The organism is Thermus sp. 2.9 (assembly GCF_000794385.1).
GTDB lineage: Bacteria > Deinococcota > Deinococci > Deinococcales > Thermaceae > Thermus > Thermus thalpophilus.
In genome coordinates this window covers 1-55,072 of record NZ_JTJB01000029.1, presented here as the reverse complement: position 1 = coordinate 55,072, position 55,072 = coordinate 1, and the positions used below count along the sequence as shown (strand labels likewise).

At 67.5% G+C, this 55,072-nt stretch carries 55 protein-coding genes and 3 pseudogenes (1 of these 58 cut by a window edge); 26 read left to right on the top strand and 32 right to left on the bottom strand.

Annotated features, from left to right (window positions below; all coding sequences use genetic code 11):
* The 4 genes in view from QT17_RS06540 to truB are tightly spaced (at most 1 nt apart) and all read right to left on the bottom strand, a layout consistent with a single transcriptional unit that may run on beyond the window.
* Positions 1-1,000 carry the 5' portion of a DAK2 domain-containing protein gene (locus tag QT17_RS06540; RefSeq protein WP_039458056.1) on the bottom strand. Its footprint begins 566 nt before the window's first position, so 1,000 of the gene's 1,566 nt are visible here — the first part of the coding sequence; the start codon lies at positions 998-1,000; its stop codon lies beyond the left edge, outside the window.
* Complete coding sequence (locus QT17_RS06535) at positions 993-1,334, bottom strand: Asp23/Gls24 family envelope stress response protein (RefSeq protein ID WP_039458052.1); 342 nt, start codon at positions 1,332-1,334, stop codon at positions 993-995. The genes QT17_RS06540 and QT17_RS06535 overlap by 8 nt, the downstream gene beginning before the upstream one ends.
* 1 nt (position 1,335) lies before the next feature.
* Positions 1,336-2,445, bottom strand: coding sequence for an alanine dehydrogenase (gene ald / locus QT17_RS06530; RefSeq protein ID WP_039458051.1), 1,110 nt, complete (start codon positions 2,443-2,445; stop codon positions 1,336-1,338).
* Between the two features lies 1 nt (position 2,446).
* Positions 2,447-3,385 carry a tRNA pseudouridine(55) synthase TruB gene (truB, locus tag QT17_RS06525; protein WP_039458048.1) on the bottom strand — a complete coding sequence of 313 codons (939 nt, stop codon included), beginning with the start codon at positions 3,383-3,385 and terminating at the stop codon, positions 2,447-2,449.
* 49 nt (positions 3,386-3,434) lie between these two features.
* On the opposite strand from truB, the gene QT17_RS06520 reads away from it, so the two are divergent.
* Genes QT17_RS06520 through QT17_RS06490 form a run of 7 tightly spaced genes read left to right on the top strand, consistent with a single transcriptional unit; the run spans position 3,435 to position 9,022 of the window.
* Complete coding sequence (locus tag QT17_RS06520; RefSeq protein WP_039458044.1) at positions 3,435-4,190, top strand: SDR family NAD(P)-dependent oxidoreductase; 756 nt, start codon at positions 3,435-3,437, stop codon at positions 4,188-4,190.
* Positions 4,191-4,201: 11 nt separating this feature from the next.
* Positions 4,202-4,999: an enoyl-CoA hydratase/isomerase family protein gene (locus tag QT17_RS06515; protein WP_052155180.1), complete on the top strand. Its 798-nt coding sequence runs from the start codon at positions 4,202-4,204 to the stop codon at positions 4,997-4,999.
* On the top strand, positions 4,999-5,694 hold the full coding sequence (locus QT17_RS06510) for a pseudouridine synthase (RefSeq protein WP_039458041.1): 696 nt from the start codon (positions 4,999-5,001) through the stop codon (positions 5,692-5,694). Before QT17_RS06515 ends, QT17_RS06510 begins: the two co-directional genes overlap by 1 nt.
* On the top strand, positions 5,691-6,236 hold the full coding sequence (hpt, locus tag QT17_RS06505; protein ID WP_152607344.1) for a hypoxanthine phosphoribosyltransferase: 546 nt from the start codon (positions 5,691-5,693) through the stop codon (positions 6,234-6,236). The genes QT17_RS06510 and hpt overlap by 4 nt, the downstream gene beginning before the upstream one ends.
* The gene (locus tag QT17_RS06500; RefSeq protein WP_039458035.1) at positions 6,233-6,901 is read left to right on the top strand and encodes a queuosine precursor transporter; all 669 of its coding nucleotides are present in this window, start codon (positions 6,233-6,235) and stop codon (positions 6,899-6,901) included. Before hpt ends, QT17_RS06500 begins: the two co-directional genes overlap by 4 nt.
* Entirely contained in the window at positions 6,898-7,785 is an 888-nt protein-coding gene (locus tag QT17_RS06495; RefSeq protein WP_039458033.1) for an aldo/keto reductase, read from the top strand. Before QT17_RS06500 ends, QT17_RS06495 begins: the two co-directional genes overlap by 4 nt.
* A 10-nt stretch (positions 7,786-7,795) precedes the next feature.
* Positions 7,796-9,022 (top strand): adenylosuccinate synthase, encoded by a 1,227-nt coding sequence (locus QT17_RS06490; protein WP_039458030.1) that lies wholly within the window; start codon positions 7,796-7,798, stop codon positions 9,020-9,022.
* Here QT17_RS06490 and trpD read toward each other — a convergent pair.
* The 9 genes and pseudogenes from trpD to QT17_RS06445 form a co-directional block, all read right to left on the bottom strand.
* Positions 9,019-10,009, bottom strand: a pseudogene (gene trpD / locus QT17_RS06485) (anthranilate phosphoribosyltransferase). The gene QT17_RS06490 and the pseudogene trpD sit on opposite strands and share 4 nt — an antisense overlap.
* The gene (locus QT17_RS06480; RefSeq protein WP_039458028.1) at positions 10,000-10,578 is read right to left on the bottom strand and encodes an aminodeoxychorismate/anthranilate synthase component II; all 579 of its coding nucleotides are present in this window, start codon (positions 10,576-10,578) and stop codon (positions 10,000-10,002) included. Before QT17_RS06480 ends, trpD begins: the two are co-directional and overlap by 10 nt.
* A 55-nt stretch (positions 10,579-10,633) precedes the next feature.
* Positions 10,634-12,021 (bottom strand): annotated as a pseudogene (gene trpE, locus QT17_RS06475) (anthranilate synthase component I).
* A gap of 139 nt (positions 12,022-12,160) precedes the next feature.
* Complete coding sequence (gene pruA / locus QT17_RS06470) at positions 12,161-13,711, bottom strand: L-glutamate gamma-semialdehyde dehydrogenase (protein WP_039458025.1); 1,551 nt, start codon at positions 13,709-13,711, stop codon at positions 12,161-12,163.
* An 11-nt stretch (positions 13,712-13,722) separates the two neighbouring features.
* Positions 13,723-14,646 carry a proline dehydrogenase gene (locus QT17_RS06465; protein ID WP_039458024.1) on the bottom strand — a complete coding sequence of 308 codons (924 nt, stop codon included), beginning with the start codon at positions 14,644-14,646 and terminating at the stop codon, positions 13,723-13,725.
* Complete coding sequence (locus tag QT17_RS06460; protein ID WP_039458017.1) at positions 14,643-15,305, bottom strand: GntR family transcriptional regulator; 663 nt, start codon at positions 15,303-15,305, stop codon at positions 14,643-14,645. Before QT17_RS06460 ends, QT17_RS06465 begins: the two co-directional genes overlap by 4 nt.
* 76 nt (positions 15,306-15,381) lie before the next feature.
* Entirely contained in the window at positions 15,382-16,194 is an 813-nt protein-coding gene (locus QT17_RS06455; protein WP_038058359.1) for a hypothetical protein, read from the bottom strand.
* On the bottom strand, positions 16,160-16,882 hold the full coding sequence (locus tag QT17_RS06450) for a CsgG/HfaB family protein (RefSeq protein ID WP_019550725.1): 723 nt from the start codon (positions 16,880-16,882) through the stop codon (positions 16,160-16,162). The genes QT17_RS06455 and QT17_RS06450 overlap by 35 nt, the downstream gene beginning before the upstream one ends.
* 126 nt (positions 16,883-17,008) lie before the next feature.
* Complete coding sequence (locus tag QT17_RS06445) at positions 17,009-17,908, bottom strand: DUF4032 domain-containing protein (RefSeq protein WP_039458009.1); 900 nt, start codon at positions 17,906-17,908, stop codon at positions 17,009-17,011.
* Between the two features lie 108 nt (positions 17,909-18,016).
* On the opposite strand from QT17_RS06445, the gene QT17_RS06440 reads away from it, so the two are divergent.
* The 3 genes from QT17_RS06440 to QT17_RS13305 are packed head-to-tail and all read left to right on the top strand — an operon-like array spanning position 18,017 to position 21,185.
* Positions 18,017-19,204, top strand: coding sequence for a glycine C-acetyltransferase (locus QT17_RS06440; protein WP_039458007.1), 1,188 nt, complete (start codon positions 18,017-18,019; stop codon positions 19,202-19,204).
* Positions 19,205-20,410, top strand: coding sequence for a TaqI-like C-terminal specificity domain-containing protein (locus QT17_RS06435; protein ID WP_039458004.1), 1,206 nt, complete (start codon positions 19,205-19,207; stop codon positions 20,408-20,410). It abuts the gene before it with no gap.
* A gap of 13 nt (positions 20,411-20,423) precedes the next feature.
* Entirely contained in the window at positions 20,424-21,185 is a 762-nt protein-coding gene (locus QT17_RS13305) for a TaqI family restriction endonuclease (RefSeq protein WP_235283817.1), read from the top strand.
* A 22-nt stretch (positions 21,186-21,207) separates the two neighbouring features.
* On the opposite strand, the gene QT17_RS06425 is transcribed toward QT17_RS13305, so the two are convergent.
* A complete protein-coding gene (locus tag QT17_RS06425; protein ID WP_039458000.1) occupies positions 21,208-21,594 on the bottom strand; it encodes a hypothetical protein in 387 nt (128 codons plus the stop codon).
* 128 nt (positions 21,595-21,722) lie between these two features.
* On the opposite strand from QT17_RS06425, the gene QT17_RS06420 reads away from it, so the two are divergent.
* On the top strand, positions 21,723-23,630 hold the full coding sequence (locus QT17_RS06420) for a DNA topoisomerase subunit B (RefSeq protein WP_039457997.1): 1,908 nt from the start codon (positions 21,723-21,725) through the stop codon (positions 23,628-23,630).
* Positions 23,631-25,925: an ATP-dependent helicase HrpB gene (gene hrpB, locus QT17_RS06415; protein WP_039457995.1), complete on the top strand. Its 2,295-nt coding sequence runs from the start codon at positions 23,631-23,633 to the stop codon at positions 25,923-25,925.
* Here the strand turns inward: hrpB and QT17_RS06410 are convergent.
* Positions 25,882-26,334 carry a hypothetical protein gene (locus QT17_RS06410; RefSeq protein ID WP_052155179.1) on the bottom strand — a complete coding sequence of 151 codons (453 nt, stop codon included), beginning with the start codon at positions 26,332-26,334 and terminating at the stop codon, positions 25,882-25,884. The genes hrpB and QT17_RS06410 overlap by 44 nt on opposite strands.
* A 52-nt stretch (positions 26,335-26,386) precedes the next feature.
* Here QT17_RS06410 and QT17_RS06405 point away from each other — a divergent pair, with 52 nt between their 5' ends.
* From QT17_RS06405 to QT17_RS06370, 8 genes are all read left to right on the top strand, one after another.
* Positions 26,387-26,779, top strand: coding sequence for an SCP2 sterol-binding domain-containing protein (locus QT17_RS06405; protein ID WP_039457993.1), 393 nt, complete (start codon positions 26,387-26,389; stop codon positions 26,777-26,779).
* Positions 26,776-27,810, top strand: a complete 1,035-nt coding sequence (locus QT17_RS06400; protein ID WP_039457989.1) for an alcohol dehydrogenase family protein — start codon at positions 26,776-26,778, stop codon at positions 27,808-27,810. The genes QT17_RS06405 and QT17_RS06400 overlap by 4 nt, the downstream gene beginning before the upstream one ends.
* Before the next feature lie 226 nt (positions 27,811-28,036).
* Entirely contained in the window at positions 28,037-28,447 is a 411-nt protein-coding gene (locus QT17_RS06395) for a hypothetical protein (protein WP_039457988.1), read from the top strand.
* Between the two features lie 40 nt (positions 28,448-28,487).
* Positions 28,488-29,498, top strand: a complete 1,011-nt coding sequence (locus tag QT17_RS06390; protein WP_039457985.1) for an LptF/LptG family permease — start codon at positions 28,488-28,490, stop codon at positions 29,496-29,498.
* Positions 29,495-30,538 (top strand): LptF/LptG family permease, encoded by a 1,044-nt coding sequence (locus QT17_RS06385; RefSeq protein WP_039457983.1) that lies wholly within the window; start codon positions 29,495-29,497, stop codon positions 30,536-30,538. The genes QT17_RS06390 and QT17_RS06385 overlap by 4 nt, the downstream gene beginning before the upstream one ends.
* On the top strand, positions 30,535-33,003 hold the full coding sequence (locus QT17_RS06380) for a hypothetical protein (RefSeq protein ID WP_039457981.1): 2,469 nt from the start codon (positions 30,535-30,537) through the stop codon (positions 33,001-33,003). The genes QT17_RS06385 and QT17_RS06380 overlap by 4 nt, the downstream gene beginning before the upstream one ends.
* Positions 33,000-33,977 (top strand): hypothetical protein, encoded by a 978-nt coding sequence (locus tag QT17_RS06375; RefSeq protein ID WP_039457978.1) that lies wholly within the window; start codon positions 33,000-33,002, stop codon positions 33,975-33,977. Before QT17_RS06380 ends, QT17_RS06375 begins: the two co-directional genes overlap by 4 nt.
* 4 nt (positions 33,978-33,981) lie before the next feature.
* The gene (locus QT17_RS06370) at positions 33,982-34,665 is read left to right on the top strand and encodes an SDR family oxidoreductase (protein ID WP_039457976.1); all 684 of its coding nucleotides are present in this window, start codon (positions 33,982-33,984) and stop codon (positions 34,663-34,665) included.
* On the opposite strand, the gene QT17_RS06365 is transcribed toward QT17_RS06370, so the two are convergent.
* From QT17_RS06365 to QT17_RS06315, 11 genes are read right to left on the bottom strand one after another with little or no spacing between them, the layout of a single operon-like run.
* Positions 34,619-34,957, bottom strand: coding sequence for a VanZ family protein (locus QT17_RS06365; protein WP_039457974.1), 339 nt, complete (start codon positions 34,955-34,957; stop codon positions 34,619-34,621). The two genes, QT17_RS06370 and QT17_RS06365, sit on opposite strands and share 47 nt — an antisense overlap.
* Positions 34,957-35,349, bottom strand: coding sequence for a methylmalonyl-CoA epimerase (gene mce, locus QT17_RS06360; RefSeq protein ID WP_039457972.1), 393 nt, complete (start codon positions 35,347-35,349; stop codon positions 34,957-34,959). Before mce ends, QT17_RS06365 begins: the two co-directional genes overlap by 1 nt.
* 4 nt (positions 35,350-35,353) lie before the next feature.
* The gene (locus tag QT17_RS06355) at positions 35,354-36,991 is read right to left on the bottom strand and encodes an FAD-binding dehydrogenase (protein WP_039457969.1); all 1,638 of its coding nucleotides are present in this window, start codon (positions 36,989-36,991) and stop codon (positions 35,354-35,356) included.
* A 24-nt stretch (positions 36,992-37,015) separates the two neighbouring features.
* Entirely contained in the window at positions 37,016-37,957 is a 942-nt protein-coding gene (locus tag QT17_RS06350; protein WP_039457967.1) for a 4Fe-4S dicluster domain-containing protein, read from the bottom strand.
* Positions 37,957-39,021 (bottom strand): bifunctional 3-deoxy-7-phosphoheptulonate synthase/chorismate mutase, encoded by a 1,065-nt coding sequence (locus tag QT17_RS06345; RefSeq protein WP_039457964.1) that lies wholly within the window; start codon positions 39,019-39,021, stop codon positions 37,957-37,959. Before QT17_RS06345 ends, QT17_RS06350 begins: the two co-directional genes overlap by 1 nt.
* 33 nt (positions 39,022-39,054) lie before the next feature.
* Positions 39,055-39,798: a twin-arginine translocase subunit TatC gene (gene tatC, locus QT17_RS06340; protein WP_039457961.1), complete on the bottom strand. Its 744-nt coding sequence runs from the start codon at positions 39,796-39,798 to the stop codon at positions 39,055-39,057.
* On the bottom strand, positions 39,795-40,010 hold the full coding sequence (locus QT17_RS06335) for a TatA/E family twin arginine-targeting protein translocase (protein WP_039457958.1): 216 nt from the start codon (positions 40,008-40,010) through the stop codon (positions 39,795-39,797). The genes tatC and QT17_RS06335 overlap by 4 nt, the downstream gene beginning before the upstream one ends.
* A 39-nt stretch (positions 40,011-40,049) precedes the next feature.
* Positions 40,050-41,411 carry a bifunctional UDP-N-acetylglucosamine diphosphorylase/glucosamine-1-phosphate N-acetyltransferase GlmU gene (gene glmU / locus QT17_RS06330; RefSeq protein WP_039457956.1) on the bottom strand — a complete coding sequence of 454 codons (1,362 nt, stop codon included), beginning with the start codon at positions 41,409-41,411 and terminating at the stop codon, positions 40,050-40,052.
* A 10-nt stretch (positions 41,412-41,421) separates the two neighbouring features.
* Positions 41,422-42,270: a prolipoprotein diacylglyceryl transferase gene (lgt, locus tag QT17_RS06325; RefSeq protein WP_152607345.1), complete on the bottom strand. Its 849-nt coding sequence runs from the start codon at positions 42,268-42,270 to the stop codon at positions 41,422-41,424.
* Between the two features lie 15 nt (positions 42,271-42,285).
* Positions 42,286-42,522: a glutaredoxin family protein gene (locus tag QT17_RS06320; protein ID WP_152607342.1), complete on the bottom strand. Its 237-nt coding sequence runs from the start codon at positions 42,520-42,522 to the stop codon at positions 42,286-42,288.
* A gap of 3 nt (positions 42,523-42,525) precedes the next feature.
* Entirely contained in the window at positions 42,526-43,002 is a 477-nt protein-coding gene (locus QT17_RS06315) for a DUF456 family protein (protein WP_039457947.1), read from the bottom strand.
* A gap of 87 nt (positions 43,003-43,089) precedes the next feature.
* Between QT17_RS06315 and QT17_RS06310 the strand changes: the two genes are divergently transcribed.
* The 4 genes from QT17_RS06310 to QT17_RS06295 are packed head-to-tail and all read left to right on the top strand — an operon-like array spanning position 43,090 to position 48,244.
* A complete protein-coding gene (locus QT17_RS06310) occupies positions 43,090-44,151 on the top strand; it encodes an alanine dehydrogenase (RefSeq protein ID WP_039457945.1) in 1,062 nt (353 codons plus the stop codon).
* Complete coding sequence (locus QT17_RS06305) at positions 44,148-45,476, top strand: acetyl-CoA hydrolase/transferase family protein (protein ID WP_039457944.1); 1,329 nt, start codon at positions 44,148-44,150, stop codon at positions 45,474-45,476. Before QT17_RS06310 ends, QT17_RS06305 begins: the two co-directional genes overlap by 4 nt.
* A 33-nt stretch (positions 45,477-45,509) precedes the next feature.
* On the top strand, positions 45,510-47,984 hold the full coding sequence (gene topA / locus QT17_RS06300) for a type I DNA topoisomerase (RefSeq protein ID WP_039457938.1): 2,475 nt from the start codon (positions 45,510-45,512) through the stop codon (positions 47,982-47,984).
* A complete protein-coding gene (locus QT17_RS06295) occupies positions 47,984-48,244 on the top strand; it encodes a hypothetical protein (RefSeq protein ID WP_039457935.1) in 261 nt (86 codons plus the stop codon). Before topA ends, QT17_RS06295 begins: the two co-directional genes overlap by 1 nt.
* Here QT17_RS06295 and QT17_RS06290 read toward each other — a convergent pair.
* Together QT17_RS06290 and QT17_RS06285 are read right to left on the bottom strand one after the other, a co-directional pair.
* Positions 48,186-49,312: pseudogene (locus QT17_RS06290) on the bottom strand (VanW family protein). The gene QT17_RS06295 and the pseudogene QT17_RS06290 overlap by 59 nt on opposite strands.
* A gap of 142 nt (positions 49,313-49,454) precedes the next feature.
* On the bottom strand, positions 49,455-50,186 hold the full coding sequence (locus QT17_RS06285; protein ID WP_039457933.1) for a pseudouridine synthase: 732 nt from the start codon (positions 50,184-50,186) through the stop codon (positions 49,455-49,457).
* Positions 50,187-50,285: 99 nt separating this feature from the next.
* Between QT17_RS06285 and QT17_RS06280 the strand changes: the two genes are divergently transcribed.
* Together QT17_RS06280 and QT17_RS06275 are read left to right on the top strand one after the other, a co-directional pair.
* A complete protein-coding gene (locus QT17_RS06280; protein ID WP_039457931.1) occupies positions 50,286-51,413 on the top strand; it encodes an alanyl-tRNA editing protein in 1,128 nt (375 codons plus the stop codon).
* A gap of 4 nt (positions 51,414-51,417) precedes the next feature.
* Entirely contained in the window at positions 51,418-52,188 is a 771-nt protein-coding gene (locus QT17_RS06275) for an SDR family NAD(P)-dependent oxidoreductase (protein WP_039457929.1), read from the top strand.
* On the opposite strand, the gene QT17_RS06270 is transcribed toward QT17_RS06275, so the two are convergent.
* The 4 genes from QT17_RS06270 to rplJ form a co-directional block, all read right to left on the bottom strand.
* Positions 52,185-53,303: an acyl-CoA dehydrogenase family protein gene (locus tag QT17_RS06270; protein WP_039457927.1), complete on the bottom strand. Its 1,119-nt coding sequence runs from the start codon at positions 53,301-53,303 to the stop codon at positions 52,185-52,187. The two genes, QT17_RS06275 and QT17_RS06270, sit on opposite strands and share 4 nt — an antisense overlap.
* 38 nt (positions 53,304-53,341) lie before the next feature.
* A complete protein-coding gene (locus QT17_RS06265) occupies positions 53,342-53,908 on the bottom strand; it encodes a UbiX family flavin prenyltransferase (RefSeq protein ID WP_039458062.1) in 567 nt (188 codons plus the stop codon).
* Between the two features lie 66 nt (positions 53,909-53,974).
* Positions 53,975-54,352: a 50S ribosomal protein L7/L12 gene (rplL, locus tag QT17_RS06260; RefSeq protein WP_039457924.1), complete on the bottom strand. Its 378-nt coding sequence runs from the start codon at positions 54,350-54,352 to the stop codon at positions 53,975-53,977.
* A gap of 10 nt (positions 54,353-54,362) precedes the next feature.
* A complete protein-coding gene (gene rplJ / locus QT17_RS06255; RefSeq protein ID WP_039458060.1) occupies positions 54,363-54,884 on the bottom strand; it encodes a 50S ribosomal protein L10 in 522 nt (173 codons plus the stop codon).
* Between the last annotated feature and the right edge of the window lie 188 nt (positions 54,885-55,072).

The following is a 55,072-nucleotide window of genomic DNA, read 5'->3' as shown; positions in this document are numbered from 1 at the left end:
CCGCCACCACCCGGGCCCCCAGGCTGCGGAAGACCCGGGCCACCCCGTGGCCCAAGGCCACGGCCACCAGGCCCGTGGGAGGCGGGGGCACCTCCGCCGCCCCGGCCATGGCCAGGATCTCCGTGTGCTGCTCGGTCATGTCCTCCACCTTGGTCCGCACCATGCGGCCAAAGCGGGCCACGGCGGCCAAGAGGCCGTCGGGGTCGTCGGTGTGGATGTGCCCCTTCACGTACCCCTCCGCCCCCACCACCAGCAAGGAGTCCCCGAAGGGGGCCACCGCCTCCCGGATCCTCTCTATGGGCACCTCCACCCCTTCCATGAGGAACTCGGTGCAGTAGCCGAACTCCTCGGTGGCGAAGGCGGTCTGGGCGTAGCGCTCCACCTTGGGGGGCTCGGGAAGGGGAAGCTTGAGGGCGTAGCCCTGTATGCCCTCCAAAAAGCGCACATACCCCGCTCCCCCGGCGTCCACCACCCCCGCCTGCTTAAGTACAGGAAGGAGCTCTGGGGTGCGGGCCAGGGCCTCCCGGGCCGCCTGAAGGGCGGAGTCCAGAACGGCCTCGAGGGTCTCCCCCCTAGCCCCCTCCCCCGCCGCCTTGGCCACGGTGAGGATAGTGCCCTCCACCGGCTTCATCACCGCCTTGTAGCCCGTTTCCGCGCCCAGGCGCAAGGCCTCCACCAGGGTGGGGGGGTCCAGGACCTCCTTCTTGCGGATGGCCTCGGTAAAACCCTTCAGGATCTGGGAAAGGATTACCCCGCTATTCCCCCGGGCTCCCAAGAGGCTCCCGTAGGCGATGGCCCGGGCCACCTCCGCCATCTTGGTGGTGTCCGCCAGGTCCAGCTCCCGCCGGGCCGACTGCAGGGTGAGGTGCATGTTGGTGCCCGTGTCCCCGTCGGGCACGGGATAGACGTTTAAGGCGTTGAGCTCTTCCACGTACACCCGGAACCAGTCCGTGGCGTAGCGGAAGGCCTCGGCCAACTCCCCGGCCGTCCAGCTAGCCACGCCCCACCCCCACCACGTGCACCCGCACCTGGGAAAGCTCCACCCCCGCCAGGCGCTTGGCGGTGAAGGCCACCCGTTCCGCCAAGGACTCCACCACCGTGGGGATGCGGGCCCCCAAGGCCACCACCACGTAGAAGTCGGCGGCGTACTTCCCCGGGTTCGCCGGGTCCGGGCGCACCACCACCCCTTCGCTCGCCTCCTGCCGCCCCAGGATGCGCACCACCTGCTCCCTCAAGCCCGCCGGGGCCATGCCCACCACCCCCGGCACCTCGTGGGCCGCCAGGGCCAAAAGGGAGGCCAAGGCGGTTTCCGTGACCGTGACGCGCCCTTGCACGCTACCTCCTTAAGGCCTCCTCGGGAGGCGTGTAGGGTAGGCCAAAAGCCTCCGCCACCCCGGGGTGGGTGAGGAGGCCCCTGTGGGTGTTTAGCCCTTTGAGGAGGGCCCCGTCTTCCAAAAGCGCCGCCAAGCCCTTCTCCGCCAGCTTGAGCACGTAGGGCAAGGTCTGGTTGGTGAGGGCGAAGGTGGAGGTGCGGGGCACCGCTCCCGGCATGTTGGCCACCCCGTAGTGCACCACCCCATCCACCACGTAGGTGGGCTCGGCGTGGGTGGTGGGGCGGATGGTCTCCACGCACCCCCCCTGGTCCACGGCCACGTCCACGATGACCGAGCCTTCCTTCATCAAGGGAAGCATGTCCCGGGTGACCAGTTTGGGCGCCTTGGCCCCCGGCACCAAGACCGCCCCGATGAGGAGGTCGGCGTGCTGGATGCTCTTTTTGATGTTGGCCTCGGTGGCGGTGAGGGTCACCACCCGCCCCCCGAAGACGTCGTCCAGGTACTGCAGGCGCTTGTGGTTCACGTCCAGGATGGTCACCTGGGCCCCCATGCCCAAGGCGATCTTGGCGGCGTTGGTGCCCACGGTGCCGCCCCCCAGAATGACCACGCTGGCCGGGGCCACCCCCGGCACCCCGCCCAAAAGCACCCCCCGTCCCCCGTGGGGCTTCTCCAGGAACTGGGCCCCCACCTGGGGGGCCATGCGCCCCGCCACCTCGCTCATGGGGACCAGGAGGGGCAAGGAGCCGTCGGGAAGCTGCACCGTTTCGTAGGCGATGCCCGTGACCCCGCTTTGGAGCATGGCCTCGGTGAGGGTGCGGTCCGCCGCCAGGTGGAGGTAGGTGAAAAGGATGAGCCCTTCCCGCAAAAAGGGGTACTCCTCAGGAAGGGGCTCTTTCACCTTCACCACCATCTCCGCCTTCCAAGCCTCCTCGCGGCTCACCAGGTGGGCCCCGGCCCGCTCGTACTCGGCGTCGGATAGGCCCGAGCCCACCCCCGCCCCCCGCTCCACCAAGACCACATGCCCCCGCTTCACCAGGCTTTCCGCCCCGCCCGGGGTCAGGGCCACGCGGTTTTCCAGGGTCTTGATCTCCTTGGGTACGCCGATGGTCATCTCACGCCTCCTTTACGAACACCCGTTTGATCTTGAGCTTGAAGCCGTCGCCCTCCGCGATGGCCAGGAGCCGCCTGCGGGAGTCCACCAGGGTCACGTAGCCCAAGGCGGGGATGGGGAGGGGTACCCCTTCCAAGACCCGCCGGGCCTCGGTGTGGGAAAGCTCCACCACGGGAAAGGGCAAAACGTCCACCTCGGGGATGGCCTTGTCCGGCGAAAGCTCGGAAAGCCTCACCGCCCGCTCCAGGCCCACCTTGCCGATGCGGGTGCGCACGAGCCCCGAGAGGAAGGCCTTGGTCTTAAGCCTTTCCCCCAGGTCCCGGGCGAAGGCCCGCACGTAGGTGCCGGGCCCCACCACCAGGCGGATGACCGCGGTGGGGTGGGCCCCGAGGGGCTTGGGGAGCTCCACCTTGCGCCCACCCTTTTCCGCCAGGCGCCACCCCTTGGCCGAGGGGGCGATGGGGTGGGGAATGGGCTCGGGGTCAAAGGCCAGAAGCTCCACCTCCACATAGCGCACCGGCCTCGGACCAAGCTCCAGGGGCTTCCCTTCCCGGGCCGCCTCGTAGGCCCGCTTGCCCCCCACCTTGATGGCGGAGTAGAGGGGCGGCACTTGCTCCTTCAGGGCCAGGAAGGAGGGGAGGACGCTTTCCAAATCCTTCCGGTCAAAGCGCACCGGGGCCTCCTCGCTCACGGGACCTTCGGCGTCCAGGGTGGGCGTGGTGGCCCCGAAGGAAACCCAGGCGATGTACTCCTTGTCCTCCCCCGAAAGGAAGGGCACGAGCTTGGTGCTCTCCTCAGAAACCAAGAGCAAAAGCCCGGTGGCCAAGGGGTCCAGGGTACCGGTGTGCCCCACCCGGCGAGTGCCGAGGCGCTTTCTCGCCTCCTCCACCGCGTCGTGCGAGGTGAGGTGGAGGGGCTTGTCCACCGCGTAGAGGGCCATGCCTAGGGGATTGTATCACCGGGAAGGGAAGGTCTCTATACTGGAGGCCATGGGCGAAGTGGAGGCTAAGGCCGCCCTCGTGGTGGGGGGAGGCTCAGGGATCGGAAGGGCCGTGGCCCTCGCCCTGGCCCGGGAAGGGGCCCGGGTGGCCATCGCCGACCTCAACGGGGAGGGGGCGGCACGGGTGGCGGAGGAGGCCCGGGAAGTGGGCGCGGAGGCGGTGGGCCTCTTCATGGACGTGCGGCGGAAGGAAAGCGTGGCCCAAGGGGTCAAGGCCGCCCTCGAGGCCCTGGGGGGGCTGGACATCCTGGTGAACGCCGCCGGGATTGACCGCATCGCCCCCTTTTGGGAAACCGACGAGGACCTTTGGGATGCGCTCATCGCCGTGAACTACAAGGGCGTCCTCCACGCCTGCCGCCAGGCCCTTCCCCCCATGATGGCCCAAGGGCGGGGCGCCATCGTGAACATCGCCTCGGACGCCGGGCGGGTGGGAAGCTCGGGGGAGGCGGTCTACTCGGGCACCAAGGGAGCGGTCATCGCCTTCACCAAGGCCCTGGCCCGGGAGGTGGCCCGCCACGGCATCCGGGTCAACGCCGTGGCCCCCGGCCCCACGGACACCCCCCTGCTCCACGCCCTGCGGCAGGGCCACGAGGGCCTCTTTGAGGCCATGGTCCGGGCCACCCCCCTGCGCCGCCTGGCCCGCCCCGAGGAGGTGGCGGAGGTGGTGGTCTTCCTGGCCTCGGACCAGGCGGGCTTCGTCACCGGCCAGGTGGTGAGCGTGAGCGGCGGCCTCACCATGTGCTAGGAGGTGGGAAGGTGGAACCCAAAGAGCTGGAGCGGGCCTACCCGAACCTCTGCTTCGCCTGGCCCAGGCCGGGGGTGCTGGAGATCGCCTTCCAGGGGGAGAAGCTCAACGCCATGGACCCTCCCCTGCACCGGGCCCTCGCCCGGGTGTGGCGGGACCTCGAGGACCTTCCCGGGGTGCGCGCCGTTTTGGTGCGGGGAGAAGGCGGGGTCTTCTCCGCCGGGGGCTCCTTCGCCCTCATTGAGGAGATGCGCGCCTCCCACGAGGCCCTGATGCGGGTCCTGGAGGAGGCGCGGGACCTGGTCTTAGGCCCCATCAACTTCCCGAGGCCCGTGGTGGCGGCGGTGGAGAAGGTGGCGGTGGGGGCGGGGCTCGCCTTGGCCCTGGCGGCGGACGTCGCCGTGGTGGGCAAGGGGGCGAGGCTCCTGGACGGCCACCTCCGCCTGGGGGTGGCGGCCGGGGACCATGCGGTGCTCCTCTGGCCCCTTCTGGTGGGCCTGGCCAAGGCCAGGTACCACCTCTTCCTCAACGAGCCCCTAACCGGCGAGGAGGCGGAAAGGCTCGGCCTGGTGGCCCTGGCGGTGGAGGACGGGGCGGTTTACGAAAAGGCGCTGGAGGTGGCGGAGCGCTTGGCCAAGGGGCCCAAAGAAGCCCTAAGCCACACCAAGCGGGCCCTCAACCACTGGCTTCGCACCTTCCTCCCCCACTTTGAGCTCTCCTTGGCCTTGGAGTTCTTGGGGTTTGGCGGCAAGGAGCTGGAGGAAGGTCTTAAGGCCCTAAAGGAAAAGCGGGAACCCCACTTCCCATGATGCGGCTGCAGGCGTTTTTGGCCCGGGCCGGGGTGGCGAGCCGCCGCAAGGCGGAGGCCCTTATCCAAGAGGGCCTCGTCCGGGTGAACGGGGAAGTGGCCCACCTGGGGCAGAAGGTGGGCCTGAAGGACGTGGTGGAGGTGGCGGGCAAGCGGGTGATCCTGCCCGAGCGGGTGATCCTCGCCCTCCACAAGCCCAAGGGCTACACCACCACCCGCTCTGACCCCCACGCACAAAAGACCGTGTATGAACTCCTGCCGGAGATCCCCGGCCTCCACCCCGTGGGCCGCCTGGACCGGGACTCGGAGGGGCTTCTCCTCTTCACCAACGACGGCGAGCTCACCTTCCGCCTCACCCACCCCCGCCACGGGGTGCAAAAGGTCTACCGGGTCTGGACCGAGGGGGGCACCCTGCCGGAAGGGGTGTGCCGGAGGCTCCTAAAGGGGGTGATGCTGGAGGACGGCCCCGCCAAGGCCCTGGCCTGCCGCCCCGCCCCTGGAGGGGCTTTCCTCACCCTGGCGGAAGGGCGGAAGCGGGAGGTGCGCCGGATGCTCAAGGCGGTGGGCTACCCGGTGAAGCGGCTTCTTAGGGTGCAGGTGGGGCCCATCCGGCTCGGGAACCTCCCCCCGGGGAAGTGGCGCCGGCTTTCTTCCGAGGAGGAAAAGGCGCTTTTGCGCCAGGTGGGGCTAGAATGAGGGGCATGTTCGCGCCGGGGAACGGACCCGTGCAGATCAGCGCCGAGGCCATCCGCAAGCGGGTGGCGGAGCTAGGAGCCCAGATCGCCCAGGACTACCAGGGGAAGACCCCGCACCTCATTTGCGTGCTCAACGGGGCCTTCATCTTCATGGCCGACCTGGTGCGGGCCATCCCCCTTCCCCTCACCCTGGACTTCATCTCCATCAGCTCCTACGGCAACGCCTACCGCTCCAGCGGGGAGGTGGAGCTCATCAAGGACCTGAGGCTTCCCATCCACGGCCGGGACGTGATCGTGGTGGAGGACATCGTGGATACGGGCTTGACGCTTTCCTACCTCCTGGACTACCTCGAGGCCCGCAAGCCCGCCTCGGTCCGCGTGGCCGCCCTTCTCTCCAAGCCCTCCCGCCGCCAGGTGGAGGTGCCCATCCACTACCTGGGCTTTGAGATAGAGGACGCCTACGTCTACGGCTACGGCCTGGACCGGGCCCAGTTTGACCGGAACCTGCCCTTCATCACCTCCATCCGCCAGGAGGAAGAATGAGGTACCTGGACCTCCTCACCGCCCTCTTCGCCACGGTGCTTTTGGTCTCCAACGTGGCCTCCACCAAGCTGGTGGTCCTGGGGCCCTTCACCTTTGACGGGGGGACGCTCCTCTTCCCCTTGGCCTACATCTTCGGGGACGTCCTCACCGAGGTCTACGGCTACCGCAAAAGCCGGCGGGTGATCTGGACCGGGTTTTTCGCCCTCCTCCTCGCCACCCTCACCTTTCAAGCGGTGGCCGCCCTCCCCGCCCCAGAGGACGGGGAAAGCCGCCGCTACGGCGAGGCCTTCGGCCTCCTCCTGGGCCTCACCCCCAGGATCGTGTTGGGAAGCCTCCTCGCCTACTTCGCCGGGGAGTTCGCCAACGCCTACGTCCTGGCCAAGCTCAAGGTGCGCACGGAAGGGCGCCTCTTCTGGCTAAGGGCCTTGAGCTCCACCTTGGTGGGCCAAGGGCTGGACACGGGGCTTTTCCTCCTGGTGGCCTTCTACGGCGTGCTCCCAAACGAGGTGCTCCTCGCCGTCTTCCTCTCCAACTACGCCTTCAAGGTGGGGGTGGAGGCCCTGATGCTCCCCGCCACCTACCTGGTGGTGGGCTTCCTGAAGCGGGCCGAGGGGCTAGACGCCTACGATCGGGACACGGACTTCAACCCCTTCCGCCTGGCATGAACCCCCTCTTCCACCACTCCATGGGCGTGGGCACCTGGGCCTGGGGGGACCGGCTCTTCTGGGGCTACGGGCGGGGCTACGGGGAAGGGGAGCTGCGGGAAGCCTTCCGGGAAAGCCTCAGGGCCGGGGTGCGGCTTTTTGACACCGCCGAGTTCTACGGCTTCGGCCTATCGGAAAGGCTTTTGGGCCGCTTCTTGGCCGAAACGGGGGAAAGGCCCTTTTTGGTCACCAAGTTCTTCCCCTACCCCTGGCGCCTTTCCCGGAAAAGCCTCCTAAAGGCCTTAAGGGGAAGCCTCACCCGGCTTGGGGTGGAGGCGGTGGACCTTTATCTTCTCCACTGGCCTTGGCCCCCCGTGCCCCTGAGCACACGGGCCGAGGCCCTGGCGGAGGCTTACGAGCGGGGGCTCGCCCGGGGGGTGGGGGTGGCCAACTGCTCCTTGGCCCAACTGGAGGTGGTGAAGGTCGTCCTTGAGCGGCACCGGGTGCCCCTTCTCGCCAACCAGGTGGAGCTCAGCCTCCTCCGGCGGGACTGGGAGGCCCACCTCCCCGCCCTGCGGCAAGAGGGCATCGCCCTCATGGCCTACAGTCCCCTGGCCATGGGCTGGCTCACGGGCAAGCTGGACCCGGACCGGCCCCCCAGGGGCTACCGGGGAAGCAAGTACCGCCCCTTCCTGGGCCGGGTGCGGCGCCTTCTCCCTGTGCTAAAGGCCCTGGCGGAGGCCAAGGGCACAAACCCCGCCGCCATCGCCCTCCGCTACCTCATGCAAAAGGGCGCCCTTCCCATCCCCGGAGCCAAAAACGCCCACCAGGCCCAGCAAAACGCCGAGGTCCTAAGGATCGCCCTCACCCCGGAGGAGATGGCCCTCTTGGAAGGGGCATCGTAAGCTTAAGGGGATGCCGGGGATCGCCATCATCGGGGCGCAGTGGGGAGACGAGGGCAAGGGCAAGGTGGTGGACGCCTTGGCCCGGGAGGCGGACTACGTGGTCCGCTACCAAGGGGGGGCCAACGCCGGGCACACCGTGGTGGCGGAGGGCCGGGTCTTCAAGCTCAACCTCCTCCCCTCGGGGGTCATCCACCCCCACGCGGTGAACGTCCTGGGGGACGGGATGGTCATTGACCCCTTCCGCTTCCAGGAGGAGCTGGAAAGCCTGCGGAAGGAGGGGTTTGACCCCAAGGTCTTGGTCTCGGAAAGGGCCCACCTGGTCCTTCCCCACCACAAGCACGTGGAAAGCCGCCACAACTTCGTGGGCACCACGGGCCGGGGCATCGGCCCCGCCTACTCGGACCGGGCCAGGCGGGTGGGGATTAGGGTGGGGGACCTCCTGGACGAGGAGGTCTTGCGGGAAAGGGTGCGCCGCCTCCTCCACGAGAAGCCGAACTCCACCCGGGAAGCGGGCTGGGACACGGAGGAAAAAGCCCTGGCCGACCTGCACCGGATGCGGGAGATCCTAAAGCCCTACATCGCTGACACCGGGGCCCTTCTCCGGGAGGCCTGGCGCAAGGGAAAGCGCCTCCTCTTTGAGGGGGCCCAGGCCACCCTCCTGGACTTGAACTACGGCACCTACCCCTACGTGACCAGTTCCCACCCCACGGTGGGGGGGATCCTGGTGGGCACGGGGCTTTCCCACAAGGCCATCACCAAGGTCTACGGGGTGGCCAAGGCTTACGCCACCCGGGTGGGGGAAGGCCCCTTCCCCACGGAGATCCACGGGGAGCTGGCCCACCACCTGCGGGAAAAGGGGGGGGAGTACGGCACCACCACGGGAAGGCCCCGGCGGGTGGGCTGGCTGGACCTGGTGGCCCTGAAGTACGCCTGCGAGGTGAACGGCTTTGACGGCCTGGCCCTCACCAAGCTGGACGTGCTTTCCGGCCTGGAGAGGGTAAAGGTGGCGGTGGAGTACCTGGACGGGGCCCACCCCGGGGAGGCGGCCCCCGAGGCGGTGCGCTACCTGGAGCTTCCCGGCTGGGGGGAGCTTGCCGGGGTGAGGGGGCGGGAGGACCTGCCGGCGAGCCTCCTCCGCTACCTGGAGCTCATAGAGGAGCACACCGGGGTTCCCGTGGTCCTCTTCTCCACGAGCCCCCGCCGGGAGGACACCTTCGGGGCGGTGAGCTGGGTCTAGCCCTTGAGGAAGGCCACGTACCGCTCCAGGAGGAGGTAGGCCTCCCCGCTTTGCAAGACCTCCAGGGCCCGGCGCACGCCCTCCTGCAAGCTTCCCACAACCCCCGCGGCGTAAAACCCCGCCCCCGCCGCCAGGGCCACGGCCTCCGCCGCAGGGCCCTTCTCCTCCCCTTTGAGGATCCGCCGGGCCCGCTCGGCGTTTTCCTGGGGGGTGCCTCCCTTGAGGGCCTCGAGGGGGGCCCGCCTGAGCCCCACCGCCTCCGGGGTGAGGGTGTAGACCCCCTTCCCCACCTCCGCCACCCGGTTCTCCCCCAAGACGAGCTCGTCCGCCCCCTCCCCATGGACCACGAGCCCCCGCGCCCCAAGCCGCTCCAGGGCCTTTGCCATGGGGGAAAGCCAGCGCTCGCTATAGACCCCGAGGACGTAGGCGTCCGCCCCCGCCGGGTTGGTGAGGGGGCCTAGGAGGTTGAAGACGGTGCGGATGCCGAGCTCCGCCCGCACAGGGGCCACGTGACGCATGGCGGGGTGGAAGACCCGGGCGAAGAGGAAGCCAAAGCCCAAGGCCTCTATGGCCTCCCCCACCCGCTCGGGGGGAGCCTCCAGGTCCACCCCCAAGGCTTCCAGAAGGTCGGCGCTCCCCGCCTGGGAGCTCGCCGCCCGGTTCCCGTGCTTGGCCACCGCCACCCCCCCGCCGCCGCCACCAGGGCGGCCAGGGTGGAGAGGTTTAATAGCCCCCTTGTGGTCCCCCCCCTGTGCCCACGATGTCCAGAAGGGGCCTCCGGCCCACCTTGAGGGGCCTTGCCGCCTCCCGCATGGCCCGGGCCATGGCGGCGATCTCCTCGGGCTTTTCCCCCCTTAGGGCCATGGCGGTGAGGACCCCCGCCGCCCGCACCGGGGAGACTTCCCCCGCCATGAGGGCCCGCATCAGGGCGTGCGCCTCTTCCTCGCTCAAGACCTCGCCCAAAAGCACCTTCCGCACTACCTCCATGGGTCCTCCAAAAAGTTCTTGAGGATGCGTTTACCCGCCTCCGTCAAGTAGCTTTCCGGGTGGAACTGCACCCCGTGGGTGGGGTAGCTCCGGTGGCGGAAGCCCATCACCGTGCGCCCCCCCGCCTCCTCCACCCAGGCGTTGATCAAGAGCTCCTCGGGCACCGCCTCCACCACCAGGGAGTGGTAGCGGGTGGCGGGAAAAGGGCTTTCTAGGCCCCGGAAAACCCCGGTGCCGTCGTGGTGGATCTCGCTCACCTTCCCGTGCATGAGGACGGGGGCGGGCACCACCTTCCCCCCGAAGGCCATGCCGATGGCCTGGTGGCCCAAGCACACCCCCAAAATGGGGTAGCGGGGGGCGTAGCGGGCGATGAGGGGAAGGGAAAGCCCCGCCTCCAAGGGGGTGCAGGGCCCGGGGCTTATTAGGATGCGGTCTGGGTCCAAGGCCTCCACGTCCTCGAGAGCAAACTGGTCGTTCCGCCACACGATGGGGCTCGCCCCAAGCTCCCCCAGGTACTGCACCAGGTTGTAGGTGAAGCTATCGTAGTTGTCTATCACGAGCACCCTCACGCCGCCCTCCTCTCCTCCCGGGGCCCCCGCTTTGGCGCAAGCCAAGGTGGGGTGGTCATAGCCCCTCCTCCGCCAGCGCCACCGCCTTTAAGAGGGCCTTGGCCTTGTTCAGGCACTCCTCGTACTCCCGCTCCGGCACCGAGTCCGCCACGATCCCCGCCCCCGCCTGCACGTGCATCTGGCCCTTGGCGATGACGAAGGTGCGCAAGGTGAGGGCCACGTCCATGGCCCCATCGTAGGCCAGGTACCCAAAGCTCCCCCCGTAGGGCCCCCGGCGGTGGGGCTCCAGCTCCTCAATGATCTCCATGGCCCGGATCTTGGGGCCCCGGAAACCGTGCCCATGGGCAGGACGCTGGCCAAGGCGTCCAGGGGGGTCTTACCCTCGGCCAAAACTCCCTCCACCGTGGACACCAGGTGCATCACGTGGGAGTAGTACTCCACGTGGAGGGGTTCCACCACCCGCACGCTCCCGAAGGCCGCCACCCGGCCGATGTCGTTGCGGGAAAGGTCCAAGAGCATCACGTGCTCCGCCCGCTCCTTCTCGTCCCGTAGGAGCTCCTCGGCGAGCCTTCGGTCCTCCTCCTCGTCCTTGCCCCGGGGCCGGGTGCCGGCGATGGGCCGGGTCACCACCCGCTTCCCGTCGGAGCGCAGGAGGCTTTCCGGGCTTGCGGAAACCAAAACCACCTCCCCCAGGTCCAGATAGCCCATGTAGGGACTTGGGTTCACGCTCCTTAAGGCCCGGTAAAGGGCGAAGGGATGGACGGTGAGGGGGGAGGAAAGCCTGAGGGAGAGGACCACCTGGAAGATGTCCCCAGCCCGGATGTAGGCCAGGGCCCTTTCCACCGCCTCGAGGTAGGCCTCCCGGGAGAAGTCCGCCTGGAAGCGGGCCCTTCCCCCCGGCCGCTCCCCCGGCACCCCCGGCAAGGGGCCCTTGAGCCTCCCCTCCGCCCAGGCAAGCCGCGCCTCCGCCTCCTCGGGGTCGGTGCCCGGGGCCACCAGGTGGAGGAGGCTTTTCAGGTGGTCAAAGACCACCACCACCTCCGGCTCCACGAAGAGGAGGTCGGGCAGGCCCAAATCGTCGGGCTTGAGGGCGGGAAGGCGCTCGTAGTAGCGGATGAGGTCGTAAGCGGCGTACCCCACCACCCCGCCGAAGAAGGGGGGAAGGTCCGGGGGGCGCTCTAGGGGAGCGTGGACCGCCTCGTAGAGGGTGCGTAAGGGGTCTTGGGTGGCCAGGGGCTCGCCGTTTAGCGTGAAGACCCCGTCCTTTAGCCGGAAGGTCCGCCTGGCCCCCACCCCCACGATGGAAAAGCGGCTTTGCCGGCCCCGCTCCACCGACTCCAGGAGAAAGCTCACGGGGGCCTTCTCCGCCAGCTTGAGGTAGGCGGTCACCGGGGTTTCCAGGTCGGCGAGCAGGGTCTTGCGAAAGGGCCTTATGGTCTCCATCCCACCTCCTACAAAAAGCCCCCCGGGTATACCCCGGGGGAAAGACCGCCTCCGCCCCGGGGCCTAGCCGGGCCACCAGAGGGCGGAAGGAAGGTTCATGCCCCAAGGATAGCCCAAAGGCCCCGCGGGGTCTAGGGGGCTAGAAGCGCTCGGCCACCGTCTTCATTTGCAGGAAGTGGAGGAGGTAGTCCGGCCCCCCCGCCTTGGTGTCGGTGCCGGAAAGGTTGAAGCCGCCGAAGGGCTGCACCCCCACCAGGGCCCCGGTGATCTTGCGGTTGAAGTAAAGGTTCCCCACGTGGAACTCCCGCCGGGCCCTTTCCAGGTGCTCCCGCTTGCGGGAGTAGACCCCGCCCGTGAGGCCGTAGACGGTAGCGTTGGCCACCTCCAGGGCCTCACCAAAGTCCCTCACCCGAATCACGGAAAGCACCGGCCCGAAGATCTCCTCCTGGGCGATTTTGGCCTGGGGCGGCACCTCGGTGAAGACCGTGGGGGCGATGAAGTAGCCCTCCCCCTCCAGGCGCCGGCCCCCCAGGACAAGCCGCCCTTCCCCCTTGCCAATCTCTATGTAGGAAAGGACCTTTTCCTCCTGCGCCTTGGAGGCCACGGGGCCCAGGTCGGGGTTCTCCTCCGCGGGGCCCACCACCAGCCGGCCCGCCCGCTCTAGGAGGCGCTCCAGAAGGGGCTCGTACGCCTTCTCCGTGACGATGAGGCGGCTCGCCGCGGAGCACTTCTGCCCCTGGAAGCCGTAGGCGGAGACCAGAACGCCCTCCGTGGCCGCCTCCAAATCGGCGGTCTCGTCCACGATGATGGCGTCCTTGCCCCCAAGCTCCAGGAAGACCCGCTTGATCCACCGCTGCCCCGGGGCGAGCCTGGCCGCCCGCTCGTGGATCCAAAGCCCCACCTCCAGGCTCCCCGTGAAGTTGATGAAGCGGGTCTTGGGGTGCTCCACCAGGTAAGCCCCCACCTCCTTCCCCTCCCCGGGCAGGAGGTTCACCACCCCCGGGGGGAAGCCGGCCTCGTGGAAGATCTCAAAGACCTTGGCAGCGATGACCACCGTGTCCTCGGCGGGCTTGGCCACCACGGTGTTCCCCACCACCACGGGTCCGGCGATCATCCCGGTGAAGATGGCGATGGGGAAGTTCCAAGGGGCGATCACCACCCCGGCCCCCAAGGGGATGTAAAAGCTCTCGTTATCCTCCCCGGGGTAGGGCACCACCTCCACGGAGGGGTACTTGTACTTGAGGGCCTGGCGGGCGTAGTACTCCAGGAAGTCAATGGCCTCCGCCACCTCGGCGCTGGCCTCCACCCAGTTCTTGCCGATCTCGTAGACCAAGGTGGCCTCCAGTTCCCGCCGGCGCCTTTTCATGAGGGCGGCGGCCTTGAGGAGGAGGCGGCTCCGGTCCTCCTGGGGCCAGTCCTTCCAGGTGCGGAAGGCCCGCCAGGCGGCCTCGAGGGCGGCCTCCGCCTCCGCCCGCCCCGCCTTGGCCGTGCTCCCCACCACCTCGCTCGGGGCCGAGGGGTTTAGGGAGAGGATTTTCTCCCGAGTGTCCACCCAGGCCCCGTCTATATAGAGGCCCCAGTGGCGGCCGAACTCGGCCCGCACCCGCCTTAGGGCCTCCTTCATCTCCCGCCTAGCCTCCTCGGTCTGGAAGGTCTCTATGGGTTGGTTCCGGAAAGGCTCCACCGTCATGGCTTCCTCCTTTAGCCTCCTAGGAGGCTCCTTAACACCAAAAACAGGTTCTCCGGCCTTTCGGCGATGCGGCGGCTTAAGTAGGGGTACCAGTCCCTGCCGTAGGGCACGTAGGCCCGCACCGTGTACCCCTCCCGGGCGAGGGCCCGCTGGGCCTCCGGGCGCACCCCGTAGAGGAGCTGGAACTCAAAGCGGTCCTTGGGGATGCCGAAGGCCTCCGTGTAGCGCTTCACCTCGGCGATGAGCCTGGGGTCGTGGGTGGCGAAGGCCACGTAAAGCCCCTCCCTTAGGGCGAGCTTGCCCAGGTGCAGGTACTCGGCGTCAATGAGGCGCTTGTCCTGAAAGGCCACCTCCCGGGGCTCCCGGTAGGCCCCCTTGACGAGGCGCAGGTTGGGCCGGTAGGAAAGAAGGTCCAAGAGGTCCTTCTCCGTGCGGAAGAGGTAGCTCTGCAAAACCACGCCCACCTGGCTAAACCCCTCCTCCCGGAGGGTTTTGTAAAGGCGCAAGGTGGCCTCCACCCGGGGGGAGTCCTCCATGTCCAATCGGACGAAGACCCCCTCGGGCTCCGCCTCCCGCAGGATGCCCCTTAAAAGCTCCAGGGCGAGGCCTTCGGAAAGGTCCAGCCCGAGCTGGGTGGGCTTCACGGAGACGTACTTGGGCCAGGGCTTTGCGGCCAAGGCCCGCACCAGGGCCAGGATGCCCTCCTGGAAGGCTCGGGCCTCCGCCTCGCTCCGCACCCCTTCCCCCAAGAGGTCCAAGATGGCGTGGACCCCGTGGGCCTCGAGGGCCTCCGCCACCCCAAGGGCCTCCACCAGGGTCTCCCCCGCCACATAGCGGCGCACCAGGCCCCTCGCCCGCCCCTTGATGAGGGCCTCCACCCGGGGATTACCCGCCACGGAGAGCACCGCCTGCCGATAGACCAGGTCTAGGTTCATACCCCTCCTTTCCGAAGCTTCGCCACCACCAGGTCGCGGAAGCGGTACACGTGGGCCTCCACCGCCTTCTTGGCTCCCTCGGGGTCCTTGCGCCTGAGGGCCATCAGGATGGCCCGGTGTTCCCGCCGGGTGGCCTCGTCCTGGGAAAGGGTGGGCAGGGCGCTCCGGGCCAGGGCCAGGGTGGAAAGCAGGTCCTCGTAAAGCCGATAAAGGGTCCGGTTCCCGGAAAGGCGCACCAAGGCCCGGTGGAACTCCAGGTCCCGGCGCATCTGCTCGGGGTAGTCCTCCGGGGGAGCCTCGTCAATGGCCCGGAGGCGCTCCTCCAGGGCGTCCAGCTCCCAAGGCATGGCCCGTAGCGCCGCCTCCCGCGCCGCCTCCCCCTCCAGCAGGGCCCGCACCCCATAGACCTCCTCCACCTCCTCTGGGGTGAAGGCCTTGACCCTCGCCCCCTTGCCCGGCACCAGCTCCACCAACCCCTCCTCACTTAGGCGCATCAGGGCCTCCCGCACCGGGGTGCGGGAAACCCCGAGCTCTTGGGCCAAAAGGGGCTCGGAAAGCCTTTCCCCCGGGGCGAAACGCCCGGAGAGGAGGAGGTCTTTAAGGTGGCCGTAGACCGCCTCGCGCACCTGGTTGGGTCGGCGGAAGCCCAGGGTCTGCATCCTGTATACAGAGTAAGGACGATCCAGGGCCAAAATCAAGGGCGGGGAAACCCCCGCCCCTCAAAATCCATCCCCCTCAGCGTACCCGGGCCTCTATGGCAAAGCCGCTCACCTCCGTAATCTCTAAGGGGAGGAGCTGAAGGCTTTCTAGAAGCGCTGCCAGCTCGTCCACGGACCCTTGGAAGACCACCTCGGCCTCGAGGACGCCGTTGGCGAAGCTTTTACGCTCAGCCGAGACCACACCCTTCTGAGCTCCAAGCTCCCTTAGGAGCACGGAAGCATCGGTGAAGCCCTTAAGGCCAGTCACCGTCAAGCGAACCACGGGGCTGGCTCCCGAAGCGGAAAAGTTTTGCTTGCGCAATTCCTGCCCCACCTGTCTGCCCAGGTTGCGCAGGGCCGCAAAAGCCGCTTCCCGCTCGGAGGTACCGGTCCCTGTCTGGGACGGACTCCAACTGCCCACCACTTGGCCTGTACTGGCCATCACCAGCCGCACGTCCGCCGTAGCCTTGTAGGTGTAGAAGGTGGCCACGTTGGTCCGAGTGGCAAGGACGCGGGAGGTGAAGACCCGGCTTACCACCAAGGCGTCAGCCTTAAAGTTGGTGGCCAAGGTGATGGCCGCTAAGGCGTCCCCCTGCACCAGGCGGGTGAGAAGCTGCCGGTCCGCCACCCTTTGCACCTGGGCGGCGTCCAGCACCCGAAAGCCCCCCTGCAAGAGTTCTTCCCGTAAAGCCGCCTCGTAAAGACCCGCCTCCTCATCCCACCAATGCTCACCTTGGCTCACAAGGACGAGGGTTTTGGGCCCTTGGCCCAAGGCCATCCCCAAAATCAGGGTGGCCAGAAGGAGAAAAAGGCGCCTAAGGCTGCTGGTAAGGTTTTCCGTCCGGCGCATACTTGAAGTAGCTCCTGGGTGTACGCTTAATGATCTCCTCCACCGCCTTAGAGGTCATCACAGCCAAGGCTTTGCCCATGGGGGTCTTCTCGTACTGCTTCAACCCCCCCCCAAGGGCAGCGCCCGGACCCAAGATCCCCAGGAGACCCCCGTAATCCACATCCGTGGCCTCGCCCTCCACGCGGAAAGCGGAAACGATAGCGCCGCTTTGGGCGTCCACGATCCGCATGTCCACCGCAACGTACGAGCGTTTCTGTCCACCACCGAAGGCACCCAAGAGGCCCCCCAGAATACCACCACCACCCCCCCGGGTACCGCCCGCATCGGGCTCAAAAGCGGTTATGGAACCCACCACCAAAAGCTCAGCCCCCTGCAAGTTGAGGGGTTTGCCCCCGAGGTAGGCTTCTTGTTGAATTTGCGCAAGCACCGAGCGGTCGTAGAGAATGAAGTGGTTGGTGTTGATCAGGGCGGTCATCAAGAGCTCTGAGATGGAAGCCCCAACGCCCGGAGGGCACTGGGCTGCCGCGCAGATGAAGTTGGCCACCACCGCTTTGGCCCGTGGCCCCGTGTAGTTGGCATAGGGATTTTCGCCCTCCAAGCCTGAAGAAGTCTTGGTGGTGACGCTGGGAGCGCAAGCCGCTAAAACCGCCAATAAAACCACACCAAGAAGGCCAAGGCCTTTTCTCATAGGGTTCACCTCACTCCTAGGCACCTAGGATAATTTCTAGGCACCTACTTTAGAATTTTAGTGCTCTCGTAAGGAACGGTCAAGTACAGATGAACAACCATCAAGACATGCCAGGGCTAAGCTTGCCTATTTACCCCACCGAGCCCTTAGCCACGCCTTGAGCCCACCCCCCATCCGCTTCCACCACGGCCCAAACCGGGCCTCGTAGCTCCGGGCCGCCTCCTCGGGGGAGAGGTCCACCCCGAGCTCCCGGGCCAGGAAGTAGCGGTGGTCCATGACCCAGAGGTAAAGGTCGGCTTCGGTGCGCCCGGGGAACTCAGCCAGGAGCCCGAGCTTCCGAATAGCTTCCACCGTGGGCCTGTAGAGGTTCTGGTACCAGTCCACCACCGCCTCCTCCCAGGGGATCTCCCGGCCCTCCTCGAGGCCCCGGAAGTACCTCCGGGTGGCGATGTGGTCCAGGAGGATGTCATAGCGGCCCAGGGTGGAGAAGCGGATCTCCTCGGCCTCGGGCACGAGCTCTTTCAGGCGGGTCTTTTCCAGGAAGTTGGCGTACTCCGCCTTCAGGATCAGGTCCTTCAGGGTGTCCTTGGCCTCCACGGGCACGGGGACGTCCAGGGCGATGACGTAGGCGTCCAGGTACTTCTGCCCCGTGGCCTTGGCCAAGGCCACCCGGTGGTTGCCGTCCTTGACGAAATAGGCCTCCCCCACCTGGTAAACCTCTATGGGCGGAAACTCCTGCCCTTCCAGCTGGAGGGCCCTGAGCCGCTTCCACCGCTCCAGGGCATGGGGCGTCTTGGGCAAAAAGCGGCGGTCAAAGTCCTCGTAGCGGTCCACCGAGCCCACCACCTTGTCCACCTCAATGGCCCTTAGGCCCAGGTGGCGCTCCCCCTTGGGCCTTAAGGCCAGGGCCTGGTGAAAGGGCAAAAGCTCCGAGGGCTCCCCCCGGAAGCGGTCCAGGAGCTCCAAAAGCCTCGCCCGCCGCTCCAGGCGCTCGGCCTCGGTTTCCGCCTGCAGGTGGCTCCGCATGGAACCGCTACCACCCCCCTTTCTCAGGGTAGCCCCTTCCGGTCATAAAAGCGTGAGGAAGGACCCAAGGCCTGGACAAAGGGGAAACCTAGGGGGTTAGATAGGAGCATGAGCCTTTCCCTGCGCGAGCGGGTGCGAAACGAGCTGGAGCGGCTTAAGCGCGAGGGGCTTTACATCACCCCCAAGGTCCTCGAGGCGCCCCAAGAACCCGTGACCCGGGTGGAGGGAAAGGAGGTGGTGAACCTCGCCTCCAACAACTACCTGGGCTTCGCCAACCACCCCTACCTCAAGGAAAAGGCCAAAGCGTACCTGGAAATGTGGGGGGCGGGAAGCGGGGCGGTGCGCACCATCGCCGGCACCTTCACCTACCACCTGGAGTTGGAGGAGGCCTTAGCCCGGTTCAAGGGCACGGAAAGCGCCTTGGTGCTCCAGTCGGGCTTCACCGCCAACCAGGGGGTTTTGGGGGCGCTCCTACAGGAAGGCGACCTGGTCTTCTCCGACGAGCTCAACCACGCCTCCATCATTGACGGGCTCCGCCTCACCAAGGCCACCCGCCTGGTCTACCGCCACGCCGACGTGGAGCATCTGGAAGAGCTCCTGAAGACCCACGACACCGAGGGCCTGAAGCTCATCGTCACCGACGGGGTCTTCTCCATGGACGGGGACATCGCCCCCCTGGACCGGATCGTGCCCCTGGCCAAGCGGTACGGGGCGGTGGTCTACGTGGACGATGCCCACGGCTCCGGCGTCCTGGGGGAGAAGGGCAAGGGCACGGTGCACCACTTCGGCTTCCACCAAGACCCCGACGTCATCCAGGTGGCCACCCTCTCCAAGGCCTGGGCCGTGGTGGGGGGCTACGCCGCGGGGGCCTTGGAGCTTAAAGACCTCCTCATCAACAAGGCCCGGCCTTTCCTCTTCTCCACGAGCCACCCCCCGGCGGTGGTGGGGGCCCTTTTGGGGGCCTTGGAGCTCATTGAGAAGGAGCCCGAGCGGGTGGAAAGGCTTTGGGAAAACACTCGCTACTTCAAGGCGGAACTGGCCCGCCTGGGCTACGATACCTTGGGGAGCCAGACCCCCATCACCCCCGTCCTCTTCGGGGAGGCCCCCGTGGCCTTTGAGGCAAGCCGCCTGCTTTTGGAAGAAGGGGTCTTCGCCGTGGGCATCGGCTTTCCCACGGTGCCCCGGGGAAAGGCCAGGATCCGGAACATCGTCACCGCCGCCCACACCAAGGAGATGCTGGACAAGGCCCTCGAGGCCTACGCCAAGGTGGGGCGGAAGCTCGGTATAATCCGCTAAATGCTCTTTCCCCCGCCCCTACCCCAAGGAGCCACGGAAAAGAGCCTGGGCCGGGTGGAAACCCCTCCCGAGGTGGTGGACTTCATGGTGGGCCTCGCCGAGGCCCCCCGGGGAGGAAAGGTCCTGGAGCCCGCCTGCGCCGAGGGGCCTTTCCTTCGGGCCTTCCGGGAGGCCCACGGCGGGGGCTTTCGCTTCTACGGGGTGGAGATAGACCCCAAGGCCTTGGATCTTCCCCCGTGGGCGGAGGGCATCCTGGCGGACTTTCTCCTTTGGGAGGGGGAGGGGGATTTTGACCTCATCCTGGGAAATCCGCCCTATGGGATCGTAGGGGACGCCTCTAAGTATCCCATCCATATCCTCAAAGAGGTAAAAGCTCTTTATAAAAAGCTTTTCTCCACCTGGAAAGGCAAGTACAACCTCTACGGGGCCTTTACCGAGAAGGCCGTCTACCTCCTTAAACCAGGGGGGCTCCTCCTTTTCGTAATCCCAACAACTTGGCTCGTTCTCGACGACTTCGCTTTGCTCCGGTCCTTCCTTGCCCGAACAGGAGAGACCGAGGTTTTCTACCTGGGCTCTGTCTTTCCCAAACGGAACGTAAGCGCCGTAGTCCTCCGCTTCCGAAGGGGAGGGCGGGGCCTAAAGCTCTGGGACGCAAGTTCTAGAAGCCCCTTCCTCTGGGACACCTACCCGGAGTGGAAAGGGGAAATGATCCGCTTCGAAACCCCCAAAACCAGGGAGATGGAGGCCAAGGGAACACCAGTAGGGCACATCTTCCATATCCGCTTTGCGGCTCGTAGCCCCGAGTTCCGAAAGCATGAAGCCGTGCGAAAAGAACCGGGCCCCGGATTAGTGCCCGTCCTTACCGGGCGTAACCTCAAATCGGGATTTATCGACTACGAGACCAACTACTCGGGCCTCTGGATGCCTCGGGAGCGGGCCAAGGAGCTTCGGGACTTCTACGCCACGCCCCACCTCGTGGTAGGCCACACCAAGGGGGTTCGAGTGGTGGCCGCATGGGATGAAAAGGCTTATCCTTGGCGGGAGGAGTTCCACCTGATCCCCAAGGCCAAGGCCCCGGAGGATATCGTCGCTTACCTCAACTCCGCAACCGTCCAGGAGTACGTAGCTACCCTTTATCGGGATTTTGTTCCCCATCTCACCTTAAGGATGCTGGAGCGGGTACCTATCCTTACCAGGGAGGTATAGGATGCGTAATGCTTTGAAAGCTTTTGAGGCATTTCTCGGAACGCTGGACCTAAGGGGATACGAAGAGAAGTACCGTTCCATAAAAACGGTGGAGCAGGACCTTCCCAGCGATCTTAACCCGTTGCCAGACCTTTACCGAGACTATTGGAAACCAACTCACCCAAACCCCTCCTTTCCAAGCTATGAAGACTTCTTTGCCACATGGTGGAATCAACGGCTTGAGGCTCTAGACAGATTCATACAGAAATACTTTTGGGGATGCTCCTATCAGTTTGTCCGCTTAGGACTCGAGGCCAGGCTCTACCGAACCGCAATCTCCATATGGACTCAATTCCACTTTGGTTATCGTTGGTTGACTTCCTGTAGTCTATCCATAGACGCCTCTCCCGAGCTAGACCTGAAGGGAGTAGACATTCTCGTCAGATTACCTCCAGGCACCTCCATAGGCCTTCAAGTCAAAAAGGAAACCTACCGCTCAGAAGCTCGCGGAGAAAACCGCTTCTTGAAGCAGAAACGAGCCCATGCGCTCCTCGAAGTTCCCTACACGCTTGAAACGGAGGCAGAGCTTCTGAAAAGAGCAGAAAGGGCCCGATCCCGGGGAGAACTCTATCGCCTTTGGGCTAAGGTAGCTAGCCATTTGGAACACCTTCCTAATGGATTCGTGATTTTCAAGGAAAGCTATGTCCTGTGCATTGAAGACTTCCTTCAAAAAAACCACCATGCGCTATCAGGCCACATCCCCTGGGAACAGGTGGCCCGAGAAGCTCTCGCCTAAAGCGGCCCCTTTTGGCCTCACCCTACCGTCCCGTGACGTAAACCCGCACCACGAGGCCCACGGCGAAAAGAAGCCCCAGGGCCACGAAGACCTCGGGCCGCTTAGGAGGGTCCTTGAGGCCCCGGTAAAACCACCCCCCGGGCTCGAGGCCCCCCAGGTAGTGGAGCCCCGCCGCCAAAAGGAGCCCGTAAAGGAGGTGAAGCCCCTCCTTGGGCCTAAACCCCGCCAGGAAGAGGGCGAACCCCAGGGCCACCTGGAGGATGGCCACCCAGGCCACCCCCCGGAGGGTGGCGTAAAAGCGGGAGGGTAGGGGGCGGAAAAACCCCCAAAGCCCCACCAGGGCCAAGGCGGGCACGGCCACCAGCAAAAACAGACCCAAAAGGGCGTGGAGCAGGACCCAGACCGGCATGGCCGCATCATACCGGAAAGGCGGGGCTTTATTCATATTCTGTACAGATAACGGCCTAGTGACACACGGAGCTTCAGCCCATCGCCAAGGGAAAAACCTGGCCCCGGTGCGTGTGGTATACTGGAGGGGTGAGCTACGACGCTTCCGCCATTAAGGTGCTCAAAGGCTTGGAGGGGGTGCGCCACCGCCCCGCCATGTACATCGGCGGCACGGGGGTGGAAGGTTACCACCACCTCTTCAAGGAAATCCTGGACAACGCCGTGGACGAGGCCCTGGCGGGCTACGCCACGGAGATCGTCACCACCTTGAACCCCGACGGCTCCCTCACCGTGGAGGACAACGGCCGGGGCATCCCCGTGGACCTCATGCCCGAGGAGGGGAAACCCGCGGTGGAGGTCATCTACACCACCCTGCACTCCGGGGGCAAGTTTGAAAGCGGGGCCTACAAGGTCTCGGGCGGCCTCCACGGGGTGGGGGCCAGCGTGGTGAACGCCCTTTCCGAGTGGACGGTGGTGGAGGTCTTCCGGGATGGGAAGCACCACCGCATCGCCTTCAGCCGGGGCGAGGTGGCCGAGCCCCTCCGCGTGGTGGGCGAAGCCCCCAAGGGCAAGACGGGCACCCGGGTCACCTTCAAGCCCGACCCCGAAATCTTCGGCTCCTTGGCCTTTGACCCGAGCAAGATCCGGGCCCGCCTCCGGGAGGTGAGCTACCTGGTGGCGGGGCTCAAACTGGTCTTCAAAGACCTCCAGCACGGCAAAGAGGAGGTCTTCCTGGACAAGGGGGGCGTGGCCTCCTTCGCCAAGGCCTTGGCGGAAGGGGAGGAACTCCTCTACGAGAAGCCCTTCCTCATCCGGGGCCAGGAAGGGGAGGTGGAGGTGGAGGTGGGCCTCATCCACACCAAGGGCTACACGGCGGAGATCCTCACCTACGCCAACATGATCCCCACCCGAGACGGGGGGACCCACCTCACCGCCTTCAAGTCCGCCTACAGCCGGGCGCTAAACCAGTACGCCAAGAAGGCGGGCCTCAATAAGGACAAGGGCCCCCAGCCCACGGGGGACGACCTCCTGGAGGGCCTTTACGCCGTGGTGAGCGTGAAGCTCCCAAAGCCCCAGTTTGAAGGGCAGACCAAGGGGAAGCTCTTAAACCCCGAGGCGGGAAGCGCCGTGAACCAGGTGGTCTACGAGAGGCTCTTGGAGGTCCTGGAGGAAAACCCCCGCATCGCCAAGACCCTCTACGAGAAGGCCCAGCGGGCGGCCCAGGCCCGGGAGGCGGCCCGGAAGGCCCGGGAACTGGTGCGCCGGCAAAACCCCCTGGAGTCCGACGACCTCCCCGGCAAGCTCGCCGACTGCCAGACGGAAAACCCCGAGGAAGCGGAGCTTTTCATCGTGGAGGGGGACTCCGCCGGCGGAAGCGCCAAGCAAGGCCGGGACCGCCGCTTCCAGGCCATCCTGCCCCTTAGGGGAAAGATCCTCAACGTGGAGAAGGCGGGGCTATCCAAGGCCCTTAAAAACGCCGAGGTGCGGGCCATGGTGGCGGCCATCGGGGCGGGGATCGGGGGCACGGGGGACGAGGCCCACTTTGACCTGGAGGGGCTCCGCTACCACAAGATCATCATCATGACCGACGCCGACGTGGACGGGAGCCACATCCGCACCCTCCTCCTCACCTTCTTCTACCGCTATATGCGCCCCCTCATTGAGCGGGGCCACGTGTACATCGCCCAACCTCCCCTTTACCGCCTTCAGGTGGGGAAAAGGGTGGAATACCTCTACTCCGAAGAGGAGCTCGCGGAGCGCCTCAAGGAACTGGAGGGTAAAAACTACGAGGTGCAGCGCTTCAAGGGCCTGGGGGAGATGAACCCCGAGCAGCTTTGGGAAACCACCATGAACCCGGAAAAGCGGGTCCTGAAAAGGGTGGAGCTCCAAGACGCCCTGGAAGCCAGCGAGCTCTTTGAGAAGCTCATGGGCCAGGACGTGGCCCCCAGGCGGGACTTCATTGAGGAGCACGCCCGCTACGCCGAGCTGGACATCTAAATGCAAGCCTGGCTGGATGAGGCGGTGGCCCGGCTCCTGGAGCGGGGCCGCCTCCTCCTTAAGGCCTACCCTGGGGCGGGCAAGAGCACCCTTTTCCCCCTAAAGCTCCTGGAAGTCCTACCCGGCCGCATCCTCCTCTTTGAGCCCCGGCGGGTGGCGGCACGGGCGGTGGCGGCCCGGCTTGCGGAGAACCTGGGGGAGCCCCTGGGCAAGCGCGTGGGCTACCGGGTGCGCCTGGAAAGCCGGGAAAGCGCGGAAACCCGGCTCCTGGTCATGACGGAAGGCCTCCTCATCCAGCGCCTTCTGGAAGACCCGGCCCTGGAAGGGGTTTCCGCCGTCCTCCTGGACGAGGCCCACGAGCGCCACTTGGAAGGCGACCTGGCCCTGGCCCTCCTCCTCCGCATCCAGGAAACCCTGCGGCCCGACCTCAAGTTGGCCCTCCTCACCGCCACCCCCGACCCCGACCTGGAGCGGGCCCTGGCGGGGGCTACCCTAAGCGTGGAGGGGGAGGCCCACCCCTTGGAGATTCTCCACCTGGATCGGCCTCCCGAGGGCCCCCTCGAGGCCCTGGCCGCCCGCTACGCCCGGAGGGCTTTTTTGGAAGGGGAAGGGGACGTCCTGGTCTTCCTGCCGGGCAAGAGGGAGATCGAAAGGACGCAGAGGCTCCTCGCCGACCTCCCCGCCTTCCCCCTCCACGGGGGGCTTCCCTTGGCGGAGCAGGCGGCCCTCCTCAGGCCCGGCCCCCGGAAGATCGTCCTGGCCACGGACGTGGCGGAAACCAGCCTCACCCTACCCGGGGTGCGGGCGGTGGTGGACACGGGGCTCGCCAAAAAGCCTCGCTTTGACCCCAGGACGGGCCTCACCCGGCTGGTCCTCGCCCGCATCCCCGAGGACTCCGCCCGGCAGCGGGCGGGCCGGGCCGGACGGCTTGGCCCGGGGAGGGTGTACCGCCTTTACCCCCAAGGCCCCTTCCCCCCGAAGCGCCCCGAGATCCTGGAGGCCGACCTCGCCCGGGCGGTGCTCCTGGCCCAGGCCTTCGGGGAACGGCTAGAAGACCTCCCCCTCCCCACCCCACCCCCCAAGGGGGCCCTGGAGGCCGCCTGGGCCCTTCTCCGCCTCCTGGGGGCGGTGGAGGGGGGGCGCCTCACCCCCCTGGGCCAGGCCATGCTCCGCCTCCCCACCCACCCTCGCCTGGCCCGCATGGCCCTGGAGGCCAAGGCCCATGGCCTCCTCCCTTTGGCCGCGGACCTCATCGCCCTCCTGGAGGAGCCCGACCCCTTGGCGGGGGAAGTGGACCTCCTCCTGCGGCTTGAAGGCCTCCTCCAAGCCCGAAGGGAAAGGCGGGGGCCCTTTTTGGGGGTGGAGCGGGTTTCGGCCCTATGGCGGAGGCGGCTCGGGGCCGAGGCCCTCACAAGCCTCCCCCACCCCGAGGCGGTGGGGCGGCTCCTCCTTGCCGCCTACCCCGACCGGGCGGCGGAGCGGGTGGGGCCCGGGCGCTACCGGCTTTGCACCGGCCCCCTCTTGCGCTTGAAAGGGGATGGCCCCCCTTATCTGGTGGCGGTGGGGGCGGAGCTTTCCCAAGGGGAAGGGCGCCTTCTCCTCTATGCCCCCCTAGCCCGGGAGGACCTCCTGGAGCGGTCCGGGGTGGAGGCCTTTAGCGGTTGGGAAGGGGGGCGGCTACGGGGGTACTTGGAAAGGCGGTACGGGGCCATCCTCCTGGAGCGGGTTCCCGTGGACCCCGGGCCACCCACCCCGAAAGAGCTCCAAGAAGCCTTCAAGGAAGGCCTTCCCCTGCCCGAGGAGGCGCGGCAGGTGCTCCTCCGCTTAGCCTTCCTCCGGGCCCACGGGGTGGAGGTGCCGGCCCTGAGCGAGGCGGCCCTCCTCCAGGACCTCACCTGGCTCCTCCCCTGGGTGGAGGGGGTGAGGGAGAAGGAAGCCTTGGCCCGCCTGCCTTGGAAGGAGATCCTCCTCGGGCTTTTGGGGGAGGCGAGGGGGGTCCTCGAGGCCCTGGCCCCCGAGGCCATCCTCCTACCCTCCGGCAAGCGCAAGCGCCTCCGCTACCGGGAAGGCACCCCGCCCCTCCTCTCCCTCCTCATCCAAGAGGCCTTCGGCCTCAGGGAAACCCCGAGGGTGCTGGGAGGAAAGGTCCCGGTGGCGGTGGAGCTCCTCTCCCCCGCCCGCAGGCCGGTGCAGGTGACCCAGGATCTTAAGTCCTTCTGGGAAAAACGCTACCCCGAGGTGCGGCGGGAGCTCATGCGCCGCTACCCCAAGCACCCGTGGCCGGAGCGCCCCTAAAAAGCTCCGCCCGGAACCCCCGCTCCCGCGCCCGCGCCACCCAAAGGGGGTTATCGTCCAGGTAAAGGGCCTCTTCCCCCAAGGCGGCCACCGCCGAGGCCAAAGCCTCTAGCTTATTCGGGTGGAAGAAGGCGGAAAGCCCCTCCGGAGGGGGCAGGTCGGAAACCAGGTAAAAGGGCGTGGGAAAGGCCAGGGGCCTGGGCACAAAAGCCTTGGGGTAGAGCTTTGCGGCGCCCGGGAAAAGGGCTTCCAAAACCCCCGGGCCTTCCTCCTTGAGGCGGGGAAGGAGGTCGTAGAAGGCCTGGGAAACGTAAAAGGAGCTCTCCCCGCTGGCCTCGGCGAGAAGCCGGATCAGGCGGGGCTCCACCGGCTCGCAGTAAACCCCGGAGAGGTCCAGGAGGTAGACCACCTTCCCAGGGTACCGCCAAAGGGCTTATACTCGGTGCAAAAGGAGGAAGGGCATGGAGCTTTTCAGCGAGGCTTGGGCCAAGGCGTACTGCGAGAAGCTTTCCCAAAGCGAGGCCTACCGCAAGGCGGCGGCCGATTGGGAAGGCTCCTTGGCCCTAAGCGTCCGCCCCGACCCCCAGGCGGGCCTGCCCCGGGGGGTGGCGGTGGTCCTGGACCTTTGGCACGGGGCCTGCCGGGGCGTGCAGGTGGTGGAAGGGGAAGCGGGGGCGGACTTCGTGATTGAGGCCGACCTCGCCACCTGGCAGGAGGTCTTGGCGGGCAGGCTGGAGCCCCTCACCGCCCTCATGCGGGGGTTTTTGGAGCTTAAAAAGGGCTCCCTCGCCGCCTTGGCCCCCTACGCCCAAGCGGCCCAGGAACTGGTGAAGGTGGCGCGGGAGGTGGCGTGAAGGCGGTGGTGTACCAGGGGCCCTTCCAGGTGGCGGTGGAAGAGGTCCCGGAGCCCAAACTGGAGGCGGAAACCGACGCCATCGTGGAGGTGGAGCTCGCCGCCATCTGCGGCTCGGACCTCCACATCTACCACGGCAAGATCGCCGGGGTCTTGCCCGGCACCATCCTCGGCCACGAGTTCGTGGGGCGGGTGGTGGAGAAGGGCCCCCTGGTGCCCTTCGCCTTGGGGGAACGGGTGGTGGGGAGCTTCCAGGTGGCCTGCGGGGACTGCCCCGCCTGCCGCAAGGGCCGCTTCTTCGCCTGCCTTAAGGGGGGCGTCTACGGCTTTGGCCTGGCCCTGGGCAACCTGCAAGGGGCCCAGGCCGAGCGGGTGCGGGTCCCCTTCGCCCGCACGAGCCTGTTCCCCATCGGAGACCTGCCGGCGGAGGAGGCCATCCTAGCGGGGGACATCCTCACCACCGCCTACGGGGGGGTGAGGCCCTTTTTGGAGCCGGGGACGAGCGTGGCGGTGGTGGGGTCGGGGCCCGTGGGCCTCATGGCCCAGATGGTGGCCCACGCCCTGGGAGCGGGGATGGTCTACGCCATAGACCCGGAGGAAAGCCGCCTGGAAAAGGCTAGCGCCTTGGAAAGCCTCCCCCTGAACCCCAAGGCGGAAGACCCCGTGGCCCGGCTGCGCAAGGAGACGGACGGCCTGGGGGCCGATCTGGTGGTGGAGGCGGTGGGCGGGGACGGGGAGGCGTTGCGCCTCGCCTTCCGCCTGGTGGGGCCCGGGGGCGTGGTGTCCAGCCTAGGGGTGCCCACGGCGGAGAAGGTGGACTACCCGTGGCTTTCCGCCTTCAGCCGCGGCATCACCTTCCGGAGCGCCTTGGCCAACATCCCCCGCTACATCGGCGAGGTCCTGGCCCTGCAGAAGACGGGGCGGCTCAAGGGGCGCTTCGTCTTCAGCCACCGCCTGCCCCTGGAGGAGGCGGCGGAAGGCTACCGCCTCTTCCACGAGCGCCGGGCCACCAAGGTGGCCTTGGTGCCCTAAAAACAAACCCTCCGCCCCCTCGGGCGGCTCCTTTCCCGTCTGACTCCCTTACTTCTTAGTTTACCACGCTTTGCCGATATGTAAAGTGCTATGCAATAAAACCCCGCCCAAACGGGTTTCCTCCGGGGTCTGGTCCGGCTTTTTGTATAGGTTCCAGGGCGAATGTGCCCTTTTGCCCCCCTTTCGCAGAACCTCCCCGCTAGCCTGAGGGGAAAGGAGGTGGTCCATGCGGTACCTGGTGGTGGCCCACCGCACCGCCAAAAGCCCCACCTTGGCGGCCAAGCTCCGGGAAATCCTGGCCCAAGACCCCGAGGCCCGGTTCACCCTGCTGGTGCCCGCCGTGCCCCCGCCGGGCTGGGTGTACGAGGAGGAAGAGGTGAAAAGGCGGGCGGAAGCCGAGGCCCAGGCGGCCAAAGCGGCTTTAGAGGCTCAGGGCATCCCCATCGCCGAGGCCAAGGCGGGGGACGTCTCCCCCCTCCTCGCCCTCGAGGAGGAGCTCGCCGCCCACCCGGGGGCCTACCAGGCCATCGTCCTCGCCACCTTGCCCCCGGGGCTTTCCCGCTGGCTCAGGCTGGACGTGCACACCCAGGCGGAGCGCTTTGGCCTGCCGGTGATCCACGTGATCGCCCCGGAGTAGTCTGGGCCGCTTCTCATCCTAGAGGCATATACTTGGCCCGGTGCTGGGCCGTTATGTCCTCAAGGAACTCCTGGTTCCCTACCTGGTGGGAGTGCTCCTCTTCGTGGCCCTCCTCACCTTTGACCTCCTTTCTAGCCTCTCGGGGGTCCTCCTGAGCCGGGGCGCGGGGGCCGAAGCCATCCTCCGCCTCATCCTCCTCCGCCTTCCCTGGACGCTCAGCCTGGCCCTGCCCTTGGGCCTCGTCTTCGCCCTATTGGTGGGGCTATCCCGCCTCATCCGCCAGTCCGAGCTTAAGGCGGCCTACGCCGGGGGGGTGCCGCCCTTGGCCCTTCTCCGCCCCCTCCTCCTCGTGGCCCTCCTGGTGGCCCTGGTGAACCTGGCCAACCTGGCGGAGGTGCGGCCAAGGGCCCTCGAGGCCTACGATGCCCACCTCTCCCGCCTCCTCTACGGGGAAGGAACCCTTAGCGGGGTGTTGCGCAGGGAGCTTTACGCCCCCCCGGGCCTCGGCGTGTACTACGCCGAGGAAATCCGCCCCGAAGGGAGGGCGAACCGCCTCTATGGGGTGAGGGTGGTGGACGAAAAGGGCCGGGTCTATAGCGCCCAGGAAGGGGTCTGGGACGAGGAGGGCTGGCACCTGAAGGGCTACGTGCTGGAGGGGAAAACCCCCAAACCCTTCCAAGGCACCCTCCCCTTTCCCGCCCAGTTCCGCCCCAAGGAAAGCCTGGGCTCCCGCGACCCCTACGACACCTCCACGCTCGGGGAGCTTTGGGAGCGGGGCAAGGTGGAGGTGTCCGCCCGCTTCGCCCTGCACCGCCGCCTGGCGGACGCCCTCGGGGCCCTTTTCCTGGGCTGGGTGGCGGCGGCCTTGGGCCTTTCCTTCCGGGAGGCGGCCTGGGCCTTCTTGGCCGTGGTCCTCCTCATCTTCGGCTACTACGTGCTCTGGACCCTCTCCGCCCAGCTCGCCCGCTACGATGTGAGCCCCTTACTGGCCCACCTGCCCAACCTGGTCTATGGGGCCTTGGCCCTTCTCCTCACCTGGAGGCTACGGTGAAGACCCTAGACCGCTACCTCCTGCGGGAAGCCTTAGGCCTCTTCGGCCTGGGCCTCCTCTTCATCGTCCTCCTCTTCCTGGCGGGGGCGGTCTACGAGGTGCTGGCCCCCCTGGTGGCCAAGGGGGCGGACCCCTACACCCTCCTCGCCTACCTCCTCTACCGCACCCCCGAGGCGGTGGCCCGGGGGGCCCCGGTGGCCTACCTCTTCGCCCTCTTGCTCCTCCTCTCCCGCATGGCGGAGGACTCGGAGCTCAAGGCCCTCCTGGCCCTCGGGGTGGGGCGGGGGCGGGTGCTCCTGCCCCTCCTCCTCCTGGGCGGGGGGATCGCCCTTTTCACCTTCCTCCTGGGGGAAAGCCTGGTGCCAAGGGCCCTCGCCCAGGGGCAGGACCTCCTTAGGCGGCAGGTCCTGGAAAGGCCCCGCGCCCTCCTGACCCCGGGGGCCACCTTCCAGGACGCCAGGGGGCGGGTGGTGTACGTGGGGGAGGTGGCCGGGGATCGGATCGGGAAGCTCAGGGTGGTGTCCCGGGAGGAGGTCCTCTTGGCGGAACGGGGAAGCTTCCAAGGGGGGGTGCTCCGGGTGGAGGGGGGAAAGCGCCTCACCTACGAGGGGGACCGCCCCCGCACCCTCACCCGCTTCCGGGAGGGGGAGCTGGTGCTTCAGGACCTCACCTTTGAGCCCTGGCAGAACCCCGCGAACCGAATGACCCTGGCGGAGCTCCGGCAGGAGGTGGCGCGGCTTAGGGCCCAGGGGGTGCGGGCGGGCCTCGAGGCCACCACCTACTACCGCCGCTTCGCCGAGCCCCTGGCCGCCCCCGTCTTCGCCCTCTTCGCCGTGGGGCTCGCCTTTTACCTCCTCGGGGGAAGCCGGAGCCTGGGGCTTGTGGGGGTGGCGGTCCTCACCTTCCTCTACTACGCCACCTGGAGCGTGGCCCGCATCATGGGGGAGCAAAGCGCCCTAAATCCCCTCCTCGCCGCCTGGGGGCCGAACCTCCTCTTCTCGCTTTTGGCCCTCCTTCTCTTCCTGGGAGGTAGGCGGTGAGGTGGGTTCTTTTCCTCCTCCTCTTCCTCCTTCCCGCCTGGGCCCAGGAGGAAAACGTCCTCAAGGTCCTGGAGGCGGAAAGGCTGGAGCTTCGGGAGGAAGGGGGCGAGGAGGTCTACGTGCTGGTGGGTAGCCCCGTGCGGCTGGAGCGGAACGGGGAGACCCTAGAGGCGGAGCGGGTCACCTACTTCCGCGCCCGGAGGCTTTTGTACCTCTCGGGGAAGGTGCGCTACCGGGACCAAGAAGGCCGCCTCATAGAGGCGGAGGAGCTTCAGGTGGACCTGAAGGACGAAAGCTTTGACGCCCTAACCGTGCGCATAGAGGCCAAGGACCTCCTCCTCACCGGGCCCCTCTGCCAAAGGGCGGCGGGGGCCATCCTCCTGGAAAGGGGTTACGCCACCCCTTGCGCTTCTTGTGGGCAGGAGGTGCCCGACTACGCCTTCCGCGCCCGGGAGATCGTCCTCTACCCAGGGGACCGGGTGGTGGCCCGGGGGGTGGTGCTCCTTTGGCGCGAGGAGCCCCTTTTGGAGCTTCCCGTCCTCCTTTACCTTTCGGAAAGGCGGCCCCGCCTCGAGGTGGGTCAGGACGAGGGGGGGTTCTTCTTCAAGGCCGACCTGCCCTACGTGGCCGCCTTCGGCCTTGGCTACACCCTCTTCCGCTACTACCAGGGCCGGGGCTTTGGCCTTGGCTTTGACCACGTGGGGGTGGGGGAGGCCAAGGAGCACTACTTCTTCCTCCACACCCCCCCAGACACCTTCCAGTACCGGGGGGAGTACAGCCTAAAGCGGCGGGAGTTTTCCCTCACCGCCCTCCTGGAGCGGGACGATACCCGGGAGAAGCTTTCCCGCTTCCGCCTGGAGGCCCTTCTTCCGGGAAGCCCCACGCCCCAGGACTGGCGCTACGCCCTACGGCTAGAGGGCTTCTTGGACCACGACGAGGCCACCCCGCCCCCCCGCACCCTCCAACGCCTCCCCGAGCTGGAGGTCCAGTCCCCCACCTTCCGGGAAGGCCCCTTTAGCCTCCAGGCAAGCCTCCTCCTGGGCCGCTACTTGGCGGAGACCAACCCCCTAAACCGCTCCGCCCGGGCCCTTGGGCCCTACGCCGAGGCGGCAAGGGCCCTTTTCGCCCACGCGGAAAGCCTCGCCCTCGCCCCTTGGCCTGGGGCGAGCCTGCGGGTGGAAAACCGCTTCCGGGGCTTTTACTACACCACGCAAAACCCCGACGGCGAATACGAGCGGCAGGTGGACTGGACCACGAGCCTAAGCCTGCGCCAAGCCCTCGGGGGCTTCAGCCTGGAAGCGGCCTACCAAAGGAGCGTCCAAGAAGGGGAAAGCCCCTTCCGCTTTGACGCCCTGCCCACCCGGAAAAACCACCAAGCCACCTTGGGCCTGGGCTTCCAGGAAAGGCCCCTCTTCCTCAACCTCAAAGGGGGACGGGACCTGGAGGGGAATAGGTACTTGCCCCTCGAGGCGGAGGCCCGGCTCCAGGACCAGGGCTATACCCTACGGCTCTACCACAAGCGGGGCCTGGAGGGGGAAGGCCCTTTGGAAACCCAAGGGGAGGCAAGCCTCACCCCCTACCCCTTCTCCTTCCGGGCAAGCCTCCGCTACGACCACACCAAGGCCCTCTTTGACCCCCTCACCCTCCAAGGGGCCTACGCCCTCCCTGCGGGAAGCCTCTCCCTCACCCACCGCCACGGCCTGAACGGGGAAGGGGCCCTCACCAGCGACCTCACCTTCTCCCTCAGGGAAAGCCTCACCGCCTACACCCTCCAGGCGCGCCGGGACTGGCAAAAGGACACCCTCGCCCTCCAGGGCCAGGCTATTCTGGGGCCCCAAAGCCTCTCCCTCCAAGCCAACCTGGACCGGGAGGCCTTGGCCTACGCCCTCGGCTTCCGCGCCGGGGTGGCCCCGGGGCCCCTCCTAGACCTCCTCCTTTCCGGCCGCTTCCAGGAGGGCCTTCGGGGAACCAACCTCCGCCTTTCCCTCTCCCAGGCCATGCCCGAGGCAGGCTTTCGCTTCGCCGCCAACCTGCACCTCCCGGAAGTGGAGGACCGGGACGTTTACCTGAAGGACGCCACCTTCAGCGGCGGGGTGGAGCTTTGGCCGCCCATCCCCCTGGACGAGGGCGTGTTGCCGGGGCTTTCCCTTTCGGGAAGCCTCTCCTACCTCCGCCAGCCCACGCGGCCCGAGGGCTACACCCTGGCCCTCCGGAGCTTCGGCCCCACCCTCACCTTCCTGGGCCGGGAGAACACCAAGCTGCACCTGGCCGCCCTTCTCACGCAAAACCTGCCGGGGGAGGCGCTAAGGCCCAAGTTCGTCCTCACCCTGGACCGCTGCTGCTGGGCCCTTCGCTACACCCTGGACGCGGCCAAGGGCGAGGTGCGCCTGGCCTTCCTCTACGGGGGCCAGGCGGCGGAGGTGCTCATGGACGAAGAAGGCGTGCGCTTGGGAGGTCTGCCGTGAGAAAGTCCCTCTTCCTCTTGGCCCTCTTCCTTTCGGCCTGTACGGGAAGCCAAGAACCTCCCTTGCCCGCCCTGGTGGCCGCGGGTGGGGGGGATGCGGTGCGCTTCTACCGCGCCGCCGACCTGCAATCAGGAGGGTCCACACCCGTGGAGACTTGGAGCGCGCCCACCCTGCAAGACCTGGCCTACAGCAACGCCTTCCAAAGGCTTTTCCTCCTCTTCCCCGACCGCCTCGAGGCCTACTCCACGGCGGGCTTCACGGAAAGCGCCGCCCCCCAGGGCAGCCCCACCACCGCCCTCCTGGGGGTGGACTGCACGGGGGGCTACCTGCGCCTGGGTGCCAACCAAGCCTTGGTCCACTGCCCAAACGCCCGCCGGGCCTTCCTCTTCCCCCTTCCCGACCTGGGAAGCCCCACCGAAGCCGACCTTACTGGGCTTCCTTCCGGGGTACGCCTCGCCCTCTTTCCCCAAGGGGGGGTAGACCTCTTGGCCTACCTCGCGGAAAACGCCTTGGGCTACCGCCCCGCCACAGACCCCACGGGCACCCCCTCCCAAGAGGTTTCCCTCCCGAGCCTCACCCCCACCGAGCTCCGCCTGGACCCGGGGGGTAGGCTCCTGGGGGCGGGGTACACGACCACGGACACCCTTTTCCTCGCCTGGAACGGGGCGCAGAACCCTTCCTCCCAAAGCCTAGGGCTCTACGTGGGCCCCGTCCGCCTGGCCCTGGACCCCGCGCAAGGGCTAGTTGCCTTTGGCGGAGGCTTCCGGGTCCTCGCCCCTCGGGACTCGGGGGCGCGGAACACCTACGCCGCCTACACCGCCGCCACCGTGGGCCAGGACGGCTACCTTTACCTGGCCCGGGGGGGCGTTTTGGAGGTCTACGACCTCCAGCAAAACCCCTTGCCCTCCTACCCGCAGGCGAGCCCCTCCTTGGGCTTTAGTCCGCAGGCCCTGGCCTTCATCCCCGTAGAATGAGGCCATGCTGCAAGGAAAAGCCTTTTTGGTCACCGGCGCAGGAGGGGCATTGGCCCGGGCCCTCATCCCCGCCCTGCACGGGGCGGGGGCTAGGCTCTATCTCTCTGACCCCCGGCCCGAGCGCATGGCGGAAAGGGCCCAAGCGGTGGGGGGCAAGACCTTCGTGGCCGACCTCACCCGCCTCGAGGAGGCCGAGGCTCTGGCCCGCTTCGTGGAGCGGGAAGCGCCCCTCTACGGCGCCGTCCACACCGTGGGAGGCTTCGCCGCCGGGCGCTTCTTGGACTCCGACCCCGGCCTTTACGACTGGATGCTGGACCTAAACCTCCGCACCACCTACAACCTCCTCCGGGCGGTCCTCCCCTACATGGAAAGGCGGGGGGAAGGCTTCTTCGCCGCCATCGCCGCCGGTCCCGCCTGGAGCGGGGCGGGCCCCGGAAGGGCTCTTTACACCATGGCCAAAACCGCCCTGGCGAGCCTCCTCAAGTCCCTCCAAGGAGAGGTGGAGGGAGTGCGCTTCCTGGTGGTCTACCCCATGGGCACCCTGGACACCGAGGCCAACCGCCGGGCCATGCCCGAGGCGGACCCCCGCCGCTGGATCGCCCCCGAGCTGGTGGCGGAGGCCATCGTCCAGGCCGCCGCGGCTAGGGGCGGGAGGTTTTTGGAGCTTCCCATCTACCCGCCCCTTTAGCCCCGAAGAAGGCCCCCAAGGCGTCCGCCACCAGGTCCAGGCCGAAGGCCTCCCGGCCGGGGACGAAGCTTTGGTGGTACTCGTCCACCACCCCGTAGAACGCGGCGCCGAGGAAGGCCCAGGAGAAGCGGCCCAGGCCGAGGCGGAGGAGGAGGCCCAAAAGGGCGTAGGCCAGGAAGTGGGCCCCCTTGTCCCAAGGGTGGGGAAGCCCAAGCCCCGTCTGGGGCTGGTCCGAAAGCCACCAGAGGAGGCCCATGTGGGCCAGGGCTAAGGCGAGGAACAAGGGGCGCACTAGACCTCCACCAACTCCCAAAGCACCCCCAGGCCAAAGGAAGGGTGGAGGAAGGCCACCTTGTGCCCCCCAAAGCCGGGGCGGGGGAGCTCGTCAATAAGCTTCGCCCCCTGCTCCTTGAAGCGGGAAAGCTCCCGGGCCACGTCCTCCACGGCGAAGGCCAGGTGGTGGAGGCCCGGGCCCCGCTTGGCCAGGAAGCGCCCCACGGGGGTTTCCGGGCCTAAGGGGGCGAGGAGCTCCAAAAGCGCCTCCCCTTCTCCCCCAAGGAGGGCCACCCGCACCCCTTGCGCAGGGACCTCCCCTTCCGCCACCACCCGGCAGCCCAAAAGGAGGTAGCGGGCCTTGGCCGCCTCCAGGTCCTCCACGGCGATGCCCACGTGGTGAAGCCGCATGGGCCTATTCTAGCCCCTCCAGGAGCGCCCTCGCCGCCTGGCGCCCGGTGAAGAGGCACCCCCCGAGGAAGGTGCCCTCCAGGGCCTTGTAGCCGTGGAACCCCCCGCCCCCAAACCCCGCCGCCTCCCCCACGGCGTAAAGCCCAGGCAAGGGCTCCCCCTTGGGGGTGAGGGCCCGGGCCTTGAGGTCCGTCTGGATGCCCCCCAGGGTCTTGCGGGTGAGGGTCCAAAGGCGCACCGCCACCAAGGGGCTTTTCCCCGAGAGGAAGGGGGCGGGCTTGGCCACGCGGAAAAGCCTGTCCCCACGGTAGCGGCGGAAGGTGTGGAGGGCGAGGACCTGGCCGTCCTTGGCGAAGGGGTTTAAAAGCTCCAGGTCCCGGGCCCGGAGTTCCGCCTCGAGGCGCACGGGGTCCAAAACCCCAGGAGCCAGGGCGTCCATCTTCCGCAGGAGGTCGGAAAGGTGCTCCGCCACCAAAAAGTCCTTGCCCCGCTCCAAGAAGGCCCGCACGGGAGCGCTGGGCCCGAGGAGGCGGTTTTTCACCACCTGGAGCCAGCTCCTCCCGGTGAGGTCCGGGTTCTGCTCCGAGCCCGAAAGGGCGAACTCCTTCTTCAGGGTGCGCAGGTCCAGGATAAACCAACTCCAGTCAAAACCGGTTTGGCGCAGGTGGCGCAGGGTTTCCAGGGCGTCAAAACCGGGGAAAAGGGGTGGGGGAAGGCGCTTTCCCGTGGCGTCCACCCAGAGGGCCGAGGGCCCGGGGAGGATGCGGATGCCGTGGTTCGTCCAGATGGGGCTATGGTTCTCCACCCCCTCGGGGTAGTGCCACATGCGGTCCAGGTTGACGAGGCGCGCCCCCGCCCGCTCCGCCAGGAAAAGCCCCGAGCCGTCCACGTGGTTGGGCACGCCGGAGAGCATCCTCCCTGGGGGGTTACCCATGCGCTCGGGCCAATGGCGGCGCACCAGATCCAGGTTGGCCCCTATCCCCCCCGTGGCCAGCACCACCGCCTGGGCGCGGAAGGCGAAGTCCCTTAGGGGCTTGCGGCTCGTGGGAGCTCCCCGGGGCTTGGGGTCCTCCTCCAGGGCCACCCCCGCCACCCCCACCGCCTTTCCCCCTTCCACCAAGACCTCCTCCACCCGGTGGCGGAGGAGGACCCGGAGGCTTCCCGCCTCCCGCAGGGCCTCCGCCCGGCGCAAAAAGGGCTCCAAAAGCCCCGGCCCCGTGCCCCAGACGATGTGGAAGCGGGGCACAGAGTTGCCGTGGCCCGTGGCCAGGCCCCCGCCCCGCTCCGCCCAGCCCACCACCGGGAAAAAGCGCACGCCCAAGGAGGCGAGCCAGGACCGCTTCTCCCCGGCGGCGAAGCTCAGGTAGGCCTGGGCCCAAAGTTGGCCGTAGTGGTCCTCCTCCCGGTGGTAGCCAGCGGCCCCCAGCCAGTCTTGGAAGGCGAGCTCCAAGGAGTCGCGGATGCCAAGCCGGCGCTGCTCGGGGGAGTTCACCAGGAAAAGCCCCCCAAAGGACCAGTAGGCCTGCCCTCCCAGGTGGGGCTCCTGCTCCAGCAAAAGGACCCGCCGCCCCGCCGAGGCCACCTCCGTGGCCACCACCAGGCCGGCGAGCCCCCCGCCCACCACCACCACGTCCGCGTCCATGGCTCGGTGGGGATTATACCAAGTTCAAAGGTCGTACCAGGGGGGTCTTCCCCGGAAAAGCTCCAGCTCCTGGCCCAGCTCCTCCTTGGGGGCGGCCTCGAGGCGGATCACCTGGGGGGGGCAGCTTTCCACGCAGGCCCCACACCCGGTACAGGCCTCCACCTTGAGCTTCAGGGCGTACTCCTCCCCCTCCCGCACCCGGTAGACCGCCCCCGTGGGGCAGACGTTGGTGCAGACCGGGCACAGGGTGCACCCCTCCTCCACCCGGATCCTGGGCCAGGCCACCTCCTCGGCCCGGGAGGCGGCGAGGAGGCGGAGGCGAAGCTCCGCCGGCAAGCCCTTTTCCTCGGGCTCCTGGGGCAGGGGAAGCTCGGGGACGAGATCGGCGGCGGTGCGCTTGGCGCTTCCCAAAAGGGCCTGGAAGAGTTCCCGCCTCCCCACCTTCTCCCCGGGAAGCTCCCCTTGGCGCACCTCCACCTCCACGGGGAAGTAGCGCCGGGCCTCCTCCGCCATCCGCGCGAGGTGCTCGGGGACCGAAGCCCCCCCGATGGGGCAGCGGTCGCAGTCCCCCCGGGCCAGGACCACCCGGCCGAAGCGGCTTCCCGCCTCGGCCAAAAGCCCCGGGGTGAGCCGGCCCAGGCACAGGACCTCCTCCCCCTTCCCCTCCGCCTTGGAGCAGCGGAGCTTCCCCTTTCCCCGGATCAAGGCCTCCTGGATGCCCCCCAAGGGGTACTCCAGGGCGAGGCCGGGGCAGACCCCGGTGCAGAGGCCACAACCCGTGCACAAGACCTCGTCCAGCTCCACCCGCCACCCCTCCAGGCGCACCGCCCCCTTGGGGCAGGCTTGGTAGCACTTGTCGCACCCCCCCACGCTGTTCTTGTAGAGGAGGCAGCGGGCCTCGGTGTAGCGGGGCCTGGGGTCCGTGGCCTTGAGGAAGGCGTTGAGGAGGTTGTCCAAAAGGCCCATCAGCCCTCGAGGAGGTCCCTTATGGCCGCCAAAAAGCGGTCAAACTGGGAGAAGTCCATCTGCTGCTGGTTGTCGGAAAGGGCCACCTTGGGGTTGGGGTGAACCTCCACGTGAACCCCGTCCGCCCCCACGGCCAAGGCCGCCCGGGCCAAGGGGGCGAGGAGGTCCGTGCGCCCGGCGGCGTGGGTCACGTCCACCACCACCGGCAGGTGGGTTTCCTGCTTGGCCAGGGCCACGGCGGAAAGGTCCAGGGTGTTGCGGGTCCAGCGCTCAAAGGTGCGGATGCCCCTTTCCGCCAGGATCACCTGCTCGTTCCCTTGGGAGAGGATGTACTCGGCGGCGTAGAACCACTCCTCCATGGTGGCGGAAAGCCCCCGCTTGAGGAGGACGGGCTTATGGGCGCGGCCCACCTCCTTGAGGAGGGCGAAGTTTTGCATGTTGCGGGCCCCGATCTGGAGGATGTCGGCGTACTCCGCCACCACCTCCACGTCCCGGGTGTCCATGACCTCGGTGACGAAGACCATGCCGAAGGCGTCCGCCGCCTTGCGCCCGAGCCTTAGGCCCTCCAGCCCCAGGCCCTGGAAGCCGTAGGGGCTCGTGCGGGGCTTGAAGGCCCCACCCCGAAGGACCCTCACCCCTCGCCCCGCCAGGAAGCGGGCCGTTTCCATCACCTGCTCCTCCGACTCAATGGAGCAAGGCCCGGCGATGAGAAGGGGCTTCTCCCCGAAGACCACGTCCTTCACCCGCACCTGGGTGGGCTCGGGCTTGTGCTTTTTGGAGTAGAGGAACTTCTTCTGGTCCTGGCGCTCCTCCAGGTCCAGGCTCGCCTGGAAGATCTCCTTAAAGAGCTTGCGGATGGTCTCGTTGGGGAAGGGCCCCGGGTTTTCCGCGGTGAGGTAGGCCAGCATCTCCTCTTCCCGCTTGGGGTCGTAGTGGGGAAGGCCCAACTCGGTCTGGATGCGGCCGATCTCCTGCACCAGCCTCCCCCGCTCGGAAAGGAGGCGCAAAAGCTCCCGGTTCACCCGGTCCACCTCTTTGCGCAAGGCCAGGATGCGCTCGTCCATGGGCTATTCTATGGGGCAAAGCCCCTTATGCCGTCAAGCGGTTTCTTCCTTGGGCCGTTGCCGCTCGGCCAAGCGGGCCACCAGCACCGAGATCCAGTAGAGGACCAGGAGGGGCAGGGTCACGATGGACAAGGACACCACGTCCACCGTGGGGGTGATGACCGCCGCCAGGGTGAGGAGGAGGACCACGGCCACCCGCCAGTTCCGGGCCAAGAAGGCGGAGGAGAGGAGGCCCAGGCGGGCCAAGAGGTAGCTCACCACCGGCATCTCAAAGACCAGGCCCATGACGCTCATCATCATGAGGATCTGGCCCATGTAGCGGCCGATGGAGATCTGGGGGGTGATCACGTCCCCCAAAAAGCCCAAGAGGAAGGGAATGGCGAAGGGCAAAAAGCCGTAGTAGGCGAAAAGGGCTCCCAGGGCGAAGCTAAACCCCGCCCCCAGGAGGAAAGGCCCCGCCAAGCGCTTCTCGTGCTCGTAAAGCCCGGGGGCGATGAAGGCCCAGACCTGGTAGACGATGAAGGGCAAAGCCAGGACGAGCCCGCCAAAGGCGGCCACCTTCAAGGAAACCAGAAAGGGCTCGGTGATGTCCAAGACGATGAGGTTGACCTGGATGCCGTTTTGCTTGGCCGCTAGGTCCAAGGGGCGCTTGAGCCAGTCCAGAAGCTGGACCCGGAAGGTCCAGGCCACCCCGGTGCCCACCGCCCAGGACAAAAGCGCCCAGAGGAGCCGGGCCCTAAGCTCCTCCAGGTGTTCTACCAACGGGGCTTCCTTCAAGCCTTGGGCTCCTCCTTAGCCGCCGGAGCAGGCTTCGCCTCTTCCTTCACCTCCACCGCCTTCTCCAGTTCCTCGCGGATCTCCTGCGCCCCCCGCTTGAACTCCCGGATGCTTTGGCCCAAGGAGCGGCCAAGCTCGGGGAGCTTTTTGGGCCCGAAGATGAGGAGGGCCACCACCAGGATCACCAGGATTTCCGGCATGCCCAGGTTCATAACCCCCAGTTTAGCACCGGGGCTGAAGGGAAAATGAAGCTAGGCTTCCTCCCGCTTCCGCTTGGCGTAGCCCTCGAGGTTCCGCTGCCTGCCCCGGGCCACGGCCAAGGCGTCCTCGGGCACGTCGTGGGTGATGACGCTCCCCGCCCCCACCATGGCCCCATCCCCCACCCTCACCGGGGCCACCAGGACGCTGTTGGAGCCGATGAAGGCCTGCTTGCCGATGAAGGTCTTGTGCTTGCGCTTGCCGTCGTAGTTGGCGGTGATGACGCCGGCCCCGATGTTGGACCCCTCCCCCACCTCCGCATCCCCCAGGTAGGCCAAATGCCCCGCCTTGACCCCGGGGTGAAGGCGGCTATTCTTCACCTCCACGAAGTTGCCCACGTGCACCCCTTCCTCCAGGACCGCCCCTGGGCGGAGCCGGGCGAAGGGCCCGGCATCGGCCCCCCCATGGAGGTGGGCCCCCTGGGCCACGGTGTGGGCCTGGACCTTCGCCCCAGGCTCCAGGATGGTGTCCTCCAAAATGGCATACGCCCCCACCTCGCACCCCTCCCCCACCCGCGTCCGCCCCCTTAGCACCACCCCGGGCCAGAGGGTCACGTCGGGGGCAAGCTCCACGGAAGGCTCCAGGTAGATGGTCTCGGGGAGAACCATGCGCACGCCCCGCTTCATCCACTCGGCGCGGAGCCGGGCCAAAAGAACCCCCTCCACCCGGGCGAGCTCCTCCCGGGTGTTCACCCCGAGGGCCTCCTCCGCCACGCCCCGCACCGCCACCACCTTCTTCCCGTGAGCCCGGTAGATGGCGATGAGGTCGGGGAGGTAGTACTCCTGGGCGGCGTTTTCGTTTTTCACCTCCTTGAGGGCCTGGAAGAGGAAGCCGTCAAAGGCGTAGGCCCCGGCGTTCACCTCCCGGATGGCCTTAAGGGTAGGGGAAGCGTCCTTCTCCTCCACGTTGGCGAGGACCTCCTCCCCTTCCCGGAGGATCCGGCCATAGCCCGTGGGGTTTTCCAATTCCACGGTGAGGAGGGCCATCCCCGCTCCCTCCGCCACCTTGGCCAAAAGGGCCTTAAGGGTCTTTGGGGAAAGGAGGGGGGTGTCCCCCTGGGTCACCAAAAAGGGGCCGGGGAAGTCCTTCAGGAGCGCCTCGGCTTGCAAGAGGGCGTGGGCGGTGCCGAGCTGCGCCTCCTGCCGGGCGATCTCCACCGGGTAGCCCCTTAGGGCCTCCTCCACCAGGGAAGCGCCGTGGCCCACCACCACCACAAGCCTTTCCGGCCCCAAGGCCAAGGCGGTCTCCACGGCGTAAAGGAGCATGGGCTTTCCCAAAAGGAGGTGCAGGACCTTGGGCAGGCGGGACTTCATCCGGGTCCCCTGCCCCGCGGCCAGGATCACGTGGGCGTGCATGGTTCCCATCTTAGCCAACCGATTTCGCCGCCCCCGCCTGGCGGGAAAGCCGCCGGAGCATGTAGAGGGAAAGGAGGATGAGGGGCAGGCTCACCACCTGGGTGGCGGTGAAGAGGCCGATGCCGAGTTCATCGTTGCGGTAGACGGGAAGCCAAAGGGGGTTCAGGCGGAAAGGCTCTTCCAACACCGAGCGGAGGACGCTGTACCAAAGGAGGAAGTTCCAAAAGGCGTAGCCGGGGAAGGGGTTTTTGCGGAGCCAGTAGAGGGAAAGGGGCAGGAGGATCACCCCCACCAAGGCCCCGTAGACCTGGGTGAGGTGGACCGGGCCCCTCACGAGCTCGGCGCACCGGTAGACCTGGGAGATGTCGTCAATCCCCGGGCAGACCCCGGGAAACCCCTTGGCCCACTCCGGCCAGGTGAAGCCAATGGGCAAGGTGGTGAGGCGGCCCACGGTGTCTGAGCCGTTCATGAGGTTCCCGATCCGCCCGGCGATGATCCCCAAGGCCACCCCGGGGGTGGCGGCGTCCAGGTAAGGCCAAAGGGGGTAGCCCTTCCTCCGGTGGTAGTAGAGGAAGACCAAAGCCCCTCCCAAAATGGCCCCGTGGAAGGAAAGCCCCCCGTGCCACACGTAAAGGATCTCCAGGGGATTTTGCAGGAAGTAGCCGGGAGAGGTGAGGACGTAGCCGAGCCTTGCCCCCACCACCCCCCAGACCACCGCCCAAAAGGCCACGGTTTCAAACCGCTCCGCGTCCAATCCCCAGGCCTTCAGGCGGCGCTTGGCCAGTTCAAAGCCGAGGAAGATGGCCAAGGTGAGGAGGAAGCCGTACCACTGGATGCGCAAGGGGCCGATCTGGATCATGGTGGGGTCCATGGTTCACCTCCCCCCCATCAAGGCCATGAGCTCCCGCTCCCCAAAAGCCCCTTCCAAAAGCACCTGGTCTTCCAAGAGGAGGACGGGGACCCGGAAGGTGTAAAGGCGGAAAAGCTCCGGGTCCTGGTCCACGTCCCGGCGCACGTAGGGCACCCCCAGGGTCCAAAGGGCCCTTTCCGCTTTCTCGCAAAGCCCGCACCCCTCGCGGGTGACGAAGACGAGCTCCATGCCCTCAAGCATACGCTAGAAGACCGCCCGGATTACCAGAAGGCCCATGGCCAGGTGGACGAGGACCTTGGCCACCACGCCCCCCATGAGGCCCACCAGGGTGCCCCAGGCCGCCTTCAGGGCCTCCTCCGGCTTCCTGCCCGAAAGGTACTCAAAGAGCCAGGCGAGGAGGAAGGGGAGGACCAAGACCCCCACCACCCCCAGGAAAAGGCCCAGGAGGCCCCCCAAGAAGGCGCCCCAAAGGCCCGCCCGCCCCGCCCCGTAGCGCTTAGCCCCCCAGAGGGCCGCCAGGTTGTCCAGGAGCATGGCCAAAAGGGCCAAGGCCCCGAGGAAAACCCATAGCCCCAGGGAAAGCTCCCGAAAGCCCACGAGGAGCTCGTGCAAAAAGGCGGCCAAGAGGATGACCAAGGTGGCGGGCACGAAGGGTACCAGGGTGAGGAGAACCCCCGCCGCCCAGAGGACCACAAAGAGCCAGTCCGCAAAGGCGTCCACGGGCCAAGCCTAGGGCAAAGGGGGATGAGAAGGACAAGGGACATCCGCCACCCCCTAGAGGCGTAAGCTCAGGGGCAGGAGGCGGGTATGGACTTTGGCCTACCCAAGGAACGGACGAGCCTAAAAATCCCCCCTGCCCTGGGGGAGGAGGTGCAAGAAGGCCGGGTGGCCCTCACCCCCCAAGGGGTGCGGGAGCTGGTGGCCCGGGGCCACCGGGTCTACGTGGAGCGGGGGGCCGGGGAGAGGGCAGGCTTCCCCGATGCCGCCTACGAGGAGGCGGGGGCCACGCTGGTGAGCCGGGAGGAGGCCTTCGGCCGGGGGGAGGTGGTGCTCAAGGTGGCGCGGCCCACCCTCCATGAGCTCGCCCTCCTCCGCCCCGGGGCCACCCTCATGGGCTTCCTGCACCTGGCGGTGGCGGAAACGGGCCTCGTGGAGGCCATGGCGGAAAAGGGCCTTAGCGCCATCGGCTACGAGCTCATGGGGGAAGGCCCAAGGCGCCCCGTCCTGAAGGCCATGAGCGAGATCGCCGGGCGCATGGCTCCCCAGATCGCGGGGCGGCTCCTCGAGGCCCCCCTGGGCCCGGGGATGCTCCTCTCCGGCCTCCCCGGCATCCCCCCGGCGGACGTGGTGGTCCTGGGGGCGGGCACCTTGGGCCGGGCGGCGGCCCGGGCCTTCCTGGGGGCCGGGGCCTCGGTTTACCTCCTGGACAAGGAGCTTTCCGCCCTGGAGGAGGCAAGCCGGGAAGCCCCCGGGGCCATCACCGCCCTCATCACCCAAAGCCGCCTGGAGCGGTACGTGGCCTTCGCCGACGTCTTGGTGGGGGCGGTGGCGGTGCCGGGGGAAAGGGCCCCCGTGCTCCTTTCCCGGGAGCTCCTCGCCCGCATGCGCCGGGGCTCGGTGCTCCTGGACTTCGCCATTGACCAAGGGGGTGTGGCGGAGACGAGCCGGCCCGGCATCTACCAGGAGCTGGGCGTCACCCACTTCTGCCTGCCCAACGTCCCCGCCCTGGTGCCCCGCACGGCGAGCCACGCCCTCACCGCCACGCTCCTCCCCTTCCTACTTCAGGTGGAGGACGACCCCCTCAAGGTCCCCGCCCTCCGCCAAGGGGCCTACCTCCTCCTGGGCCAGAAAGGAGGCCACCTAGAATGAGCTACCGCAAGAAGCTCACCTCGCCCGAGGACGCCGTGACCCTGATCCGCTCGGGGATGCGGGTCTTCGTCTCCGGCAACGCCGCCACCCCCACGCCCCTCCTCAAGGCCCTCGCCGCCCGCAAGGACGAGCTACATAACGTGGAGCTCGTCCACCTCCTGCAGATGGGGGAAGACCCCTTCGCCAGCCCCGAGATGGAGGGGCACTTCCGCCGCCGCTCCTTCTTCGTGGGCCCGGCGGACCGGGAGGCGGTGAACCAGGGCCGGGCGGACTACGTGCCCATCATGCTCCACCAGGTGCCCTGGCTCTTCAAGCGGCGCATCCTGCCCCTGGACGCCGCCCTCATCCAGGTTTCCCCCCCGGACGAGCACGGCTTCTGCTCCTTGGGGGTGGAGGTGATCGCCACCAAGGCGGCGGTGGAGGCGGCCCCCATCGTGATCGCCCTGGTGAACCCCAGGATGCCGAGAACCCTGGGGGACACCTTCGTCCACGTCTCCCGCCTCACCGCCATCGTGGAGCTGGACTGGCCCCTGCCCGAACTCAAGCGGGAGGGCTTCGGGGAGGTGGAGCGGAAAATCGGGGAGCACGTGGCGAGCCTCATTGAGGACGGGGCCACCTTGCAGATGGGCATCGGGGCCATCCCCGACGCCGTCTTGGCGAGCCTCTCGGGGCGGCGGGACCTGGGCGTTCACACGGAGATGATCTCGGATGGGGTCCTCGAGGCCTTTGAAAAGGGCCTCATCACCGGGGCCAAGAAGACCCTCCACCCCGGCAAGATCATCGGTACCTTCGTCCTGGGCTCGGAGCGCCTTTACCGCTTCGTCCACGACAACCCCCTCTTTGAGCTCCACCCCGCCGACTACGTGAACGACCCCTTCGTGGTAGCGCAAAACCGCAAGATGGTGGCCATCAACTCCGCCATAGAGGTGGACCTCACCGGCCAGGTGGTGGCGGACTCCATCGGCACCCGCATCTACTCCGGCTTCGGCGGGCAGCTGGACTTCATCCGGGGGGCGGCCCGGAGCGAAGGAGGCCGGCCCATCATCGCCCTCCCCTCCACCGCCAAGGGGCATAGCCGCATCGTCCCCTACCTGAAGCCGGGGGCGGGGGTGGTGACCACCCGGGCCGACGTGCACTACGTGGTGACGGAGTGGGGCATCGCCGAGCTCTTCGGCCGCTCCTTGCGGGAAAGGGCGGAGGCCCTTATCGCCATCGCCCACCCCGACTTCCAGGAGGAGCTCACCCGGGCCGCCTGGGAGAGGAAGCTCCTTCCCCGAAGCTACCCGGGCGCCGACCTGAAGGGCAAAAGCGGCGCTGGCTCTTGACAACCCCGCCCCCACCCCCCTAAATAGGGGGCGATGCCGAAGAAGAGCACCCGAGGGACCAGCGCGCCGGCCAAGGGCGGGGCCGCCACCTTGGTGGTGGTGGAGTCCCCCGCCAAGGCCAAGAGCATCCAGAAGATGCTGGGCCCCGCCTACGAGGTGCGGGCAAGCCGCGGCCACGTGGCCGACCTCCCCGAGCGGGAACTGGGGGTGGACGTGGACCGGGACTTCGCCCCCACCTACGAGGTGAAAAAGGACAAGAAGCCCGTGGTGGAGGAGCTCAAGCGGGCGGCCCAAGGCAAGCGCCTCCTCATCGCCACCGACCCCGACCGGGAAGGGGAGGCCATCGGCTGGCACGTGGCCCGGCTTTTGGGCCGCAACCCTGAGGAGCCCATCCGGGTGGAGTTCCACGAGATCACCCCCAAGGTGGTGCGCCAGGCGGTGGAACATCCCCGCCCCATTGACCAGAACCTGGTGGACGCCCAGCAGGCCCGCCGCGTCCTGGACCGCCTTTTGGGCTACAACCTCTCCCCCCTCCTCTCCCTGGAGTTCCGCAAGCGGGCCCTCTCCGCCGGCCGGGTCCAGAGCGTGGCCTTGAGGCTGGTGGTGGAGCGGGAGGAGGAGATTGAGGCCTTTAAGCGGGAGGAGTACTGGCTTCTCCGAGGCCTCTTCCAGGCGGCGGAAAAGACCTTCCCCGCCCTTCTTTACGAGGTGGACGGCAAGCGCCTCTGGGCGGGGCAAGGGGAGAAGGAAGGGAAGCTCCACCTGAAGACCGAGGCGGAGGCCAAGGCCCTGGCGGCGGAAGCCCTCAAAGGGGCCTACCGCGTGGCCCAGGTGGAGGTGAGGGAAAGGCGCAAATCCCCCCCGCCCCCCTTCACCACCTCCACCTTGCAGCAGGCGGCCAGCAGCCGCCTGGGCTACACGGCGAGCCGCACCATGCGCATCGCCCAGCGCCTCTACGAGGGGGTGGACCTCCCCGAGGGCACCGTGGGCCTCATCACCTATATGCGCACCGACTCGGTGCGCGTATCTCCTGAGGCCTTGGCCCTGGCCCGGGAGGTCATCGCCGAGCGCTTTGGGCCAAGCTTCCTCCCCGAAACTCCCCGGGTCTACAAAAACCGCAAGGAAGGCGTGCAGGACGCCCACGAGGCCATCCGCCCCACCGACCCCAGGCGCACCCCGGAAAGCGTGCGCAAGTACCTCTCCGAGGAGGAGTACCGCCTATATGACCTCATCTGGCGCCGCTTCCTGGCGAGCCAGATGAAGGACGCCCTCTACGAGCAGACGGCGGTGGTCCTCGAGGACGAAAAGGGCCGCCTCCGCTTCCGCGCCTCCGGCTCCATCCTCAAGTTTGAGGGCTACCTGAAGGCCTGGGGGAAGGAGGAAGAGGAGGAAGAGCCCCCGGTGCCCGCGGTGCCGGAAGGGGCCGAGGCCAAGCTTTTGCAAATCACCCCCGAGCAACGCTTCACCGAGCCCCCACCCCGGTACACCGACGCCAGCCTGGTGAAGACCATGGAGGAGCTGGGCATCGGCCGCCCCTCCACCTACGCCCCCACCCTGGAGACCCTGGAGAAGCGGGGCTACGTGGAACGCAGGGGCCGCACCCTCCTCCCCACCCCCTTGGGCCGGGAGGTGACCCGCTACCTTAAAGAGCGCTTCCCCCAGGTGGTGGCCTACGAGTTCACCGCCCGCATGGAAGACCGCCTGGACCAGGTGGAGGAGGGCAAGGCCCCTTGGCCCCAGGTGGTCTGGGAGTTTTACGAGCCCTTTTTGGGGGAGCTCGCCCAGGTGCCCAAGAAGACCTGCCCCAAGTGCGGCCGCCCCCTGGAGCTCAAGGTGAGCCGCTACGGGCAGTTCTTGGGTTGCACCGGCTACCCGGAGTGCACCTACACCGAGCCCTTGGAAAAGAAGGAGGCGGAGCCCATCGGGGAAGCCTGCCCCAAGTGCGGCAAGCCCCTCTTGCGCAAGGAGGGGCGCTACGGGAGCTTCATCGCCTGCTCCGGCTACCCGGCCTGCGACTACACCCGGGACGACGGCAAGCCCACGGGCCACACCTGCCCCAAGTGCGGCGGCCGGGTGCTGGAAAAGCGGAGCAAGCGGGGCAAGCCCTACTACAAGTGCGAGGAAAACGCCTGCGACTTCCTTTCCTTCTACCCTCTGCTGGATACGACCTGCCCAAGCTGCGGCTGGCCCTTGGTGAAAAAGGGGGAGGGTGCCTGCATCAACCCGAACTGCCCGGCACACGACCCCAAGCTCCTTCCCGCCCCCAAGGCCCAAGGTCCGAAAAAGGCTAAGAAAAGCGCCAAGGCCCCAAGCGCCCCCAAACCCCCGGCGGACTGGGAGGCCCTGAAGGCCTTCCTCCCAAGCCTCCTCCCGGAAGAGCGCCAGGCGGTGGAAGCCCTGACCCAGGGGAAGGCCCTCGCGGAGGCGGAGGTCAAGCTTGCCCGGCGGGCCCTCTTTAAGCTTCGGATGCAAAAGGGCCGGGCCAAGAAGGAGGTGGCCCCCGCCTGATGGAAAGCTTTAAACTCCACCTCCTGCGCCTAGCCCGGGCGGAACGGGTGGAGGTGCCGGGCACCTCCCTGAAGGCCTACCCCCTCTTGGAGCCGGAGGAGCGCCAAGGGGCCGCCCTTTACCTGCTCCTGGAAGGGGAGCTCGTCATAGACCTCCCCGGGGGGCGCTACCTGCACCTCAGGAAGGGAGAAGCCGCCCGGGTCACGGAGCCCCACCGCCTCCTGCCGGTGGAGCGGGCGGTGCTTGTGGAGTGGGGCTAGGCCCCACCAGATAGACCGCCCCCCAGGGGCGGTAAACGCTCACGAAGCGGTCCTCCCGCACCCGACCGTCGGCGTAGCGCACCTTGCGGCGCACCTCCACCCGGGCCCCTTCGGCGGCGAAGTCCACCTGCCTGCGCGCGCCCGGGGGCAAGGAGGGGTCCAGCACCTCCTTGGGGGGAAGGGGCGGCTTGCGCTCGCGGATGAAGGGGCCTTCCCAGGCGACCTCCCGGTCCTTGGTCCCGAAAAGGTGGAAGCGGAGCTTCGTGCCCACCACGGAGCGCTGCACCAGGATGTAGCCCGGGGTGTCGTTCAGGGCTTTCAGGTCCTTGTAGGGCTGGAACACCGCGGCATCCAGGCCAGGGGGCCTGTAGTAGGCCACCTGGTAGCTGTGGGCGTGGCGCTCCAGGACGGGAAGCCCGGCGAGGAAGAAGGCGCGGAAAAGGGTGGTGGACACCTGGCACACCCCGCCCCCACCCCCTGTTCCGTGCGGTCCCCCACGATGACGAAGGCTTCCCGGTAGCCTTCCTCCTCGGTGATGGGCCCCAGGGCCTGGTTGAAGGAGAAGACGCCTTTAGGGATTAGGAGGCCATCCAGCTTGCTGGAGGCCAACAGGAGGTTGTGGGCCCGCTCCCGGCTGGACCCCCTGAAGTCCGTCTCCCCCGTGGCCAGGTGTTCCCGCACCCCCAGGGCGTAAAGGTCCTTTAGGCTTGGGCTTGGCGGGGTGTAATGCGCGGGGAGGCGAAAGCTTTCCTTCCCCCTGGCCAACGCCTCCCGGTAGGCCAAAAGGGCTTCCTCCTCCACGAAGCTAAGCCCCTTCTTCTCCACCCCCCGCCACCTGCCCTCTTGGTAGACGAAGCGGGGCGGGCGGGGTGGGCGGGCGAGGCGCTTGAGAAGGGCCTTCAGCTCCGCCTCCGAGGCCACGGGGTAGCCCTTTACCCCGGTGTAGGTCACAAGCCTCCCCTCCTCTATGACGTCCTCCTCCAAGACCAAAAGCGCCTCCAGGGGTGGGCTTTGCCCCCAAGCTCCCCCGAGGCCCAGAAGGAGGAGAAGAACCCGCCCCAAGGGCATGTCCCAAGGGTAGCACGCCCTTGGTGAAAGCCTTGTGAAGGATGCCCGCGCCTAGCTGAACATATGGGGATCTACCTTCCCCTATGGCTATGGCCAAGACCACGCCCTCGAGCCCGCCGGGGAACGGGCGGAGCGCCTGGCCTTAGACCTCACCTTCCGGGTCCTCACCCCTTAAGCCCACCGCCCGGTAAAGGGCCTCCTCCTCTTCCCTCGTCAAGTAGCGGGCTTCTCCCAAAGGCAAATCCCCCAGCGTCAAAGGCCCCATGGATAGCCGCTTCAGGTAAAGCACCCGGTTGCCCCGAGCGGCGAACATGCGCTTCACCTGGTGGAAGCGCCCCTCCCGAAGGACCAACTCCACCCACCTGGGGTCCTCCCCCAGGCGAAGCTCGGCGGGAAGAAGCCTTTCCCCGTCTAAAACCGGCCCCTGGGCGAAGGCCTTCTGGTCCTCGGGCGTGGCCGGGTGGAGGAGGTGCGCCAAGTAGCGCTTTTCCACCTTGTGCCGGGGGTGGGTGAGGCGGTGGAGGAGCTCCCCGTCCGTGGTAAAGAGGAGAAGCCCCTCCGTGTCCTTGTCCAGGCGGCCCACCGGGGAAAGATCCCGGGTAGGGAAGCCCTCCAAAAGGGCATAGACGGAAGGCCCTTCCTTGCGGCTCGTCACGTAGCCCGCGGGCTTGTGCAGGAGCACGTGGTGGTGGCGCCGCACCTCGAGGGGCTTCCCGTCCAGGGCCACCTCCACCCCAGGGGGCACGCGCAAACCGGGGTCCCGCACCACCTTCCCCGCCACGGAAACCTGCCCCGCCCGCACGAGCCCTGCCACCTCCTTGCGGCTCCCAAGGCCCAGGTGGGCGAGGAGCCTATCCAAACGCTCCCCCTTCATAGCTCCCTGGCCCCTTCCAGCCGCCAAAGGGCCCCCTTGACGTCTAACTGAGCAAACTCCTCCCGGTCCAAGGGCGCCATCCTCCTTATCCTAAGGGGCATGAGGCTTTACCAGCTGGACAGCTACGCCACCCGCTTTCAAGCCCAAGTGGTGCGGGCCTGGAGCGAAGAAAGGGGGCACTACGCCGTGCTCTCACAGACCCTTTTCTACCCCGAGTCCGGGGGGCAGCCCGCGGACACCGGGGTCCTGCGGGGAGCGTTCGGGGAGGTGCGGGTGCTCCACGTCTACGAGGAGGAAAAAGCCTTCGGGGACGTGGTTCACGTCCTTTCCCACCCCGTCCCTGAAGGGGCCCAGGTGGAAGGGGAGATTGACTGGGAAAGACGCTTTCGGCACATGCAGCGCCACACCGCCCAGCACATCCTCTCCCAAGCCCTTCTCCGTGCCGGGGAGTACCACACCATCGCCGTGAGCCTGGACTCGGCGGTGTGCACCGTGGACCTCGAGGAGGAACCGGAAGAGGACAAGCTCCGCCAAGCGGAGGCCCTCGCCAACTTCGCCGTCTACGCCGACTACCCCGTGGAGGCCTTCTGGGTGACGGAGGAGGAGCTGGCCCAATACCCCCTAAGGCGCCCCCCCAAGGTGCAGGGCCAGGTGCGCCTTGTGCGGATCGGGGACTTTGACCTGGCCGCCTGCGGGGGCACCCACCTCAAGACGAGCGCCCAGGCCGGGCCCATCAAGGTCCTCAAGTGGGAGCGGTACAAGGGGGGAGGCCGGGTCTACTTCGTGGCGGGGTGGGAGGCGCTGGAGGACTACCACGCCAAGCACGCCCTCCTTTCCCGGCTCGCCCTCGGCTTTTCCACCAACCCCTTGGACGTGGAAAAACCCATCCAGAAGCTTCAAGAAGAGCTTTACACCCTTAAGGGGGAAAACCAGGCCCTAAAGGAAGCCCTGGTGGAGGCCCTATTGCCCAGGGCCCTGGAGGAAAGGGCGCTTTTGGTCCCGGCTTCCGTCCTGGGGGAGCTCGCCAAGAGGCTTCTTTCCTGGAGCGACCAGACCTTTTTCCTCCTCTCCCCGGAAGGCCGCTTCGCCCTCCTGGGCCCCAAAAGGATGGAGGTCCTGGAGGGCCTGAAGGCCCTGGGGGCCAAGGGCGGGGGCAAGGAGGTGGTCCAGGGGGCCCTGCCCAAGGAAAAGGTGGCGGAGGCCCTGGACCCCAAGCGGGTAAGCTAGGGGCATGGGGCTTTTTGAGGGGAAGGGCGTCCTGGTCACGGGGGGCGCCAGGGGAATCGGCCGGGCCATCGTGCGGGCCTTCGCCCGGGAAGGGGCCTTGGTGGCGCTCTGCGACCTCAGGCCCGAGGGGCGGGAGGTGGCGGAGGAGGTGGGCGGGTTTTTCGTCCAGGCGGACCTGGCGGAGGAGAGGGACCGGGTGCGCTTCGTGGAGGAGGCGGAAAGGGCCTTGGGCCGGATTGACGTCCTGGTGAACAACGCCGCCACCGCCGCCCCGGGTTCGGCCCTCACGGTGAAGCTTCCCGACTGGCGGAAGGTCTTGGAGGTGAACCTCACCGCCCCCATGCACCTTTCCGCCCTGACCGCCCGCAGGATGCAGAAGGTGGGGGGCGGGGCCATCGTGAACGTGGCCAGCGTCCAAGGGCTCTTCGCCGAGCAGGAAAACGCCGCCTACAACGCCTCCAAGGGGGGCCTCGTGAACCTCACCCGCTCCCTGGCCCTGGACCTCGCCCCCTTAGGCATCCGGGTGAACGCCGTGGCCCCCGGGGCCATCGCCACCGAGGCGGTTTTGGAGGCCATCCTGCTCTCGGAAGACCCGGAGAAGACCCGCCGGGACTGGGAGGACCTCCACGCCCTGCGCAGGCTCGGACGGCCCGAGGAGGTGGCGGAGGCGGTGCTCTTTTTGGCCTCGGAGAAGGCCAGCTTCATCACGGGAGCCATCCTCCCCGTGGACGGGGGGATGACGGCCAGCTTCATGATGGCGGGCCGGCCCGTTTAGCGGTAAAGCTCCCGGGCGATGATGAGGCGCTGGATCTCCGAGGTGCCCTCGTAGATTTCCGTGACCTTGGCATCCCGGTAGTAGCGCTCCACCCGGTAGTCCCGGTGGTAGCCGTAGCCCCCCAGGACCTGCACCGCCTCCCGGGTCACCTCCACCGCCACCTGGCTGGCGAAGAGCTTGGCGGAGCTGGCCTCGAGGGTGAAGCGCTCCCCCAGGTCCTTCTTCCGCGCCGCCTCCAGGACAAGGGCCCGGGCGGCGGCGATCTTCACGTGCATGTCCGCAATCTTGAAGGCGATGGCCTGGTGCTCCCTTAGCTTCTTGCCGAACTGCTCCCTTTCCTCGGCGTAGGCCTTGGCAATCTCGTAAGCGCCCCGGGCGATGCCCACCGCCTGGGCGGCCACCCCCACCCGACCCGAGTCCAGCCCCGCCAGGGCGTAGGCCAGGCCCCGCCCCTCCTCGCCCAAGAGGTTCTCCTCGGGAACAAAGACCCCCTCCAGGCGCACCTCCGCAGTATGAGCGGCGTGGAGGCCCATCTTCTCCTCAGGAGGGCCGAAGGAAAGCCCCTTGGTGTCCTTTTCCACCAGGAAGGCGCTGATGCCCTTTTCCGTGCGGGCCATGACCACGTAGAGGTGGGCCTGGCCGGCGGAGGTGATCCAGCTCTTCACCCCGTTAAGCTCGTACCCTCCCGGCACCTTGCGGGCCTGGGTGCGGAGGCTTGCGGCGTCCGAGCCCGCATGGGGCTCCGTAAGGCAGAAAGCCCCGATCCACTCCCCCCTGGCCAGGGGCACCAGGTACCTCCGCCTTTGCGCCTCGGTGCCGAAGCGGAGGAGCATGTACTGGGGAAGCCCGCTGGTCACGGAAAGGATCACCGCCACGCTGGGGTCGGCGGCGGCGATCTCCTCCAGGGCCAAGGCCCAGGTGACGGAGTCCAGGCCCACCCCGCCCCAGGCCTCCGGGGTGGTCATGCCAAGAAGCCCGAGTTCCGCCAAGGCGCGAAGCTGCGGCCAAGGGTACTTCCCCTCCTTGTCGTACTCCGGGGCCAAGGGGTAAAGCACCTCCTTGGCCACCTTCCGCACCGTGTCCAAGACCAGCTTCTGCTCCTGGGTAAGGGTCATCGCCCCCTATCGTATCACCGCAAGGAGGCAAAAAAGCGTCAGGTTCCGCCCCAACGGGGGGCGCGCTCCGCCTTCAGGCCCAGGTGGTCCAGGATGCGCTGGGTGACGAAGCCCAGGAGGTCCTTGATCTCCCGGGGCCGGTGGTAGAAGCCGGGGCTTGCAGGAAGGACCACCGCCCCCGCCTCCGCCGCCTGCACCATGGCCCTGAGGGTGGGAAGGGGCAAGGGTGTTTCCCGGGGCACCAGGATAAGCGGCCTCTTCTCCTTCAGGTGCACGTAGGCCGCCCGGGTGAGGAGGGTGTCGGCGAGGCCCAGGGCGATCTTGGCCAGGGTGGCGGCGGAGCAGGGGACCACCACCATCCCCCGGGTGGGGAAGGAGCCCGAGGCGATGGAGGCCCCGAGGTCCGCATCCTTATAAACCCGGCTCGCCAGGGGGTAAAGGTCCTTGGGGCTTAACCCCACCTCCTCCCAAAGCACCCGCTTGGCCCCTTGGGAGACCACCAGGTGCACCTCGGCAAGGCCCTGGAGGGCCTCTAGGAGGTCCAGGGCGTAGGGCATGCCGCTCGCCCCCGAAATCCCCACCACCACCCGGGGTAAGGCCTGCATGCTTCCCATCCTAAAGGGAAAACCCCAGGCCCTTTAGACCTGGGGGGCACCCCGTGGAGCGGGGGCTTACTTCAGCTCCACCACCGCGCCCACGGCCTCGAGCTTCTTCTTGATCTCCTCCGCCTCGGCCTTGGGGATGCCCTCCTTGACGGGGCCGCCCTTCTCCGCCAGGTCCTTGGCTTCCTTGAGGCCGAGCCCGGTGATGGCGCGAAGCTCCTTGATGACCTCCAGCTTCTTGGCCCCGGCATCCTTGAGGATCACATCAAACTCGGTCTTCTCCTCAGCGGGGGCCGCGGCCGCCGCCTGGGCCGGGGCCGCCGCCACCGCCACGGGGGCCGCGGCGGTCACGCCCCAAGCCTCCTTGAGGGCGTCAATGAGCTGCTTGAGTTCCAAAACCGTCGCCTGGGAAAGCTCTTCCTTGATGCGTTCAATGTCCAAAGCCATCTTCTACCTCCTACGCCGCCTTCTTCTCCGCGTACGCTTCCAAGATGCCTACCAGTTCCCGGGCCACACCCCCCAAAACGCCCACCAGCTCGGCCATGGGCGCCTGCAGGACGCCCACCAGCTCCGCCCGGAGCTCGTCCATGGTGGGGAGCTCCGCCAAAGCCGCCACGTCCTTGGCCGAGAGCACCTGGCCCTGCAGAAGGCCGCCCTTGGCCTCGGGGATGCCCTTGGGGTTCTTCTTGGAGAACTCCACCAGGGCCTTGGCCGCCGCCACCGGATCCTCGTAGAAGATTACGGCGCTCGGTCCCTGAAGCCCATCCAGTTTGGGCAGGCCAAGCTCCTCCAGGGCGATGCGGATCAGGGTGTTCTTGGCCACGAAAAGCTGCGCCCCCTTCTCCTTTAGGGCCTGGCGCAGGGCGTGGGTTTCCTTGGCGGAAAGCCCCTGGTAGTTCACCAGGAAGAAGGAGCCACGGGCCGCCTCAAGCCTTTTCTTGAGGGCGGCGAGAAGCTCAACGTTGCGCTTGTTTGGCACGCCTTCCTCCCTTTTGGGGCAGGGGAACCCCAACCGGTTTTCGGGCTTTACGAAACGCTCCCCCTCAAGCGCCTCGGCGGGATGTTTAAGGCCTTTAGCCCCCCGCTGTCTTGGGCCTGGGCGCACATGCGCCCGGGGTGCCAACCTGAAGTCTACGGGAAGGGGGGCCTGGCGTCAAGCCAGGCCGC

Bases quoted from the DNA above. Each gene is read 5' to 3' on its own strand.
- QT17_RS06285 (WP_039457933.1), bottom strand. From the start codon at position 50,186: ATGAAGGGGGAGCGTTTGGATAGGCTCCTCGCCCACCTGGGCCTTGGG.
- QT17_RS06435 (WP_039458004.1), top strand. From the start codon at position 19,205: ATGCTCTTTCCCCCGCCCCTACCCCAAGGAGCCACGGAAAAGAGCCTG.
- QT17_RS06520 (WP_039458044.1), top strand. From the start codon at position 3,435: ATGGGCGAAGTGGAGGCTAAGGCCGCCCTCGTGGTGGGGGGAGGCTCA.
- QT17_RS06455 (WP_038058359.1), bottom strand. From the start codon at position 16,194: ATGCGCCGGACGGAAAACCTTACCAGCAGCCTTAGGCGCCTTTTTCTC.
- QT17_RS06310 (WP_039457945.1), top strand. From the start codon at position 43,090: ATGGACTTTGGCCTACCCAAGGAACGGACGAGCCTAAAAATCCCCCCT.
- QT17_RS06465 (WP_039458024.1), bottom strand. From the start codon at position 14,646: ATGAACCTAGACCTGGTCTATCGGCAGGCGGTGCTCTCCGTGGCGGGT.
- QT17_RS06345 (WP_039457964.1), bottom strand. From the start codon at position 39,021: ATGGACGAGCGCATCCTGGCCTTGCGCAAAGAGGTGGACCGGGTGAAC.
- QT17_RS06280 (WP_039457931.1), top strand. From the start codon at position 50,286: ATGAGGCTTTACCAGCTGGACAGCTACGCCACCCGCTTTCAAGCCCAA.
- QT17_RS06490 (WP_039458030.1), top strand. From the start codon at position 7,796: ATGCCGGGGATCGCCATCATCGGGGCGCAGTGGGGAGACGAGGGCAAG.
- QT17_RS06355 (WP_039457969.1), bottom strand. From the start codon at position 36,991: ATGGACGCGGACGTGGTGGTGGTGGGCGGGGGGCTCGCCGGCCTGGTG.
- QT17_RS06510 (WP_039458041.1), top strand. From the start codon at position 4,999: ATGCGGCTGCAGGCGTTTTTGGCCCGGGCCGGGGTGGCGAGCCGCCGC.
- QT17_RS06265 (WP_039458062.1), bottom strand. From the start codon at position 53,908: ATGCAGGCCTTACCCCGGGTGGTGGTGGGGATTTCGGGGGCGAGCGGC.
- QT17_RS06350 (WP_039457967.1), bottom strand. From the start codon at position 37,957: ATGGGCCTTTTGGACAACCTCCTCAACGCCTTCCTCAAGGCCACGGAC.
- mce (WP_039457972.1), bottom strand. From the start codon at position 35,349: ATGCGGCTTCACCACGTGGGCATCGCCGTGGAGGACCTGGAGGCGGCC.
- QT17_RS06305 (WP_039457944.1), top strand. From the start codon at position 44,148: ATGAGCTACCGCAAGAAGCTCACCTCGCCCGAGGACGCCGTGACCCTG.
- QT17_RS06425 (WP_039458000.1), bottom strand. From the start codon at position 21,594: ATGCCGGTCTGGGTCCTGCTCCACGCCCTTTTGGGTCTGTTTTTGCTG.
- pruA (WP_039458025.1), bottom strand. From the start codon at position 13,711: ATGACGGTGGAGCCTTTCCGGAACCAACCCATAGAGACCTTCCAGACC.
- rplL (WP_039457924.1), bottom strand. From the start codon at position 54,352: ATGGCTTTGGACATTGAACGCATCAAGGAAGAGCTTTCCCAGGCGACG.
- glmU (WP_039457956.1), bottom strand. From the start codon at position 41,411: ATGCACGCCCACGTGATCCTGGCCGCGGGGCAGGGGACCCGGATGAAG.
- QT17_RS06370 (WP_039457976.1), top strand. From the start codon at position 33,982: ATGCTGCAAGGAAAAGCCTTTTTGGTCACCGGCGCAGGAGGGGCATTG.
- hpt (WP_152607344.1), top strand. From the start codon at position 5,691: ATGAGGGGCATGTTCGCGCCGGGGAACGGACCCGTGCAGATCAGCGCC.
- QT17_RS06295 (WP_039457935.1), top strand. From the start codon at position 47,984: ATGGAAAGCTTTAAACTCCACCTCCTGCGCCTAGCCCGGGCGGAACGG.
- hrpB (WP_039457995.1), top strand. From the start codon at position 23,631: ATGCAAGCCTGGCTGGATGAGGCGGTGGCCCGGCTCCTGGAGCGGGGC.
- QT17_RS06320 (WP_152607342.1), bottom strand. From the start codon at position 42,522: ATGCTTGAGGGCATGGAGCTCGTCTTCGTCACCCGCGAGGGGTGCGGG.
- QT17_RS06335 (WP_039457958.1), bottom strand. From the start codon at position 40,010: ATGAACCTGGGCATGCCGGAAATCCTGGTGATCCTGGTGGTGGCCCTC.
- QT17_RS06450 (WP_019550725.1), bottom strand. From the start codon at position 16,882: ATGAGAAAAGGCCTTGGCCTTCTTGGTGTGGTTTTATTGGCGGTTTTA.
- QT17_RS06445 (WP_039458009.1), bottom strand. From the start codon at position 17,908: ATGCGGAGCCACCTGCAGGCGGAAACCGAGGCCGAGCGCCTGGAGCGG.
- QT17_RS06440 (WP_039458007.1), top strand. From the start codon at position 18,017: ATGAGCCTTTCCCTGCGCGAGCGGGTGCGAAACGAGCTGGAGCGGCTT.
- QT17_RS06395 (WP_039457988.1), top strand. From the start codon at position 28,037: ATGCGGTACCTGGTGGTGGCCCACCGCACCGCCAAAAGCCCCACCTTG.
- ald (WP_039458051.1), bottom strand. From the start codon at position 2,445: ATGACCATCGGCGTACCCAAGGAGATCAAGACCCTGGAAAACCGCGTG.
- QT17_RS06460 (WP_039458017.1), bottom strand. From the start codon at position 15,305: ATGCAGACCCTGGGCTTCCGCCGACCCAACCAGGTGCGCGAGGCGGTC.
- QT17_RS06500 (WP_039458035.1), top strand. From the start codon at position 6,233: ATGAGGTACCTGGACCTCCTCACCGCCCTCTTCGCCACGGTGCTTTTG.
- QT17_RS06275 (WP_039457929.1), top strand. From the start codon at position 51,418: ATGGGGCTTTTTGAGGGGAAGGGCGTCCTGGTCACGGGGGGCGCCAGG.
- truB (WP_039458048.1), bottom strand. From the start codon at position 3,385: ATGGCCCTCTACGCGGTGGACAAGCCCCTCCACCTCACCTCGCACGAC.
- QT17_RS06270 (WP_039457927.1), bottom strand. From the start codon at position 53,303: ATGACCCTTACCCAGGAGCAGAAGCTGGTCTTGGACACGGTGCGGAAG.
- lgt (WP_152607345.1), bottom strand. From the start codon at position 42,270: ATGATCCAGATCGGCCCCTTGCGCATCCAGTGGTACGGCTTCCTCCTC.
- QT17_RS06495 (WP_039458033.1), top strand. From the start codon at position 6,898: ATGAACCCCCTCTTCCACCACTCCATGGGCGTGGGCACCTGGGCCTGG.
- topA (WP_039457938.1), top strand. From the start codon at position 45,510: ATGCCGAAGAAGAGCACCCGAGGGACCAGCGCGCCGGCCAAGGGCGGG.
- QT17_RS06405 (WP_039457993.1), top strand. From the start codon at position 26,387: ATGGAGCTTTTCAGCGAGGCTTGGGCCAAGGCGTACTGCGAGAAGCTT.